The 53959-nt window shown below is 72.6% G+C and carries 56 protein-coding genes and 1 tRNA gene (1 of these 57 cut by a window edge); 26 read left to right on the top strand and 31 right to left on the bottom strand.

Annotated elements, in window-relative coordinates; translation table 11 throughout:
- Both AC1DUE_RS02560 and AC1DUE_RS02565 read left to right on the top strand, forming a co-directional pair.
- A protein-coding gene (locus AC1DUE_RS02560) for an MFS transporter (RefSeq protein ID WP_477037802.1) crosses the window boundary here: on the top strand, positions 1-603 show its final stretch. 873 nt of this gene lie to the left of the window's left edge; the window shows 603 of its 1476 coding nt (coding positions 874-1476); its start codon lies off the left edge, out of view; the stop codon is at positions 601-603.
- A 35-nt stretch (positions 604-638) separates the two neighbouring features.
- Positions 639-1016 (top strand): nuclear transport factor 2 family protein, encoded by a 378-nt coding sequence (locus tag AC1DUE_RS02565; RefSeq protein WP_477037803.1) that lies wholly within the window; start codon positions 639-641, stop codon positions 1014-1016.
- A gap of 4 nt (positions 1017-1020) precedes the next feature.
- On the opposite strand, the gene AC1DUE_RS02570 is transcribed toward AC1DUE_RS02565, so the two are convergent.
- Positions 1021-1959: a helix-turn-helix transcriptional regulator gene (locus tag AC1DUE_RS02570; protein ID WP_477037804.1), complete on the bottom strand. Its 939-nt coding sequence runs from the start codon at positions 1957-1959 to the stop codon at positions 1021-1023.
- A gap of 62 nt (positions 1960-2021) precedes the next feature.
- Here AC1DUE_RS02570 and AC1DUE_RS02575 point away from each other — a divergent pair, with 62 nt between their 5' ends.
- A complete protein-coding gene (locus AC1DUE_RS02575; protein WP_477037805.1) occupies positions 2022-2432 on the top strand; it encodes a VOC family protein in 411 nt (136 codons plus the stop codon).
- A 4-nt stretch (positions 2433-2436) separates the two neighbouring features.
- Here AC1DUE_RS02575 and AC1DUE_RS02580 read toward each other — a convergent pair whose 3' ends face one another.
- The gene (locus AC1DUE_RS02580) at positions 2437-3135 is read right to left on the bottom strand and encodes a hypothetical protein (protein WP_477037806.1); all 699 of its coding nucleotides are present in this window, start codon (positions 3133-3135) and stop codon (positions 2437-2439) included.
- Positions 3136-3523: 388 nt separating this feature from the next.
- Between AC1DUE_RS02580 and AC1DUE_RS02585 the strand changes: the two genes are divergently transcribed.
- Positions 3524-4474: a hypothetical protein gene (locus AC1DUE_RS02585; protein ID WP_477037807.1), complete on the top strand. Its 951-nt coding sequence runs from the start codon at positions 3524-3526 to the stop codon at positions 4472-4474.
- Here the strand turns inward: AC1DUE_RS02585 and AC1DUE_RS02590 are convergent.
- Positions 4471-5388 (bottom strand): NAD-dependent epimerase/dehydratase family protein, encoded by a 918-nt coding sequence (locus AC1DUE_RS02590; RefSeq protein ID WP_477037808.1) that lies wholly within the window; start codon positions 5386-5388, stop codon positions 4471-4473. The two genes, AC1DUE_RS02585 and AC1DUE_RS02590, sit on opposite strands and share 4 nt — an antisense overlap.
- 142 nt (positions 5389-5530) lie before the next feature.
- Between AC1DUE_RS02590 and AC1DUE_RS02595 the strand changes: the two genes are divergently transcribed.
- From AC1DUE_RS02595 to AC1DUE_RS02615, 5 genes are all read left to right on the top strand, one after another.
- Entirely contained in the window at positions 5531-6256 is a 726-nt protein-coding gene (locus AC1DUE_RS02595; protein WP_477037809.1) for a TetR/AcrR family transcriptional regulator, read from the top strand.
- 298 nt (positions 6257-6554) lie between these two features.
- A tRNA-Arg gene (locus AC1DUE_RS02600) sits at positions 6555-6631 on the top strand.
- 17 nt (positions 6632-6648) lie between these two features.
- Positions 6649-7098, top strand: coding sequence for an HNH endonuclease (locus AC1DUE_RS02605; RefSeq protein ID WP_477037810.1), 450 nt, complete (start codon positions 6649-6651; stop codon positions 7096-7098).
- A gap of 93 nt (positions 7099-7191) precedes the next feature.
- On the top strand, positions 7192-8277 hold the full coding sequence (locus tag AC1DUE_RS02610; protein ID WP_477037811.1) for a DUF2510 domain-containing protein: 1086 nt from the start codon (positions 7192-7194) through the stop codon (positions 8275-8277).
- Positions 8278-8281: 4 nt separating this feature from the next.
- Complete coding sequence (locus AC1DUE_RS02615) at positions 8282-8761, top strand: DUF2510 domain-containing protein (protein WP_477037812.1); 480 nt, start codon at positions 8282-8284, stop codon at positions 8759-8761.
- Here AC1DUE_RS02615 and AC1DUE_RS02620 read toward each other — a convergent pair.
- The 11 genes from AC1DUE_RS02620 to AC1DUE_RS02670 form a co-directional block, all read right to left on the bottom strand.
- Entirely contained in the window at positions 8748-9179 is a 432-nt protein-coding gene (locus AC1DUE_RS02620) for a VOC family protein (RefSeq protein ID WP_477037813.1), read from the bottom strand. The genes AC1DUE_RS02615 and AC1DUE_RS02620 overlap by 14 nt on opposite strands.
- Before the next feature lie 11 nt (positions 9180-9190).
- Positions 9191-9946 carry a uracil-DNA glycosylase gene (locus AC1DUE_RS02625; protein WP_477037814.1) on the bottom strand — a complete coding sequence of 252 codons (756 nt, stop codon included), beginning with the start codon at positions 9944-9946 and terminating at the stop codon, positions 9191-9193.
- A complete protein-coding gene (locus tag AC1DUE_RS02630; protein ID WP_477037815.1) occupies positions 9940-10419 on the bottom strand; it encodes a TIGR00725 family protein in 480 nt (159 codons plus the stop codon). Before AC1DUE_RS02630 ends, AC1DUE_RS02625 begins: the two co-directional genes overlap by 7 nt.
- Positions 10420-10425: 6 nt before the next feature.
- Positions 10426-11046: an L-threonylcarbamoyladenylate synthase gene (locus tag AC1DUE_RS02635; protein WP_477037816.1), complete on the bottom strand. Its 621-nt coding sequence runs from the start codon at positions 11044-11046 to the stop codon at positions 10426-10428.
- Positions 11047-11074: 28 nt separating this feature from the next.
- The gene (locus AC1DUE_RS02640; RefSeq protein WP_477037817.1) at positions 11075-11431 is read right to left on the bottom strand and encodes a nucleotide pyrophosphohydrolase; all 357 of its coding nucleotides are present in this window, start codon (positions 11429-11431) and stop codon (positions 11075-11077) included.
- Between the two features lie 73 nt (positions 11432-11504).
- Positions 11505-12458, bottom strand: coding sequence for an FKBP-type peptidyl-prolyl cis-trans isomerase (locus AC1DUE_RS02645; RefSeq protein ID WP_477037818.1), 954 nt, complete (start codon positions 12456-12458; stop codon positions 11505-11507).
- A gap of 128 nt (positions 12459-12586) precedes the next feature.
- A complete protein-coding gene (locus AC1DUE_RS02650; RefSeq protein ID WP_477037819.1) occupies positions 12587-14623 on the bottom strand; it encodes an elongation factor G in 2037 nt (678 codons plus the stop codon).
- Between the two features lie 106 nt (positions 14624-14729).
- Positions 14730-15683, bottom strand: a complete 954-nt coding sequence (locus AC1DUE_RS02655; protein ID WP_477037820.1) for an FKBP-type peptidyl-prolyl cis-trans isomerase — start codon at positions 15681-15683, stop codon at positions 14730-14732.
- A gap of 116 nt (positions 15684-15799) precedes the next feature.
- Positions 15800-17482, bottom strand: coding sequence for an alpha-amylase family protein (locus AC1DUE_RS02660; RefSeq protein WP_477037821.1), 1683 nt, complete (start codon positions 17480-17482; stop codon positions 15800-15802).
- 39 nt (positions 17483-17521) lie between these two features.
- Positions 17522-19246: a DEAD/DEAH box helicase gene (locus AC1DUE_RS02665; protein WP_477037822.1), complete on the bottom strand. Its 1725-nt coding sequence runs from the start codon at positions 19244-19246 to the stop codon at positions 17522-17524.
- Positions 19247-19380: 134 nt separating this feature from the next.
- Positions 19381-19752, bottom strand: a complete 372-nt coding sequence (locus AC1DUE_RS02670; protein WP_477037823.1) for a winged helix-turn-helix transcriptional regulator — start codon at positions 19750-19752, stop codon at positions 19381-19383.
- 98 nt (positions 19753-19850) lie between these two features.
- Here AC1DUE_RS02670 and AC1DUE_RS02675 point away from each other — a divergent pair, with 98 nt between their 5' ends.
- From AC1DUE_RS02675 to AC1DUE_RS02690, 4 genes are all read left to right on the top strand, one after another.
- Positions 19851-20708 carry an SDR family oxidoreductase gene (locus AC1DUE_RS02675; protein WP_477037824.1) on the top strand — a complete coding sequence of 286 codons (858 nt, stop codon included), beginning with the start codon at positions 19851-19853 and terminating at the stop codon, positions 20706-20708.
- 46 nt (positions 20709-20754) lie between these two features.
- Positions 20755-22401 (top strand): ABC-F family ATP-binding cassette domain-containing protein, encoded by a 1647-nt coding sequence (locus AC1DUE_RS02680; protein WP_477037825.1) that lies wholly within the window; start codon positions 20755-20757, stop codon positions 22399-22401.
- An 82-nt stretch (positions 22402-22483) separates the two neighbouring features.
- Positions 22484-22951 carry a hypothetical protein gene (locus tag AC1DUE_RS02685; RefSeq protein ID WP_477037826.1) on the top strand — a complete coding sequence of 156 codons (468 nt, stop codon included), beginning with the start codon at positions 22484-22486 and terminating at the stop codon, positions 22949-22951.
- A 39-nt stretch (positions 22952-22990) separates the two neighbouring features.
- On the top strand, positions 22991-24097 hold the full coding sequence (locus AC1DUE_RS02690; RefSeq protein WP_477037827.1) for a Gfo/Idh/MocA family protein: 1107 nt from the start codon (positions 22991-22993) through the stop codon (positions 24095-24097).
- Between the two features lie 23 nt (positions 24098-24120).
- Here the strand turns inward: AC1DUE_RS02690 and AC1DUE_RS02695 are convergent, their stop codons facing one another.
- A complete protein-coding gene (locus AC1DUE_RS02695) occupies positions 24121-24507 on the bottom strand; it encodes an ATP-binding protein (protein ID WP_477037828.1) in 387 nt (128 codons plus the stop codon).
- 123 nt (positions 24508-24630) lie between these two features.
- Between AC1DUE_RS02695 and AC1DUE_RS02700 the strand changes: the two genes are divergently transcribed.
- The 4 genes from AC1DUE_RS02700 to AC1DUE_RS02715 all read left to right on the top strand — a co-directional run bounded on the left by AC1DUE_RS02700 (position 24631) and on the right by AC1DUE_RS02715 (position 28131).
- On the top strand, positions 24631-25692 hold the full coding sequence (locus AC1DUE_RS02700; RefSeq protein WP_477037829.1) for a VIT1/CCC1 transporter family protein: 1062 nt from the start codon (positions 24631-24633) through the stop codon (positions 25690-25692).
- 68 nt (positions 25693-25760) lie between these two features.
- Positions 25761-26240, top strand: a complete 480-nt coding sequence (locus tag AC1DUE_RS02705; RefSeq protein WP_477037830.1) for a hypothetical protein — start codon at positions 25761-25763, stop codon at positions 26238-26240.
- Positions 26241-26265: 25 nt separating this feature from the next.
- On the top strand, positions 26266-27162 hold the full coding sequence (locus tag AC1DUE_RS02710) for a pseudouridine synthase (RefSeq protein WP_477037831.1): 897 nt from the start codon (positions 26266-26268) through the stop codon (positions 27160-27162).
- A 72-nt stretch (positions 27163-27234) separates the two neighbouring features.
- Positions 27235-28131 (top strand): siderophore-interacting protein, encoded by an 897-nt coding sequence (locus AC1DUE_RS02715; protein WP_477037874.1) that lies wholly within the window; start codon positions 27235-27237, stop codon positions 28129-28131.
- A gap of 134 nt (positions 28132-28265) precedes the next feature.
- Here the strand turns inward: AC1DUE_RS02715 and AC1DUE_RS02720 are convergent, their stop codons facing one another.
- Positions 28266-28667, bottom strand: coding sequence for a (R)-mandelonitrile lyase (locus AC1DUE_RS02720; protein ID WP_477037832.1), 402 nt, complete (start codon positions 28665-28667; stop codon positions 28266-28268).
- Positions 28667-29551, bottom strand: coding sequence for a helix-turn-helix transcriptional regulator (locus tag AC1DUE_RS02725; RefSeq protein ID WP_477037833.1), 885 nt, complete (start codon positions 29549-29551; stop codon positions 28667-28669). Before AC1DUE_RS02725 ends, AC1DUE_RS02720 begins: the two co-directional genes overlap by 1 nt.
- A 101-nt stretch (positions 29552-29652) precedes the next feature.
- On the opposite strand from AC1DUE_RS02725, the gene AC1DUE_RS02730 reads away from it, so the two are divergent.
- On the top strand, positions 29653-30414 hold the full coding sequence (locus AC1DUE_RS02730) for a carboxymuconolactone decarboxylase family protein (protein WP_477037834.1): 762 nt from the start codon (positions 29653-29655) through the stop codon (positions 30412-30414).
- A gap of 160 nt (positions 30415-30574) precedes the next feature.
- On the opposite strand, the gene AC1DUE_RS02735 is transcribed toward AC1DUE_RS02730, so the two are convergent.
- From AC1DUE_RS02735 to AC1DUE_RS02775, 9 genes are all read right to left on the bottom strand, one after another.
- Positions 30575-31408 carry an alpha/beta hydrolase gene (locus tag AC1DUE_RS02735; RefSeq protein ID WP_477037835.1) on the bottom strand — a complete coding sequence of 278 codons (834 nt, stop codon included), beginning with the start codon at positions 31406-31408 and terminating at the stop codon, positions 30575-30577.
- A gap of 56 nt (positions 31409-31464) precedes the next feature.
- On the bottom strand, positions 31465-32277 hold the full coding sequence (locus AC1DUE_RS02740; RefSeq protein WP_477037836.1) for an alpha/beta fold hydrolase: 813 nt from the start codon (positions 32275-32277) through the stop codon (positions 31465-31467).
- A gap of 24 nt (positions 32278-32301) precedes the next feature.
- Positions 32302-33078, bottom strand: a complete 777-nt coding sequence (locus AC1DUE_RS02745) for an SDR family NAD(P)-dependent oxidoreductase (RefSeq protein WP_477037837.1) — start codon at positions 33076-33078, stop codon at positions 32302-32304.
- A 52-nt stretch (positions 33079-33130) separates the two neighbouring features.
- Positions 33131-35875, bottom strand: a complete 2745-nt coding sequence (locus tag AC1DUE_RS02750) for an ATP-binding protein (protein WP_477037838.1) — start codon at positions 35873-35875, stop codon at positions 33131-33133.
- 210 nt (positions 35876-36085) lie between these two features.
- Positions 36086-36679 carry a M15 family metallopeptidase gene (locus tag AC1DUE_RS02755; protein WP_477037839.1) on the bottom strand — a complete coding sequence of 198 codons (594 nt, stop codon included), beginning with the start codon at positions 36677-36679 and terminating at the stop codon, positions 36086-36088.
- Between the two features lie 80 nt (positions 36680-36759).
- The gene (locus tag AC1DUE_RS02760; RefSeq protein WP_477037840.1) at positions 36760-37587 is read right to left on the bottom strand and encodes an SDR family NAD(P)-dependent oxidoreductase; all 828 of its coding nucleotides are present in this window, start codon (positions 37585-37587) and stop codon (positions 36760-36762) included.
- Between the two features lie 22 nt (positions 37588-37609).
- Positions 37610-38218, bottom strand: a complete 609-nt coding sequence (locus AC1DUE_RS02765) for a hypothetical protein (RefSeq protein WP_477037841.1) — start codon at positions 38216-38218, stop codon at positions 37610-37612.
- Positions 38219-38331: 113 nt separating this feature from the next.
- Entirely contained in the window at positions 38332-39261 is a 930-nt protein-coding gene (locus AC1DUE_RS02770) for an RNA polymerase sigma-70 factor (RefSeq protein ID WP_477037842.1), read from the bottom strand.
- Positions 39261-40172, bottom strand: coding sequence for an NAD-dependent epimerase/dehydratase family protein (locus AC1DUE_RS02775; RefSeq protein ID WP_477037843.1), 912 nt, complete (start codon positions 40170-40172; stop codon positions 39261-39263). The genes AC1DUE_RS02770 and AC1DUE_RS02775 overlap by 1 nt, the downstream gene beginning before the upstream one ends.
- A 145-nt stretch (positions 40173-40317) precedes the next feature.
- Here AC1DUE_RS02775 and AC1DUE_RS02780 point away from each other — a divergent pair, with 145 nt between their 5' ends.
- Genes AC1DUE_RS02780 through AC1DUE_RS02790 form a run of 3 tightly spaced genes read left to right on the top strand, consistent with a single transcriptional unit; the run spans position 40318 to position 41958 of the window.
- Positions 40318-40635: a YtxH domain-containing protein gene (locus tag AC1DUE_RS02780; RefSeq protein ID WP_477037844.1), complete on the top strand. Its 318-nt coding sequence runs from the start codon at positions 40318-40320 to the stop codon at positions 40633-40635.
- Positions 40595-41089, top strand: coding sequence for a DUF427 domain-containing protein (locus AC1DUE_RS02785; RefSeq protein WP_477037845.1), 495 nt, complete (start codon positions 40595-40597; stop codon positions 41087-41089). The genes AC1DUE_RS02780 and AC1DUE_RS02785 overlap by 41 nt, the downstream gene beginning before the upstream one ends.
- A gap of 41 nt (positions 41090-41130) precedes the next feature.
- Positions 41131-41958 carry an ArsR/SmtB family transcription factor gene (locus AC1DUE_RS02790; protein ID WP_477037846.1) on the top strand — a complete coding sequence of 276 codons (828 nt, stop codon included), beginning with the start codon at positions 41131-41133 and terminating at the stop codon, positions 41956-41958.
- Here the strand turns inward: AC1DUE_RS02790 and AC1DUE_RS02795 are convergent.
- Positions 41918-42451, bottom strand: coding sequence for a gluconokinase (locus AC1DUE_RS02795; RefSeq protein WP_477037875.1), 534 nt, complete (start codon positions 42449-42451; stop codon positions 41918-41920). The genes AC1DUE_RS02790 and AC1DUE_RS02795 overlap by 41 nt on opposite strands.
- 109 nt (positions 42452-42560) lie before the next feature.
- On the opposite strand from AC1DUE_RS02795, the gene AC1DUE_RS02800 reads away from it, so the two are divergent.
- Entirely contained in the window at positions 42561-43838 is a 1278-nt protein-coding gene (locus AC1DUE_RS02800) for an MFS transporter (protein WP_477037847.1), read from the top strand.
- A 111-nt stretch (positions 43839-43949) separates the two neighbouring features.
- On the opposite strand, the gene AC1DUE_RS02805 is transcribed toward AC1DUE_RS02800, so the two are convergent.
- The 4 genes from AC1DUE_RS02805 to AC1DUE_RS02820 form a co-directional block, all read right to left on the bottom strand.
- Entirely contained in the window at positions 43950-44666 is a 717-nt protein-coding gene (locus AC1DUE_RS02805; protein WP_477037848.1) for an SRPBCC family protein, read from the bottom strand.
- Position 44667: 1 nt separating this feature from the next.
- On the bottom strand, positions 44668-45279 hold the full coding sequence (locus AC1DUE_RS02810) for an ArsR/SmtB family transcription factor (protein WP_477037849.1): 612 nt from the start codon (positions 45277-45279) through the stop codon (positions 44668-44670).
- 59 nt (positions 45280-45338) lie between these two features.
- Entirely contained in the window at positions 45339-47096 is a 1758-nt protein-coding gene (locus AC1DUE_RS02815) for a pyruvate dehydrogenase (RefSeq protein WP_477037850.1), read from the bottom strand.
- A 100-nt stretch (positions 47097-47196) separates the two neighbouring features.
- Positions 47197-48516, bottom strand: a complete 1320-nt coding sequence (locus tag AC1DUE_RS02820; RefSeq protein ID WP_477037851.1) for an MFS transporter — start codon at positions 48514-48516, stop codon at positions 47197-47199.
- Positions 48517-48575: 59 nt separating this feature from the next.
- On the opposite strand from AC1DUE_RS02820, the gene AC1DUE_RS02825 reads away from it, so the two are divergent.
- The 4 genes from AC1DUE_RS02825 to AC1DUE_RS02840 all read left to right on the top strand — a co-directional run bounded on the left by AC1DUE_RS02825 (position 48576) and on the right by AC1DUE_RS02840 (position 53922).
- Positions 48576-48872 carry a GNAT family N-acetyltransferase gene (locus AC1DUE_RS02825; protein ID WP_477037852.1) on the top strand — a complete coding sequence of 99 codons (297 nt, stop codon included), beginning with the start codon at positions 48576-48578 and terminating at the stop codon, positions 48870-48872.
- Positions 48873-49131: 259 nt separating this feature from the next.
- Positions 49132-50655 carry a glycosyltransferase family 2 protein gene (locus AC1DUE_RS02830; protein ID WP_477037853.1) on the top strand — a complete coding sequence of 508 codons (1524 nt, stop codon included), beginning with the start codon at positions 49132-49134 and terminating at the stop codon, positions 50653-50655.
- Entirely contained in the window at positions 50648-52375 is a 1728-nt protein-coding gene (locus tag AC1DUE_RS02835; RefSeq protein WP_477037854.1) for a glycoside hydrolase family 26 protein, read from the top strand. The genes AC1DUE_RS02830 and AC1DUE_RS02835 overlap by 8 nt, the downstream gene beginning before the upstream one ends.
- Before the next feature lie 212 nt (positions 52376-52587).
- Positions 52588-53922, top strand: a complete 1335-nt coding sequence (locus AC1DUE_RS02840; protein WP_477037876.1) for a UDP-glucose dehydrogenase family protein — start codon at positions 52588-52590, stop codon at positions 53920-53922.
- The last annotated feature ends 37 nt before the right edge of the window (positions 53923-53959 follow it).

The raw sequence follows: 53959 nt of genomic DNA on the forward strand, positions 1-53959 counted from the left end.
TTCGCGGCGTTCACCAGCATCTTCTTCACCATCTCGCTGCTGTGGCAGGCCGGGCTCGGGCACACCGCGCTGCAGTCCGGCGTGGTCGGGGTGCCGTTCGCGATCGGGTCGATCATCGGGGCGTCGCAGAGCAACCGGCTGTCCCAACGGCTGGGGCGCACGGTGCTGGTCATCGGCACCTTCTTCGTCGCGGTCGGCCTGGCGTGGGTGTGGCTGGTGCTGCGCAACGTCGAGGCGACGGACCTCACCAACTGGGACCTGCTCGTCCCGCTGCTCCTGGCCGGTATCGGCAGCGGCATGTTCATCGCACCGAACGTGCAGTTCATCGTCGCGACGGTGGACCGGTCCGAGGCGGGCGCGGCGAGCGGCGTGATCAGCGTGATGCAGCGGGTCGGCAGCGCGATCGGCATCGCGGTGATCGGCAGCGTCCTGTTCGGGCAGCTGCACATCACCAGCCCGGCGAGCGTCCCGCAGGCGTTCACCGACGCGGCCGCGGCGGCGATGTTCGTCAGCACCGCGCTGGCGGTCGTCGCGTTCGTGCTCGTGTTCGTCCTGCCGAAGCAGGTGGCCTCGGGTCACGGGGCTCCGCCTCCGACGGAGTGAGCGCGGGTGTCGGTGGTCGGGTGGATCGTCGACGCATGACGAGACCAGCCGCCATCGACCTGGCGAAGAAGTGGACCGCGATGTGGAACGGGGACCTCGCGCTCGTCGACGAGATCCTCGCCCCCGACTTCCGGATCGAGTTCGGCGCGGTCGTCGCCGATCCCGACCCGACGCTCATCACGACACCCGCCGGCATGGCGGAGTTCGTCGGCACGTGGCGTGCGCGCCGCGGCGACCTCGTGTTCGCGCTCCAGGGAACGCCGGTCGTCGACGAGGACGACGGCATGGCGTTCACCTGGACCGTGGACCTGCCCGGCCTGAACCGGCGTAGTGGGATCGACCTGTGCCGGCTGGTCGACGGGAGGATCGCGCGGGTCTGGTCGGTGACCGGCGAGCGCGCGTTCGTCGTGTGAGGCGTCAGGCCGGCCCGGCGGCCCGCCCGTACCGGGCTGCCAGCGTGCGCACCTCCACCGCCAGCTCGGGGGAGTCCAGCACCTCGAAGTCCACGCCCCACATCGCGAGGTACCGGGCGAGGGAGGCGGCGTCGTCGGACCCGACGTCGACGAGGCACGTGCGGTCCGTCTCGGCGGTCACGGTCACCGCCGCGGGGGCGCGAGGGACGACGTCCGCGAGCGGCGCGTGCAGCCGCACCCGCGCACGGAAGGCCCAGGTCGCGGCACCGATGGCGGCGTCGACGAACGCCGCGATGTCCGACGGGGCCGGCCGGGGCCGGAAGCGCGCGCCGTGGGGGACGCGCAGCGTCAGACGGTCGACGCGGAACGTGCGCCAGTCCTGACGGGACGTGTCCCAGCCGACCAGGTACCAGCGGCCTGCGCGGTGGACCAGTCGGTGGGGCTCGACCTCGCGCCGCGACGAGCGGTAGTCGAAGCGGAGCCGGACCGACGAGCGGCAGGCCTCGGCGATCTCCTGCAGGGTCGCGCCGTCCACGGGGGCCGACGAGCGGTGCGCGAACGCGGTCGACGAGGCGAGCACGTCGACCCGGTACCGCAGTCGCGACGGCAGCACCTGCTCGAGCTTGACCAGCGCGGTGACCGAGGCCTCCTCGATGCCCTCCACCGCGCCGGTCGTCGCGAGCCCGAGGCCCACCGCGACGGCGACCGCCTCGTCGTCGTCGAGAAGCAAGGGAGGCAGGGCACTGCCTGCGCCGAGCGTGTAGCCGCCCGACGACCCCGGCGCGGCGAGGACCGGGTAGCCCAGCTCGCGCAGCGCGGCGACGTCGTTGCGCACCGAGCGCGTGGAGATCCCGAGGCGCGCGGCGATCGCCGGCCCCGTGTGCGGACCGGGCGCCTGCAGGATCGACAGCAGCCGCAGGAGCCGCGCGGACGTGGTGAGCACGAGAGCCAGGATCTCAGACGTTGCGGAAGCAAGCCTGCCGCAACGGCATGCAGGATCGAGGCATGGACATCAACGGAATCGCCACGATCGTGTACCCCGCTCGCGACCTCGCCGCGGCCATCACCGCCTGGTCGGCGGTCACCGGCACCGAGCCGCTGTTCGCCACCCCCGACTACGCAGCGTTCCGGTTCGCCGGCACCGAGATCGGCCTGACGCGCCTGCCGTGGGTGGACTTCCCGCTCGTCATGCTCGACGTCGACGACATCGAAGAGGCTCGCGCGGGCTTCCTGGCGGCCGGGGCGACCCCGATGGCCGAGGTCGAGGGCGGGGGGCTGGCTGAGCTCGGCACCGCACCGGTCACCAACGGGAACCCGGAGAACGGGATCATCGACATGAATGGCGCCCGGCTCGGGGTGATCAGGGTCGCCGACGGCCACCTGCTCGGTCTGCGGCAGGCGGTCGCGTGGGGCTGAGGAGCTAGATCAGCTCCAGCTCGCGGCTCTTGGTCTCCCCGAAGAACTGCGACACCTGCTGCAGCGTGGAGAAGCCGTCACCGGCCAGGTCCACCAGCAGGTCGTTGCTCCACATCATCAGGCGCCCGATGGTCCACTGGACGCGGGCGGCCTCCGGCAGCTCGAGCCCGTAGACGAGCTGCGCGATCTCGCGCTTGCCGCCGGCCGGGGTGCTGTAGGTGAGGATCGGCAGGTAGCGCTCGGGCTCGACCACGCAGAGCACGCGCGTCAGCAGCGCCTCCTTGAACCCGGTCATCCCGAGCCCACCCTGCTCGTGCACGAGCCGCGTGAAGCGGTCCGCCATCGGCACGCTCGGGGGCCCGTAGAGCAGGTAGCGGATGGTGTTGCGCGTGCGCGCCGTGGCCTCGTAGTCGCCCATCGTCTTCCACGCGCGGTTGAACACCGACATGTTGCCGGGGGCGGCGCCGATGGTGCTGTTGGCGAACTCGCGCAGGTCGTCGGGCTCGGCGTCCACGATGTTGTCGGCGCTGAAGACCTCCTGGTACTTGGCCCAGTAGGCCAGCACCTCGGGGTCGGGCGTCTGGTGGTCGAGGAGGAAGTCGGCCTTGAGGGCGTCGATGCGCGCCATGCGGTCGGGCTCGACGCTGGACCGGTCGGGGAACCGGTCCCGAAGCCCCGAGTAGGACGCGGGGGTGTCCGTCACGCGCTTGGCCTCGCCGCGCGTCCAGGTGTGGTGGCACGACGAACAACGAATGGTTCGGCGATCGTCCGGCAGTCGCTCGACGAGCTCGAGCTCGTCCGACTTGCAGACCGGGCATTCCAGCATGAGTGCTCCTTCGCCTCTGTGCACTCAGTGTGCACGTCCTGGCGCGACGGCGTGCCGGGTCCTCGGTAGGTGGTCGTCCCATTCTCCGCCCGTCGTCACCAAACCGATACGGACGAAGGTCCTGATCCGGGACCTAGGTCCGGAGTTGGCACGAAATGCCCCACCTAGCGTCGGATCACGGACTGCGCCCACCATCCCGGGCGCCGTCCTCGACCGGCTCCCGGGCACACCCGAGGGCCTGACCCGCACCTTCGAGGACGAGCCCATGACCGAGCACCTGCCGCACCAGCGCGGTTCTGAGCGACGTCGCGTCGTGATCGGCCTGGACATCGGTGCCGTGACCGCGCAGGTCCGGGTCGTCGAGCAGGAGTCCGGAGCGATCGTCCTCGACCACGTCTCGGCCTCCGCCAGCTGGTCCGCGACGCCCCTGCGCTACGCGACGGGCTGGATCGTCGACGCGGTGCGCGGCGCGCTCGACGACTGCGGCGACGTGGAGCTGGCCGCGGTCGCCGTCGGGGCCACCGGGTGCGAGGTCCGTGCGTTGTGCGACGCCCTCGGCACCACCGTCTGCGCCGCGCTGCGGGTGCCGACGATCGTCGTCAACGACGCCGAGCTCCTGGTCCCGGCGGCCGGTCTGGACCGTGGGGTCGGGGTGCTCGTCGGGAGCTCCGCCATCGCGGTCGCCACCGGGCCGGGCCAGCTCACCGGTGCGTCGAGCTGGGCGTTCTCGGACGTCGGCAGCGCGTCCTCCCTGGTCCGTGAGGCCGCCCTGACCGTGCTCGCCCGTGCCGCGCGTGGCGACGAGCCCGACACCCTGCGCGTCCTGCTCATGGAGTCGATGCAGCTGCGCACCGTCGACGAGCTCGCGCAGGTGCTGCGGTGGAACTCACGCTCGCTGCCCTGGGGCATCCACGCGCCGGCCGTGTTCCAGGCCGCCGACGAGGGATCGACGGAAGCGAGCGCGCTCGTGACCGCGAACGCGCAGGCCGTCGCGACCCTCGTCGTCCAGCTGTCCCAGCGCGGGGTGGACGTCCTGCACGCCGTCGTCGGCGGCGACGTCGCGCCCGAGGTGCCGCGCCTGTTCGCCGGGATCCGTCGCTCGATCCTCGACGAGCTGCCCGACGCCGACGTGCGGATGCTCGAGGTCCCCGCGGTCGAGGGTGCCGTCCGACTCGCACAGCGCTCGGCGGTCGACGGTCCGGCCTGCGACCCCTAGACGCGAGCAGGGATGGCCAGGGTCTCGGCGATCGCCTGGTCCCACGGGGTCGCGGTGGTCCCGAGCATCCGCTCCGAGGCCGTGGTGTCCATGACGAACGGCTCGGAGAAGTGGTCGGCGACCGCGGCGATCTCGCGCATCAGCGGTGACACGAGGCCGAGCGCGCGGACCATCGCGGCGGGCGTCGGCCTGATCCGGGGCTCGCGCGCACCGGCCGCCGACGCGAACCGCGCACCGAGCTCGAGGAACGTGAGCGGTTGCGCCGTCGGCACGTGCCACGCGCGTCCCCACGCGCCCGGGGTCGCACCGGCGGCGACGAGCGCCCGGGCGAAGTCGGGCAGGTAGGTCCAGCTGTGGGGCTGGTCCACCGCGACGACCGGGCGGACCACCTTGCCGGCGAGGAGGGGGCCGACGAAGCGCGGGCCGGCATGGGCCTGTGAGTCGGCCAGCGGACCCAGGTAGTCGGCCGCACGGACCTCGGTGGTGCGCAGGTCGGTGCGAGCGGCGGCGTCGCGCCACATCTGCGCGCGGACCGCACCCTTGGCCTCGGTCGCCCGCAGCGGCGTGTCCTCGAACATCACGGTGCCGTGGGTGCCGTAGCCGTAGAGGTTGCCCGCCGTGACCAGGACCGCACCCGTGCGGGCGGCCGTGTCCAGCAGCGACGACGCGAGCGGCGGCCAGTCGGTCACCCAGCGCCAGTACGTCGGGTTGGCGCAGTTGTAGAGCACGTCGGCGCCCTGCACGGCCGCGGTCAGGGCGTCGGGGTCCGTCGCGTCGAGCGCGACGTGCCGGACTCCCGCCGTCGCGGTGCCGCCCGACCGGCTGACGACGAGCACGTCGTGGCCCTGGGCGACGAGCTCCTGGGCGAGCGTGGAGCCGACGGCTCCCTTTCCGACGATCACGTGCTGGGACATGGTGCGCTCCTCGGTCCTGGTTGCGAGAGCAGTGCTCTCGTCTGTGAGCAATGCTCGCATGCAACCGACACGAAAACAAGAGCAGTGCTCTTTGAAGTGATCAGTGCTCTCGTTCTCGTCGGAAAGCAGGCATGATGGCGACATGGCAGCGAGCACATCCCACGGCACAGCCCGCGAGCGCGCCCGCGCCGAGGTCATGGCGGAGCTGCTCGCTGCGGCCCGCGCCCGACTCGTCACCGAAGGAGCCGCGGACCTGTCGCTGCGCGCAGTGGCGCGCGACCTGGGCATGGCCTCGTCGGCGGTGTACCGGTACGTGGAGTCGCGCGACGCGCTGCTGACGCTGCTGATCATCGAGGCGTACGACGCCGTCGGACAGGTGGCCGAGGAGGCGATGCGGAGCGCGCCGGACCCCGCGGCGGCGTGGCTCCAGGTGGCCCGGGCCGTGCGCGGCTGGGCGCTCGAGCAGCGGCACTCGTTCGAGCTCATCTACGGGACGCCCGTGCGCGGCTACCGGGCGCCCGAGGACACGGTCGTGCCGGCGGTGCGGATCTGGGGCGTGATCGTCGGGCTCCTGATGCGCGCACAGGCGGAGGGCACCCTGCGGCCCGCCGGGCCTGACTTCGACCCGCGCGGGCGCGTCACCCCCGAGGTGTTCGCCTTCGTCGGCTTCGACGACCCCGCCGACGTGCCGGACGACGTCGCGCGCATCGCCGCACGCTCGGCCACCCTGTTCACGTCGCTCATCGGCGCGATCTCCGTCGAGCTGTTCGGGCACCTGCACCGCGTCGCCGGCGACTTCCCGCGCCTGTTCGACGTCACGATCGCGACGGCCGCCGCGGGCGTCGGGCTGCACGTCGACCTCGACTGAACAGGGGACGTCGGCGGACATTCGCCCGCTGTTCGCCCGCGACATTCGCGAAAACGCTGGTGAATTGGGCAAACGTCCGTCAACCTGATGACGACCGCGACGAGTGCGCGGCCCACATCGACCTGAGCACCGAGAGGGGACACCCGCCATGACGCACGACCTGCGGATGTCGCGACCTCGACCTCGGAAGCTACCCGAGCATGCCTGAGCACCAGCTCAGCGCAGCCATGGGCCGTCTCCGACATTCGGGGGCGGCCCATTGCCGTCTCACGACCACGACCCGACCGACACACGGCACGCCTCGCTAGCTCAACGGGACAGAGCACCGGCTGACGAAGCCGGAGGTCGCTGGTTCAAATCCAGCGCGGGGCACCACACAGAAGGGAACGGCCATGACGGGAGTCCTGGTCCTGAACGCGGGGTACGAGCCCCTCCAACGCGTGAGCCTCGCGCACGCCGTCCGCATGCTGCACCGGCAGGTCGCCGTCGTCGAGGAGGCCGTCGACGGGCGCACCTTCGGGCCCTACCCGCTGCCGCGCGTGCTGCGCCTGGTCCGCTACGTGCAGATGCGCTGGCGCAACCGGCGCGGGATCCCCGTCTGGTCCCGCAGCGGCATGCTCGAGCGCGACGGGCACCTGTGCGCGTACTGCGGCACCGCCGGCGCGAGCACCGTCGACCACGTCCTGCCCCGCAGCCGAGGCGGCGGGAGCTCGTGGCTCAACACCGTCGCGGCCTGCCTCGAGTGCAACCACTCGAAGCGTGATCGGACCCCGCAGGAGGCGGGCATGCGGCTGCGGTACGAGCCGCACGTCCCGACCCACCGCGAGCTGCTCGCACGCTGAGCTGGGGACGGCGGCACGTGCACACGCGCCGCCGTCCCTTGTGCGCGCGCTCTTCGGCCTCAAGAATGACGCGTCACGTGCCGACTCAGAGGCGTGACAGGGGGACAGGGCGTCGCTGCGGGGTGGTACGACGACCGCGCGACCGCGGGCGTCGTGCGCTGGTTCGACGGCACGGCGTGGACCGAGCACACGCGACCGGCTGAGCACACGCGACCGACTGAGCCGGCGGCGTTCGTCGTGCCCGGGGGTGGTGCGGTCTCGCCCCCGATGACTGCGGCCCCGGCGACCATGGCATCCGTCGGTTCGGCCGCCTACAGCCCGGTGCCCACGCACGCCCCCGGGCAGGCCGCGCCGTTCGGCGGGCAGGCCGCGCCGTTCGGCGGGCAGGTCGCGACGAGCGGGCACCCGGCGTTCGGCGGGGTGGCAGCCACCAGCGCGTTCGGGGGCCCGGCAGCCACCAGCGCGTTCGGGGGCCCGGCAGCCACCGGCGCGTTCGGCGGACAGGCGGCGCCGACGTCGCGGTTCGACAGCTACGGCCAGCAGCCGGCGTTCGGGCAGCCCCAGCCGGCGTTCGGACCGACCGGCATGGGCGGCATGGGCGGGGCGCCGTCCTACGCGGGCTCGATGGTCGACCACGCCGGCATCGCTTCGGCCCGCCGACGGGTCCACCGCGACCTCTGGCTCGGCATCGGCCTCCTGCTCCTCGGCGCGATCATCGCCACCTGGGTCGCGGCGTCGATCAGCGCGGCGGGCGGGTACGGCGGCGGCCGCCACTACGTCTCGACCGCGGGCGTGATCGGCGGTCTGGCCTCGTTCTACCGGGCGCGCAAGAGCTATAAGACGATGGTCGAGCTGGGCGGCACTCCGTGGAGCTCGTCGGCCATGACGATGGCCATGGTCGGCGCCGGCGTGGCCGTGCTCCTGTCGTTCATCGCGATCGTGCACGCGTACACGGCGACCGGGTCGACGGGTCTCGAGCCGGTGGGCGCGGGCTCCTGCTGGGCGGGCGGCGGCGGGACGGTCTGGCAGGTGTCCTGCGATCTCCCGCACTCCTACATCGGGACCGCGCTGATCTCGGACGGCGGGATGTGCCCCAGCGGAAGCGAGACGACCCTCGCGCTCGACGACGGGACCGGGCAGGCCCTGTGCCTCGCGGCCGACAGCGTGACGACGGGATGACCGGATGAACACCGCACCTGGGTGGTACGACGACAACACCAACCCCGGCGGGCTGCGGTGGTTCGACGGTCGGGACTGGACCGCCTACACGGCACCCGCACCGTCCTTCGCGCCGCCCGGCCAGGTGGGCGCTCCGCCCTCGTACGCGGGACAGCCGATGACGCCCTACGGCCACCCGGGGCAGCAGATGCCCTACGGCTACGGGTACCCGCCGCACCCGCGGTCGCAGGAGGAGGGGGACGGCCCGGGCGAGGTGCTGCACTGGATCGTCCCGGTCGGTCGCTCCTGGCAGTCGATCGTCGCGGGCTACGTCGGCCTCGCGGCCATCTTCTTCTGGATCCTCGGTCCGGTCGCGATCGCGCTGGGCATCCTCGGCCTGCGTCAGGCGCGCGCCGGCGGCCACGGGTCGGGGCGATCGATCTTCGCCATCGTCGTGGGCGCTCTCGCCTCCCTGGCCGGGCTCGTCGTCCTCACGGTGACGTGACCGGCTTCCCGTGCAGCCACGGCGTGTAGGTCACACCGACCAGCAGGCCCTCCGGGCTCAGCAGCCGCGACGTCGTCTGCCCCCACGGCTCCTCGGTGGTGTCGCGCAGCAGCCGGTGGCCCTTCGCGACGAGCTCCGCGACCCCCGCCACCACCGCGTCGGCCGAGGCGACGTCGAGCTCGAGCCACGCCTGCGGGACGGGCAGGTCGGCCGGCCAGTCGGGACTGCCGAAGGTGGACTGCGCCGCCTGGGTCAGCGGCCACAGCGCGAACGCCTTGACGCCCTCGAGGGAGTCGTTGGTCAGGTAGCCGGGTGCCGGCTCCTCGAGCGTGATGCCCAGCCCGTCCTCCCAGAACGCGCGGGCCGCACCCGCGTCACGCGTGATCGGACCGAACCCGGCGACGAACGAGATCTCCATGGGCGACGACGCTAGCCAGAGGGTCCGACAAGCGCCCGCGCACGCAGGAGGACCGCGTCGAGCATCTGCGGCGTGAGGCGTCCGGTGAAGGTGTTCTGCTGGCTCACGTGGAAGCAGCCGAGCACGGTGAGCGACCCGATCACGGGATGGCCGAGGACCACCTCGGCGCCGTGCCCGAAGCGGGGTCGGGGTGTCGGGACGGTCCAGCCCTGCTCGGCGAGCGTGCTGAGCAGGGCCTGCCAGCCGAACGCGCCGAGCACGACGACCACCGCCGGACGCAGCAGGTCCAGCTCACGCGCCAGGAACGGGCCGCACGTCCGGCGCTCGTCGGGGGTCGGGTCGTTGGCGGGCGGCGCGCAGCGGACCGGCGCGGTCACCCGGACGTCGGTGAGCGTCAGGCCGTCGTCGCGGGACGTGGAGGTGGCCTGTGACGCGAACCCCGTGCGGTGCATCGCCGCGAACAGGAAGTCGCCCGAGCGGTCGCCGGTGAACATCCGGCCCGTGCGGTTGGCGCCGTGCGCGGCGGGCGCGAGGCCGACGACGAGGACGCGCGCCCGTGCGTCGCCGAAGCCCGGCACCGGGCGCGCCCAGTAGGTCTCGTCGCGGAACGCGGCCCGCTTCTCGACGCCGACGAGCTCGCGCCACGCGACCAGCCGCGGGCACGCCCGGCACTGCGGAACGACGGCATCGAGCGCGGCGATGTCGGCCGCAGCCGCCGCGGCACGCACCACGTCCGCCGGACCGTCGAGGGTCACCCTGCTCACCATGCACCCTCGTCGCGAAGCCGCGGCGCGTCCGGCAGCGCGTCCAGGGCGGACAGGACCTCGGCCACGGAGGACACCGGGCGCGGTCCGGGCGGCAGGTCCCACCCGTTCAGCGCGATCACGGGGACGCCGGTCCGCACGGCGAGCGCGACCTCGCTGAGCGTCCCCCACGAGCCCCCCACGCTCACCACCACGTCCGACGAGCGCACCAGCAACCCGTTGCGCAGCTCGCCCAGCCCGGTCGGTATCGCGACCGTGACGTGCGGGTTCGCGTCGCCCCTGGAGGAGCCCGGGAGCAGTCCGACGACGACGCCGCCGCCCTCGGACGCGCCGCGCGACACCGCCGCCATGACACCGCCCAGCCCGCCGCAGACCACAACGTGCCCGCGCTCGGCGAGCCCGCGCCCCAGCACCAGCGCCTCCGCAAGCTCGTCGGCACCCGCGTCCGACGGCCCGACCACCCCCACGTACGCCACGGCGTGCTACTCGAACCTCGACGGATCACCCGCGCCCACGCGGACCACCTCGGGCGCGCCTTCGGTGAAGTCGACGACCGTCGTCGGCTCCATGCCGCAGTCCCCGGCGTCGACCACCGCGTCGAGCACGAGGTCGAGCTCCTCCTTGATCTGCCAGCCCTCGACCATCGGCCACTCGGCGCCGGGCATCAGCAGGGTGCTGGACAGCAGCGGCTCGCCGAGCTCGCGCACGATCGCCATCGCCACGGGGTGGTTCGGGATGCGCACGCCGATCGACCGCTTCTTCGCGTGCGCCAGCCGCTTGGGCACCTCGGGCGTGGCCGGGAGGATGAACGTGTACGGCCCGGGGGTGGCGGCCTTGATCGCCCGGAACGCGCTGTTGTCCAGCTGTACCAGCTGACCCAGCTGCGCGAAGTCGGCGCAGACGAGCGTGAAGTGGTGCTTGTCGTCGAGACGCCGGATCTGCCGGATGCGGTCGGCCCCGTCGTGGTTGTCCATCCGCGAGCCGAGCGCATAGCAGGAGTCGGTCGGGTAGGCGATGAGCGCGTCGTTGCGCAGCAGCTCCACCACCTGCGCGATCAGCCGCGGCTGGGGGTTCTCGGGGTGGACGTCGAAGTAGCGCGCCATGGGATCGACAGTAGTAGCGCGAGCGAGGTCAAGCTTTGTCGGGCGCGACCCCGCGGACCTCGTCGGCAGCGAACCGGCGGTGGGAGTCGGCCAGCTTGGCGCGGGCCGCCGACCCCAGGTCCACGCCGAGCACGTCCGCCAGGCAGACGAGGTAGACGAGGATGTCGGCCATCTCCTCGGCGGCGCGCGCGTGCCGGTCCGGTGCGGCGAACCGCGCGACGGCCTCGTCGGCGGGCACCCACTGGAACAGCTCCGCGAGCTCACCGACCTCGCCGACGAGCGCCAGGATCACCGACTTCGGGTCGTGGAACTGCTGCCAGTCGCGTTCGGTGCTGAACTCCCGGACCAGCCGGGTCAGCTGGGCGATCTCTCGTTCCTCGGTCACGACCCCAGCCTCTCAGAACGCGCCGAACCCCCCGGGCAGGAGCCCGAGGGGTTCGTCGGCGATCAGCGGCCGATCAGGAGGCTTCGAGGATGTCCACCACGAAGACCAGCGTCGAGCCGGCGGGGATCTCGCCCTGCGCCTGGTCGCCATAGCCCTTGTCCGGCGGGATCACCATGAGGACCTGGCTGCCGACGGTCTGGCCGACGAGGCCCTCGTTCCAGCCGGCGATGACGGCGGCCTGGCCGACGTTCTCGACAGGGAAGGTGGCGCCGCGGTCCCACGAGGAGTCGAACTGCGTGCCGTCCCAGAGCCAGCCGGTGTACTTGACGGTCACCGTCTGACCGGCGACGACCGCCGGGCCCGTGCCCTTGATCAGGGGCTGCACGACGAGCGTGGTGGGCGGCGTCCCGGTGGCCGGGGTCAGAGACGGCTTGCCGGTGTCGTCCAGCGTGACGGTCGGCAGGCCGGGCACCGGGGCGACGGCCTCGCCCGACGCGCGGGTCGGGACGTCGTGCACGCCGACGACCTCACCGGCGATGACGGCGGAACCGGCACCCGCGGACTGCTCGGGCACGGCGAACACGAAGCGCGTGCCCACCTTCTGGCCGGCGAAGTCGTCATGGAAGATGAAGTCGGCGTCGAGCCCGACGTTCTCGGGCTTGGCGGAGTACGTCTCCTGCAGCTCCGAGCCGTCCTTGCCGGAGACGGCCACGAGTTGGATCTCCATCGCCTGGCCCTCCTTGATCTCCTCGCCGGTGCCGGGCTCCCGGACGTCGATCACGGGAGTGGTCACCGTGAAGGGGGTGCCGGGCAGGGTGATGGTGGGCTTGGTCGTCGCGTCGGTGAACTCGACCTCGACGTCCGCGAGGGCGGCCTGGTCGGCGGCGGCGTCGGCACCCGTCGAGGCGCTCGGGGACGACGACGGGTCGTCGCCCGAGTCGCCGGAGCAGGCGGCCAGCGAGAGGCCCAGGGTCAGGGCGAGGGCCGCGGCGGCCATGCCGCGACGTGCGGTGCGGTGTCGGCGCACGGGAAGTCCTCCGTCGTTTCGGGTCCACGCCCGGGACGGCGGAACGCAGGAACGGTACGCGAGTTGTCTGGGAGCGCGCTGAGTCCGACCGGTCGGTGGACCGGATCTGCGCGGGAACTTCGCGGGATCTACGCGGGAACGAGGTGGTCCGGGCACACCTCGAAGCGGTCCGGCTCCATCGACAGCTCGCCGCGTCCGCCGGTCAGCGAGCGCAGGTCGAGGACATAGCGCGCCAGCTCGGCCTCGGGCACCGACGCCTCGATGAGCACCGTGCCGTCGTCGAGCGACGTGGTCGCGCTGATGTGACCGCGGCGGGCGGACAGGTCGCTCATCACGTCGCCCTGGGCCGTCGTCGGGACGGTGACGGCGACCCGGCTGATGGGTTCGAGGACCGTCGTGCCCGCGCTCTGCAGTGCCTCGCGCACGCCCAGCCCGGCGGCGGTCCGGAACGCCATCTCGGAGGAGTCCACCGAGTGCGACCTGCCGTCGTAGACCTCGACGCGCAGGTCGACCACGGGGTAGCCGTGCGGCCCGCCCGCCGCCATCGCCTCGGCCACGCCCTTGTGCACGGCCTGGACGTAGGTGCGCGGGATCGCTCCGCCGACGATCGCGTCGACGAACTCGAACCCCGACCCGTGCGGCAGCGGCGAGACCCGCAGCTGCACCACCGCGTACTGCCCGTGCCCGCCCGACTGCTTCTTGACCTTGCCCTCCGCCTCGACGGGCCTGCGGATGGTCTCGCGGTAGCCGACGGGCACCGGCGACGTGCTGACGTGCACGCCGAACACGCGCGCGAGCCGCTCGAGCGCCACGGCGAGGTGGGTGTCGCCGAGCCCGCGCAGGACGGTGTGGTCGCCCTCCCGCGAGACGGACAGCGTCGGGTCCTCGGCGGTCAGGCGGCCCAGCGCGGCGGAGAGGCGGTCGTCGTCGGACTGGCTCACCGGCTCCAGCGACAACCCGAACACCGGCTCGCGCTGGCGCTGCGGGATCGTCGCGGACGCGCCCGGGCCTGTGCGGTCGGCGAGCAGAGAGCCGGACGGCGTGCCGGTGAGCTTGGCCACCGCACCGATCCGCCCGGCCGGAACCGAGTCGAGCGGCAGGTGCTCCTTGCCGCGCAGCCGGAACAGCCCCGGCACGCGCTCCTCGGTGTGGGTGGTCGTGTTGACCAGCCTGTCGCCCGGGCGGACCGTGCCGCTGAGCACGCGGAACAGGGTCACCTGGCCGACGAACGGGTCGGCGAGCGTGCGGAAGCAGTGCACGAGCGCGGGACCGGTGGGGTCGGGCTTGACCGGCAGCTCGCGCGTCCCGATGACGACGGACCGGTCGCTGGGATCCGGTCCGAGGTCGCACAGCAGGTCGGCGAGCCGGTCGACGCCGACCCCGGTGACGCCCGAGACGACGAGCACCGGGAACGCCTCCCGTGCGAGGACCTCGTGCGCGAGCGTCGTGAGCTGCTCGTCTACGGACGGCACGTCGCCCGACAGGTACCGCTCGAGCTGCTCGTCGTCGTGGGTGACGATCTCCTCGGTGACCTCGTCGTGCAGGCGGTGCTCCTCGTCGGCGATGGCCCCGAGCGGCTCGACGTGGTGCCGGCCGTCGGCGTCGTAGGCCAGGCCCTCCTCGGTGAGCACGTCGGCGACGCCCGTGAACGCGGTCTCCTCGCCGAGCGGGAGCTCCAGCGGGACGAGCCCGTCGCCGAAGGCTGCGCGCAGGTCGGTCAGCACGTGCCGGAAGTCGGCGCGCGCCTTGTCCTCCTTGGTCACGACGACGATCCGGGGCAGCCCCGCCTCGTCCGCCGCCCGCCAGGCGGCGTGCGTCCCGGCCTGGACCCCGTCGACCGCGCTGACCACGACCAGTGCCAGGTCCGCGGCGGAGACGGCCGCGTCGAGGGCGCCGGCGAAGTCCGCCGAGCCGGGTGCGTCCAGGAGAGTGACGTCGTACGTGCCGTGCGCGGTGGTCCACTCGAACGGGGCGACGCCCAGCGCGAGCGACTGCCCGCGCGCGATCTCCTCGGGCTCGTGGTCGGTCACCGTCGAGCCGTCCTCGACCCGACCGACGCGCGTCAGGACGCCCGCTCGGTGCAGGAGGGCCTCGGTGAGGGTGGTCTTCCCTGATCCCGCGGCGCCCAGCAGCGCCACCGTGCGGATCCTCGGCGTCGTTGCCATCGGCGTCTCCCGGTCGGGCCTGTGGAAGCCACCCTAGCCACGGTCGACGAAAGCCACGAGCCCGGGGCGGCCAGAGGCGCCCCGGGCTCGTCGGAGGAGACGTGCGTCAGTAGGCGGCGAGGATGTCGACCACGTAGACGAGGGTCGAGTTGGCCGGGATGGTGTCCGACTCCTTGGCGCCGTAGCCCTTGTCCGGCGGCACCACGAGCAGCACCTGGCTGCCGACGGGCTGGCCGACGAGGCCCTCCTGCCAGCCCGGGATGACGCTGCTCAGCGGGAACTGGGCGGTCTTCCCGTCCTCCCACGTGGACTGGACCTCGGTGCCGTCCCAGAGCGCGAGCGAGTAGTTGACGATGAGCGTCTGGTCCGCGGTGACGGGTGCGCCCGTGCCGGCGATCAGCGGCTGCGCGACCAGGGTGGTCGGCGCGGCACCGGTCGCGGGGGTGATGGTCGGCTTGCCGTCGGCGTCGAGCGTCACGGTCGGCAGGCCGGGGGCCGGCGTGACCGGGGTGCCGGACGCGCGGGTCGGGATCGTCTTGGCGTCCACGATCTCGGCGGCGGTCACCTGGGTCGTCGGGTCGTCAGCCGACTGCGGCGGGACGGCGATGACGAAGCGGACGCCGACCTTCTCGCCGACGAGCAGGTCCTGCAGCTCGCCGAGGTCGGAGTTGAGGATCAGCTCGTCCGGGGCGGTCGTGTAGGTCGACTGCGTGGCCGTGCCGTCGGCGCCCGAGATGATGACGGACCGGATCGTGAGCAGCTGGCCGTCCTCGATCGTCGCGCCGGTGCCGGGCTCGACCACCTTGACCACGCGCGTCGTCACGTTGAACGGCGTGCTCGGCAGCGTCACGACGGGCTCGACACCCGGGTCTCCGGTCACCGTGATCTTCGCGACCGCGGCGGCGTCGGCGKCCGCCGCCGGGTCGGACGACGCGGTCGGGGACGCCGTGGGGCTGTCGCCGTCGGTGGAGTCGCCGGAGCAGGCGGACAGGGTGAGGCCGAGGGCCAGGGCGAGCGCTGCGGCTGCGAGGCCGCGGCGGGCGATGGTCGGTCGTCGCACGGGTGTCTCCGTCTGGGTCGGTGCCCGCCCGAGGCGGCGGTGGCCGTCGGAACGCTAGCCGAGGTTGCTGGGAGCCCGCTGAGCGGACTGCCCCTTGATACCGGTGCGTCCGCGCGTCAGAGCAGGCGTCGGTCGTCCACCCGCACCACGCGCAGCCAGCGGTAGCCGTATGCGCCGAGCTCCACCTCGGTCCGCCCGCGGGCGTCGATCGTGCAGTCGCCGTCCTGCAGGAGGTCGACCAGCCGGACGGTGTCGTCGCAGTCCGCGAAGCGCAGCGGCACCACGACGGCCTCGTCGCCGAGGTTGTGCAGCGTGATCGTCGACCCGTCGCCCCACGTGCTGCGGTGCGCCAGGACCGCCGCGTGGGGCTGCTCCAGGATTTCCGGCGACGACGCCCAGCCGAGCTCCGGGCTCTCGCGGTAGCGCCGGATCAGCAGCTGCACGAAGTTGAGCAGCGACTCGGGGTCCCGACGCTGGTCGGCGACGTTGACGTGCTCGGGCGCGAACCCGCCGGTGGTCACCGGCCCGGGCAGCCTGCCGGGGGTGGCGCGCGAGAAGCCACCGTTGCGGCCCGCGGTCCACTGCATGGGCGTCCGGACGGCCATCCGCCCCTCGGCGGCCAGGTTCTCGCCCATCCCGATCTCCTCGCCGTAGAACAGGACAGGCGTCCCCGGCAGCGAGAACAGCAGCGAGTAGGCCATCCGGATCCGGCGCGGGTCGCCACCGAGCATCGTCGGCAGACGGCGTCGCAGGCCACGCCCGTAGAGCTGCATGCCGGGGTCGGGGCCGAACGCGTCGAACACCTCCTGACGCTCGTCGTCGGAGAGCTTGTCCAGCGTCAGCTCGTCGTGGTTGCGGACGAAGGTGGCCCACTGGGCGTCGTGCGGGATCTCGGGCCGCTGGGTGAGGGCCTCGGCGATCGGCGACGCGTCCTGCCGGGCCAGCGCGAGGTAGAGGTTCTGCATGCCGATGAAGTCGAACTGCAGGGTCAGCTCGTCGCTGTCGGCGGTCTCACCGCCGAAGTACTCGCGCTGCTCCGCGTACGGGAGGTTCACCTCGCCCATGAGGATCGCGTCGCCGACGCGCCGGGTGAGGAACGAGCGCAGCTCCTTGAGGAAGTCGTGCTTGTGCACCACGTCGTCGCCCGGTGTGTTGGCGGCGTCCGCCAGCATGAACGGCACCGCGTCCACCCGGAACCCGCTCAGCCCGAGCTCCGCCCAGTAGCCGATCACCTTGGCGATTGCGTCCCTGACCTGCGGGTTCGCCGAGTTGAGGTCGGGCTGCTGGTGGTAGAACGTGTGCCGGTACCACTCGCCCGTCGCGTCGTCCTTGGTCCAGATGCCCGTCTCCTTGTCGGGGAAGACGACCTTGTCCTTGGTGGACGGGGGCTTGTCGGAGCGCCACACGTAGAAGGCGCGGTAGGGGTTGTCGGTGCTCTTGCGCGCCTCCTGGAACCACGGGTGCTTCCACGAGGTGTGGTTCACGACGAGGTCCGCGATCACGCGGATGCCGCGGTCGCGCGCCGTCCGGATCACCTCGACGAGGTCGCTGACGTCGCCCAGACGCGGGTCGACGCCGAGGAAGTCGGAGATGTCGTAGCCGTCGTCGTAGTCCTGCGTCGGGTAGAACGGCATGAGCCACAGGCACGTCACACCGAGGTCCGCGAGGTGGTCGATCCGCTGCGCGAGTCCGGGCAGGTCGCCGACGCCGTCGTCGTTCCAGTCCATGAACGTCTCGACGTCCAGGCAGTAGATGACGGCGTTCTTCCACCACAGGTCGCCGGTGTCGTGGATCCTCACGCGCTCGGTTCTACAGGAGGTCTCGACGGACCGCGCGGGCTAGAGGCCGACGGACCAGGCGGCGATCGTCGCGCTCGCGGTGTCGATCCCGAACGTGCGGACCTCGGTCGCCGAGTCCACCAGGTCGTTCAGGTGGCCCTGGCCCGGGTCCTCGACGGTGTCGCGGGCGTACACGACGAGCAGCGTGACGACGGTGTCGGAGCGGTTGGGGTGCAGCGCGGGGTCGGCGCGCTCGACCAGCTGGCGGCCCGTGCGCGTGCCCGCCAGGAGCACGACGGTGGTGACCGCCGGCACCTCGGCGCCCGTCGCCAGCGGCCGGTGCGCGGTCAGTGCGCGCAGCTCGCCCACGCGCAGGTCGCGGATCGTCGCGAGCCGGGCGTCCAGCGGGCGGCCGTGCGGGAACCGCTCGGCGTCGACGCCGTTGTCCTGCAGCACCGTCGCGGCCAGCTCGGCGTCCGTCGCGGAGTGCGTGAAGACCAGGCTGCGTGCGTGCCGCCCGAGCGTCGGCGCGAGCCGGGGGAGGGCCTCGAGCTTCGCGACGGACCCTGCGGCCACCAGCCGGCGCGCGCTCACGGCACGCAGGTACGCGCTCGCGTCCGTCGCCGCGTCGGGGCGCTCGGACCAGCCCGCCTGCAGCCGGGCGATGTCGTCGAGGAACGTCTCGGGCTGGCAGCCGTGCGTCGCGACGAGGCGCGCGGCGAGCTGCTCGATCCGCAGGCTCAGCTCGCGGTACTCGTCGCGCTCGTCGGGCAGCAGCTCGACCGGCACCAGGCCGACGCGGAACCGGGCGATCTCGGAGTCGTCCCGGCCGCGGCGCAGGTCGCAGCCGTCGAGCACCGCGTCGAAGTAGGGCAGCAGGTCCTCGTCGGCACCCTCGAGCGACACCGAGAGCCCGAGGCGGGCGCGGTACTTGTCGGCGAGCGTCGGGGCGAGGGCGCTCGAGCCGAACCGATGGACCTCGTCGGCGATGAGCAGGCCGTGCGTGCCCTCGGGCAGGAGGTCGTCGGTCGCGGCGGACGCGAGCGAGACGAGCACGTCGCAGTCGTCGAACGTGTGGTGGGTGCCGTCGCCGCGACGTCCGAGCGACAGCCCGGGCAGCTGGAGCTCCAGCGTGTGCAGCCACTGCTCCTGGAGGTCCGTGGTGCGGACCAGCACGAGGACCTTCTCGCCGCGCGTGACGCCGTCCCAGGCCGCCAGCACGCCGACGCCGGAGCGCCCGGTGGCCGCGACGGACTGCACGATGCCGCGGCGCTTGTGCGCGAGCCACCCGTCGAGGGCGTCACCCTGCCACGGCCGCAGGCGCGGGCCGACGTACCGCGGCGTGCTGCCGGGGGGGAGCGGGGGCCGACGAACGGCCGGCACCTCCGCGGCCAGGACGGGCTCGGGGGTGACGGCCTCGGCCGTGATCGACACGGGCTGCCCCCAGAACGCGGCGACCGGGGAGACGCGGGCGACGACCGTGCCCTCGTCGAGGAGCTGCAGCGAGCGCGCCCTCTCCGTGCGCCGGGGCAGGACGGCGGGCGGCGACTTCTTGGGCGTGGGTGGGCCGGCCAGGGGCTTCGACTGCCCGATCGGCAGCGCACGCCAGCGCACGGGCCGGCTGCCGTCCTTGCGGATCCGGGGGTCGGCAGCGAGCAGCCGTTCGACGTCCGACGAGAGCAGCAGCCGCTGGCCGAGGCGCGCCAGGCCGCGCGTCAGCTCCCTCGTGGTCTGTGGCGCCCGCGCACAGAGCGCGGCGTACAGCGCGTCACTCGGTGTCGTCACGGTGCCTTCGTCCGTCGGCTCGGGGACGCCGCTTGTGAGGCGTCTACCTCATCTGTCGGCACGTCAGAGGCCCGAGTTCAGTCCGTTCGGTGTCTGCTCTGTCACGAACCGGGTGTCAGAGCACCGCGGAAACATCACGATCCGACGATGTCGTCCGCGTTGTCCACGATCCACTCCATCAGCGGGAGGAGCCGGTCGACGAGGTCGCGGCCGAGCGGCGTGAGCGAGTAGTCCACCCGCGGCGGCACGCTCGCGGTGACCTCGCGGTGCACCAGCCCGTCGGCCTCCAGGGTGCGCAGGTTCTGCGCCAGCATCTTCTCGCTGATGCCCTCGACGGCCGTGCGCAGCTCGCCCCAGCGCATGCTCTTGTCGGACAGGAAGACCAGCAGCAGGACGCCCCACTTGCTGGTCACGTGGTCCAGCACCGTGCGGCTGGGGCACGCGATGGTGAGCGCACCCTCGGCCTGGATGCGCTGCAGGACGCTGACCTCGCTACTAACCGTCACGTGCGTACCCTACTCGAAGGTGGGTACCCACCACAGGGAACGTACGGGACGAGCTCCCGGTTGTGACGAGCGATCGCACTCTCCCTGGAGGAACCACCATGTCCGTCGTCATCACCGGAGCCACCGGTCAGTTCGGCCGTCTCGTCGTCGAGGGCCTGCTCGCGTCGGGCGTCCCCGCCGCCGACATCGTCGCGACCGGCCGCCGTACCGAGCGGCTCGCCGACCTCGGGGTGCCGTACGCGGTCGCCGACTTCGACGCCCCCGAGACGCTGCTCGCCGCGTTCGCCGGTGCCGACACCGTGCTCCTGGTCTCCGGGAGCGAGCCGGGCAACCGCGTCGCGCAGCACACGAACGCGATCGAGGCCGCCCGCAAGGCCGGCGTCCGCCGGGTCGTCTACACCAGCGCGCCCAAGGTGTCCGACGTGGAGTGGACCCTCTCGCCCGAGCACAAGGCCACCGAGGAGGCCCTGCAGGCGTCCGGCCTGGCGTGGACCATCCTGCGCAACAACTGGTACCACGAGAACTACGCCCCGACGCTGGCGCAGCTGGCCTCGACCGGTGTCCTGCTGACGTCGTCGGGCGACGGCCGCGTCGCCTCCGCGGCGCGCGCGGACCTGGCCGCGGCCGCCGCGGTCGTCCTGACCACCGACGGGCACGACGGCCGCGTCTACGAGCTCTCGGGCGACGTCGCCTGGACCGCCGACGAGTTCGCCGCGGCCGCCGCCGAGGTGCTCGGCCGCCCGGTCGAGGTGTCGAACGTGAGCACCGACGAGCACCGCGCGATCCTCGCGTCCGCGGGGGTCGACGAGGGCACGGTCTGGTTCCTCACCAGCCTCGATGCCGACATCCGCGCCGGCGTGCTCGGTGACGCGACGTCCGACCTGCGTGCGCTGATCGGCCGCCCGACCACGCCGCTCGTCGACGGGCTGCGCCCGCTGGTCCCCGCGAACGTCTGAGAAAACGCGGTGGGCGCCGTCCCTCCTTCGGGAGAGGATGGCGCCCATGAGTGCGACGGTGCAGGCGAAGGGCGTAGGCGCCGGGTTCGGGGATCGGGAGCTGTTCCACGGGGTCGATCTCGTCGTCGCACCCGGTGACGTGATCGGGCTCGTCGGGCCCAACGGCGCGGGCAAGTCGACGCTGCTGCAGATCCTCGGCGGCCGCCGCGCCCCCGACCAGGGCGCCGTGTCGGTGTCCCCGCAGCACGCCCAGCTCGGCTACCTGGCGCAGGAGATCGAGCGGCTGCCGGGCGAGTCGGTGCGCGAGCACCTCGAGCGGCGCACCGGCGTCGGGCCCGCGTCCGAGGCGATGGACGCGGCCGCGGACGCCCTGGGCGCCGGCGTCGAGGGCGCGGACGTCGTCTACTCCGACGCCCTGGAGGCCTGGCTCGCGCTCGGCGGCGCCGACCTCGACGCACGCCTGGGCACGGTGGCCGACGACCTCGGCCTGACGGTCGACCTCGACCAGACGATGGCGTCGCTGTCGGGCGGGCAGGCGGCCCGGGTGGGTCTCGCCGCGCTGCTGCTGTCCCGGTACGACCTGTACCTCCTCGACGAGCCCACCAACGACCTCGACGCCGAGGGGCTGGACCTGCTGGAGGAGTTCGTCGACCGGTCGGACGCACCGATCGTCGTCGTGAGCCACGACCGCGAGTTCCTCAGCCGCACGGTCACGGCCGTCGTCGAGATCGACCGCAGCCTGCAGAAGGTCAGCATGTACGGGGGGTCCTACGACTCCTACCTGGAGGAGCGCTCGATCGCCCGACGGCAGGCGCGCGAGGCGTACGAGGGCTACGCGGCCCGGCGGGACGCGCTCGACCAGCGGGCGCGTATGCAGCGCGCGTGGATGGAGAAGGGCGTGCGCAACGCCCGGCGCAAGGCCACGGACAACGACAAGCACGTCAAGCACTTCCGCGGCGAGACGTCGGAGAAGCAGGCCGCCAAGGCGCGCCAGACCGACAAGATGATCGCGCGCCTGGAGGTCGTCGAGGAGCCGCGCAAGGAGTGGCAGCTGCAGATGACGATCGCGTCGGCGGGCCGGTCGGGTTCCGTCGTCGCCGTCGCCCGCGCCGCGACCGTCACCCGCGGCGACTTCACGCTCGGACCCGTGACGCTGCAGCTCGACTGGCTGGACCGCGTCGCCGTCACCGGGCCGAACGGGTCGGGGAAGTCGACGCTCCTCGCAATGCTGCTCGGACGCCTGCGTCCCGACGAGGGTGCCGTCGACCTCGGCTCCGGCGTGCTCGTCGGCGAGATCGACCAGGCGCGGGCGGCGTTCGAGGGGCAGGAGTCGCTGGTGACGGCGTTCGCGCGCGAGGTCCCGTCGTGGAGCACCGCCGACGTCCGCACCCTGCTGGCCAAGTTCGGGCTCGGCACGCACCACGTGGACCGCCCTGCGGCCTCGCAGTCGCCGGGCGAGCGGACCCGCGCCGCCCTCGCCCTCCTGCAGGCCCGCGGCGTGAACCTGCTGGTCCTGGACGAGCCGACGAACCACCTGGACCTGCCCGCGATCGAGCAGCTGGAGCAGGCGCTCGACTCGTTCGAGGGCACGATCCTGCTGGTCACCCACGACAGGCGGATGCTGGAGACGGTCCGCCTCACGCGCCGCTGGCACGTGGAGGACGGTCGGGTCACCGAGGTCACCGCCGACTGAGAAGGGCGCGACGCTCCGTGGTCGGGGCAGCTGCGGTACGCGGTCGTCCGCCCTGTCGGCGGTCGGCCGTAGCGTCGGCCGCATGATCACCGACTTCGACTTCCTGCACGGCGAGTGGGACGTGCACAACCGGCGGCTGCGCGACGTCTCCGACCCCGACGGGACGGAGTGGATCGAGTTCGACGGACGCGGCACGTGCGAGCCGGTGCTGGTGGGCGGCAACGTCGACCGGCTGTTCGTCACCGACTCGCCCCTCGGCGCGTTCGAGGGCCTCACGCTGCGCCTCTTCGAGCCCGACGAGGCCGTGTGGCGGATCTGGTGGAGCTCCGACCGGGTGCCCGGGGTGCTCGACGAGCCCGTGGTCGGCAGGTTCGTCGACGGGCACGGCGTGTTCGACGCGGTCCAGCGGATCCGGGACGCCGACGTGCACGTGCGGTTCGAGTGGTTCACGACCGAGCCGTCGCCCCGCTGGCAGCAGTCGTTCTCCTGGGACGGCGGGGCCACGTGGCTCCTCAACTGGGAGATGAGGTTCGTCCGGACGCAGGGTTAGGCTCGCGGCGTCTCTGCTGCTCGACGACGAGGACGGTCCATGAACCAGCCAGCACCCACCCGCTTCGGGGTCGTCGGCAGCGGGTGGCGGGCCGAGTTCTTCGTGCGCATGGCCCGGCTCCTGCCCGAGCGGTTCGAGTGCGTGGGCGTGGTGACGCGGTCCGCCGCACGAGGGGCCGAGGTCGAGGCCGCGTGGGGTGTGCCGACCGTGCGGACGGTCGAGGAGCTGGTCACGGGAGCGGTGGCCGGTGCGGGCGTCTCGCCCGACCGCCCCGAGTTCGTCGTCGTGTCGGTGCCCTGGCCGGCGACGCCCGAGGTGATCCGCGAGGTGGTCGCACTCGGTGTGCCCGTGCTCGCCGAGACGCCGCCGGCGCCCGACGCGGACGGCCTGCACGAGCTGTGGGCCGACGTCGGCTCGACGGGGCTGGTCCAGGTGGCCGAGCACAGCCCGTTCCTCCCGGTGCACGCGGCGCGGCTCGCCTCGATCGAGATCCTGGGCCGGACGACGAACGTCCAGATCTCGTCGACGCACCTCTACCACGCGGTCGCCCTCATCCGGCGGTTCCTGGGCACGGGCCGGGGGCCGGTCACCGTGAAGGCCTCGTCGTTCGTCGCGCCCCTGCTCGACCCGCTGAGCCGCGACGGCTGGACCGGTGCGACGGACCCCACGCCGGCCGCGACCACGCTGGCCACCCTCGACTTCGGGGACGGCCGCAGCGCGCTGTACGACTTCACCGACAACCAGTGGCACAACCCGCTGCGCACCAACCGGCTGCTGATCCGCGGCACGCTGGGTGAGCTGGTCGACCAGACGTTCACGCGCTGGGCCGCCGACCGGACGGTGCTCACGTCGACCATCGAGCGCCGCGTCGCCGGCATCGAGCAGAACCTCGACGGCTTCGACCTCGAGCACCTGAGCCTGGACGGCCGGGTCCTCTTCCGGAACGTGTACAACGGTGCCCGCCTGTCCGACGAGGACATCGCGGTCGCCGGCCTGCTCGACGCCACGGGCGCATGGCTGCGCGGCGAGGCCGAGCCGCCCTACCCGCTCGCGGAGGGCTGCCACGACCACCTGCTCGGCCTGGCCATCGAGGAGGCCGCGCGCACCGGCGAGACCGTGCTGGTGGACGCCCAGCCCTGGACCTGAGGGCTAAACGAACAAGTACGAACTCAGCCGGTGACGGATTCGTCGTGGCGCAGCTCGAACCACACAGCTTTGGACCCGGCGTTGCGGATCGTGCCCCACCGGGTGGCGAGTCGGTCGACGAACATCACACCGCGGCCGCCGACCGCGGTGGGCGGTGGGTCGAGGGCTACCGGCAGCTGCTGGGCGCCGTCCGTGACCTCGACACGCGTGCGTTCCTCGTCGACGTGCACGCGCAGGATCACCGGCGGGCGGGCGTGGGCGACCGCGTTGGTCACCAGCTCGCTGACCAGCAGGATCGCCGTGTCGAGAGAGCCGTCGGTGACGCCGGCCTCGGTCAGCCGGTCGCGGGCCCAGTGCCGTGCGGGCGCAATCGCGGAGAACGCGGGGGCGACGGCCGTCTCGGCGTACATCGGCAGTCTCCTCTCCGCGGTTTCCCGTTGACCCGGACCACGGTTGTTCACATCTGTTGATTCGGCAACTCGAACTCGGCTCTCGAGCCCGTTCCGGGTGATCGGGACTGCGAGGATTGCCCGGTGACAGAGCCTTCTCGCAGCCAGATCCGCCGTTGGCGGCAGTACCTCGCCGACGAACGCGCGGAGGCCGCCGTCTACCGCGACATCGCCTCGCGCCGCACCGGCGAGGAGCGCGAGATCCTGCTGGCACTCGCGGACGCGGAGGGTCGCCACGAGCAGCACTGGCTCGACCTGCTCGGCGACCAGGTCGGCCACCCCCGCCGCGGCGACGTCCGCACGCGCGTGCTCGGCTTCCTGGCGCGCCGGTTCGGGTCGGTGTTCGTGCTGGCCCTCGCGCAGCGCGCCGAGGCCCGGTCGGCCTACAACGCCGACGACGACGCGACCCCGGCGATGGCCGCCGACGAGGCCATCCACGAGGAGGTCGTCCGCGGCCTGGCCACGCGCGGCCGCAACAAGATGTCCGGCACGTTCCGCGCCGCGGTGTTCGGCGCGAACGACGGCCTGGTCAGCAACCTCGCCCTGATCCTCGGCATCGGCGCGTCCGGGGCGTCGCAGCAGGCCGTCCTGCTCGCGGGGCTCGCGGGGCTGCTCGCCGGCGCGCTGTCGATGGGCGCGGGGGAGTATGTGTCGGTGCGCTCGCAGCGCGAGCTGCTCGAGGCGTCCCGGCCCGGGGTCGCGGCGGGGGAGGCGCTGCCGTTCCTCGACGTCGACGCCAACGAGCTCGCGCTGGTCTACCGGGCGCGCGGCCTGTCGGTCGAGGATGCCGAGGCCCGAGCCGTCCAGGTGCTCACCTCGTCGCGACCGTCCCTGGTGGTGCCCGGCGAGGTGGTCGACGACCACGAGTCCGTCGGGTCGGCGATGGGTGCCGCGCTGGCGAGCTTCTGCTTCTTCGCGTCCGGCGCGGCGATCCCGGTGCTGCCGTACCTGCTCGGGCTCGACGGCTGGGACGCGGTCGCCTGGGCCGCTGGGCTCGTCGGCCTTGCGCTGCTGGGCACGGGTGCCGCGGTCGGTGTGCTCTCGGGCGCATCGCCCGGCAAGCGCGCGCTGCGCCAGCTCGGCATCGGCTTCGGAGCCGCGGCCGCGACGTACCTGCTGGGCCTCGCCTTCGGAGCGACGGTGTAGACCCACCCGCGCGCGCTCAACTCGGGCGGCGGCGGCGCCGATGCTTCGGCATGGGGGCGAGGAAAGCTGTGCTGACTGCGGTTCTGCTGGTCGGTCTGGTGGGGTGCGCGCCGGTACCCGACCCGGTGGCCGGGCCGCCGATGCCGCACATGACGCCGGTCGCGGTGACCGGTCCGGCGAGAGGCGTCGCGGGCGAGGACTGCGGGTGCGGCGACGACCCCACGGCTGCGCTCGAGGCCGCGGTGAAGGAGGCCCAGCCGGCCACCGCAGCCGCGATGCGCGCGTCGCCGGGCGTGTACTCCGACGTGCAGATCCGCGCGGTCCCTCCGGACACGCTCGAGTACGTCTACGTGTTCGCTCACCAGCTCTCCGCGGCGGAGGCCACCCCGTACTTCGACTCGCAGATGAGCCAGCTCCAGGACCTGTGCGACACGCAGGCGTTCCCGGCGATGGTCCGCATGGGGATCGAGTCCCCGAAGGCCCGGTTCACGTTCTTCAACGCGGACGGTTCCACGCTCTGGTCGCACACGTTCGAGCCGTCGGCGTAGGTCTGCAGCCCCGTAGCATCGGCGGGTGCCCCCCAGATCGCCGTTGCCGGCACGGAACGGCCTGAGCGCCGCGTGGCTGCGCACCCCCGCCGGCGGGTGGCTCACGATGGGCGACTGGCTCCGGGAGCGGCTGCCCGACCACGTCGACGTCGCCGACATGCTGGCTCGGGAGTGCTTCGTCGACGAGGCCGGCGCCGTGGTGCACGCCCAGGACCCGTTCGTCCCGCACCGGTTCGTGTGGTTCCATCGCGACCTGCGCGACGAGCCGGAGGTCACGGCCGCGATCCACGTGGTGCACCGCGACGAGCGCCTGGTGGTCGTCGACAAGCCCGCCTTCCTGTCGTCGATCCCGCGCGGCCGGCACGTGATGCAGAGCGTCGTCGTCCGGCTGCGCGCCGAGCTGGACCTGCCCGAGCTGTCCCCGCTGCACCGGCTGGACCGGGTCACGTCCGGCCTGCTGATGCTCGCGACGGAGGCGCGGTGGCGTGGGCCGTACCAGACCCTGTTCGAGCACCGCGCGGTGCACAAGACCTACTGGGCGCTGGCGCCGCTGCGCGACGACCTGACGTTCCCGGTCGTCGTCCGCAACCACATCCGCAAGGACCGCGGATCGTGGCAGGCGGTCGTGGTGCCCGACGCCCCGGTCAACGCCGAGACGCGGATCGAGCTCGCGTCCACGGTCGACGGCTTCGGGGTCTACCGCCTGACGCCCAGCACGGGCCGCACCCACCAGCTGCGCGTGCACATGCTCGGCCTGGGCATCCCGATCGTCGACGACCCGCTGTATCCCGAGGTGCTGGAGGTCGACGTCGACGACTTCAGCCGACCGCTGCAGCTGCTCGCCGGGGAGCTCGCGTTCACCGATCCCGTCGACGGGTCCGCCCGGACGTTCCGCAGCGTCCGTCACATCCCGCTCGCCTAGGCGGTTCGGGTTAGTGCAGGCTAACCTCACCTGGTGACGATCGACGCACCCGCCCTCACGCTTCCGTGGCGCATGTTCGTCGTCCAGGTCTCCGCCGTCGCCGAGCTGTCCCCGAGCCTGCGCCGCATCACGTTCACCGGCCCGGACCTCGACCTGTTCGCCGACAACGGCCTGGACCAGCGGATCAAGTTCTTCCTCCCGCTGCCCGGCGTCCCCTACGACGAGCTCCTGACGATCGGCGATCGCGAGGACTGGTGGGAGGCCCACCGGGCGCTCCCGGAGGAGCGTCGCCACCCGATGCGCACCTACACGGCCCGCGGCGTGCGCCCCTGGCTGCGCGAGCTCGACGTGGACGTGGTGCTGCACGGCCACATCGGCCCCGCGACCCGATGGGCCTCGCAGGCGTCGATCGGCGACGAGATCGTCGTCTACGGCCCGAACGCGCTCGTGCCCGCCCCGCACGGCGGCGTCGACTTCGTCCCGCCCGCCCACCTGGACCGCCTGCTCCTGGCCGGCGACGAGACCGCGCTCCCCGCGATCACCGGCATCCTCGAGCACCTGCCCTCCGACGCCCGCGGCGAGGTGCTGCTGGAGGTCCCGCTGTCCGTGGACGAGCGCCGTCTGGACGCGCCCGCCGGGATGTCGATCCGCTGGTTCGGCCGCGACGGCGCCCCGACCGGAACGCACCTGGTCCCCGCCGTCCAGGCCGCCTGCGCCCGCCTCCTGCCCGGCCAGGCGCCCGCCCCCGACGCCGAGCTGGAGGACGTCCCGGACCACCTGCTCTGGGAGGTCCCCGTCGACGACGCCGGCGTCGCCCTGTCGTCGACCGTCGGCCTGTACGCCTGGCTCGCGGGCGAGTCCGGCGTCATCAAGACCCTCCGCCGTCACCTGGTCCGCGAGTGCGGCGTCGACCGCAAGGCCGTCGCGTTCATGGGCTACTGGAAGGCCGGTCGCCAGGAGGACGCGTGAGCTGGCCCCGGGTACCCGGTCCCCGCGAAGTAGTGAGTTGTCGACGAGGTCGTGAGCAGCAGGTCACTACCTCGTCGTCAACTCACTACTTCGACGCGCGAGGCGGCACGTCGGGCCGGTAGGCGGTGTGCCGGTCAGCGCGCGGAGTACTCCTGGTCGGTGACGTGCGACAGCCAGACCGTGCTCTGCGACGGGTCGTCGGCACCCTCGGACATGGCGAGGTGCTCCATGAAGTCGTCGGGCGTCGCGCCGTGCCAGTGCTCCACGCCGGGCGCGCAGTAGACGGTCTCGCCGGGACGGACGACGAGGACCTCCCCGCCTCGCGACTGGGTGAGCGCGACGCCGGACAGCACGTGCAGGGTCTGACCGCGGGCGTGCCGGTGCCAGGCCGTCCGGGCGCCGGGCGCGAACCGGACCAGCCCGACGACCATCCGCTGGTCGCCCTCCTGCGGGGTCGCGATGAGGTCGACCCACACGTCGCCGGTGAAGCGATCGGGCGGGTTCTTGGCCGTCGGCGGCTTCGGGATCCTGCGCATCAGGAACGCACGCTCTCGTCGGAGAAGGTGGCCGCCCAGGACTCGAGCAGCTTGAGCCCGTCGTCGGACGGTGACCCGGGCTGGGCCGTGTAGACGTTGAGCTGCAGGCCGGGGTCGGCGGGCAGCAGGAGCGCCTCGTAGTCCAGCTCGAGCATGCCGACGGCGGGGTGGTGGAACACCTTGGTGCCGCTGCGGTGGTAGCGGACGTCGTGCGACGCCCAGAGCCGCCGGAATTCCTCGCTCCGCGTGGAGAGCTCGCCGACGAGCGCGGTCAGCTGGGTGTCGTAGGGGTTGCGGCCGGCCTCAGCACGCAGGATCGCGACGGCATCGTGGGCCATCCGGTCGGCCTTCTCCCCCCAGAACGCGCGGGCGCCCGCCGGGTCGAGGAACTGGAACCGAGCGGTGTTGACCTGCCCAGGTCCCAGGGAGTCGTAGAGCGGCGAGTAGAGCGCGCGGCCGAGCCGGTTGGCGCCCAGGACGTCGAGCCGCCCGTTCCGCACGAACGCCGGGGCGTGCTCGAGCGCGTCGACGATGCGCTGCACCGCGGGACGCAGCACGCCGGGCTTGGCGCGGCGCGCGCGTGTGCGGGCGACCCCCGACGCGTTGGCCGCGCGGGCGAGGTCGAACAGGTGGCCGCGCTCGGCCTCGTCGAGCTGCAGGGCCTCGGCGAGGGTCTCAAGAACCTCCTCGGACACCCCGCCCAGGTTCCCGCGCTCGAGCCGGATGTAGTAGTCGACGCTCACGCCGGCGAGCATCGCCACCTCCTCGCGGCGCAGCCCCGGCACGCGCCGGTTCCCGCCGTACGCGGGCAGGCCGGCCCGCTCGGGGGTGATCCGACCTCGACGCGTGGTGAGGAACTCACTCGTCTCGGTTCTCAGGTCCATGCCTCGACGGTAGGTCCCCCGGCGGGCCGGTGGGAGGTACTGGCACTACCGGGAAGGGCGGTGACTCCCGCGGGTGCGCGGCCGGCGGTTGAGTGGGACGCATGACACCCAACCCGCGGGCGCAGGCGAACCACGACGCCCTGTTCCCGGACCACGAGTCCACGCTGGCCCGCACGGACCCCGAGCTGATCGAGTACTTCGACAGCTTCGCGTTCGACGAGGTCCTCGCGCACGGCAACCTCGACCCGCGCACGCGCCTCATGACCCAGGTCGCGGCGCTGATCGCGGTCGGCGCCGTCACCGAGTTCCGCGTGATGGCCGGCGCGGCGCTGACCGTCGGCGTGACACCGGTCGAGCTCAAGGAGGTCGTCTACCAGGCGGTCCCGTACGTCGGGATCGGGCGCGCGCTCGACTTCCTGCACGCGACGAACGACCTGCTCACCGACCGGGGCGTCGAGCTGCCGCTGCCCGGGCAGTCCACGACGACACCGCAGACGCGCGCGGCGGACGGTCGCGCGGTGCAGGAGCGGATCGTCGGCGCGGAGAACGTCGCCGCGATGTACGCGAACGCTCCCGACGACGAGCGGCACCTGCAGCGGTGGCTGTCCGCGAACTGCTTCGGCGACCACTACACCCGCACGGGCATCGACGTGCCGACGCGCGAGCTGCTGACCCTGGCGATGCTCGTCGGCCTCGGCGGCGCCGACCCGCAGGTGCGCGGGCACGTCGCGGCGAACGTGCGGGTCGGGAACGGTCGGCAGATGCTGATCGACGTGGTCACGCAGCTCCTGCCGTTCGTCGGCTACCCGCGCACCCTCAACGCCCTCGCCGCGATCGACGCGGTCGCGCCCCACCACGACTGAAGGAGCAGCACCGACCGGTCGGCCGCACAGGCGTCGACGTGAGCCCGCTGTGCCTCGGCGCCATGACGTTCGGGCCGTACCGCGCGTGGACAGGACGAGCGACGACTGGCCCGCACGGCCGGCCTCGGTCCCCTCAGGCCGAGGCCGGCCGCCGACCGGGTCAGCTCGCGGAGGCCGCCGCCGGTGCCGGGACGCCGAAGCCCTTCGCGGCCAGCCAGTCGAGGACGACCTCGGCGACGTCGGACCAGCCGGCGTCGATGGTCAGCGAGTGACCCTTGCCCTCGAACTCGTGGTACTCGGTCGACGAGGCGGTGTTGTCGGAGTAGAGGCTGAACACCTCGCGCGTGACCTTGGCGGGGACGGTGTGGTCGACCGAGCCGGAGGTGAGCAGGAGCGGCCCGCGGACGGCGGTGTGCGTGTCCACCTGCGCGGGAGAGTGCTTCGAGAAGTTGGCGGCGGCGTCCTCGAAGAGCGGGCGGCCCGGCCCAGGGATCGTGAACGCCTCCCAGAGCGCGTCGGACTCCTCCTGGCTCAGCGCGTTGCCGAAGCTGTACCTGAACTCCTTGGCGGTCAGGGCGACCGTGCGCTTCTTGTTCGCGGGGTTGCCGAGCACGGGCAGACCGGACTTGAGCTGGGAGAACGGCAGGGCCTTGACGCCCTTGATCGGTGCCGGGTCGATGGCGACGGCCGCGACGGCGAGGTCGTGGGCGAGCAGCTCCTGGGCGATGAGGCCGCCGAAGGAGTGCCCGATGACGATGGGCTTGATCCCCGACGCCTCGAAGATGCCGGCGTAGTGCTCGCAGATCGCCGTGATGCCGACGTCGTTCTGGGCCTCGGGGTGGGCGCGGGTGTCGGCGACCGTGGACGCCTCGCCCGGCCAGCCCGGGGCCGTCGCCGAGAAGCCGCGGGTGGCGAGCAGGTCGATCCAGGGTGCCCAGGCGGACGCGTGGATCCAGAGGCCGTGGATGAGGACGACGGGCGGGGTCTCGCTCATGGAACTGCTCCTTCGATGGGGTGGGCGACGTGCGAGGGGCGACGAGACGAGCGGCCCTATCGGCCGGCGGCGGCGAGGATCACCTGGACGACCGCGTCGGGACGGCTGAGCATCGGGACGTGCGAGGTGTTCAGCTCGACGGTGCGTGAGCCGGCGCGGGCGGCCATGGCGCGCTCGGCCTCCGGCGGGATGGCGTGGTCCTTCGTCGCGACGACGTACCAGGACGGGATGGTGCGCCAGGCGGGCACGCCGGACGGGGTGCCGAGCGCGGAGGCCAGCAGCGGGCGCTGCCCGGCCGCGAGCACGGCGGCGTCGGCGGCCGACAGGTCCGCCGCGAAGACGTCGCGGAAGTACGCCGGATCGACGTAGGCGTCGACGTCGCCCGGCGAGGCACCCGCCGTCGGACGGACCACGATGTGCTGGCCGAGCAGGGCCGTGCCACCGCCGAGTGCGTTGGCCGCGCCGATGCTCTCGCCCTCGTCGAGCGCATAGGCCGCGACGTAGACGAGGGCCTGGACGCTGGCGTTGCCCGTCGCGGCGTTGGTGATCACGGCACCGCCGTAGGAGTGGCCGACGAGCACGATCGGGCCCGGGATCGTCGCCAGGAACGAGCGCAGGTAGTCGGCGTCGGGAGCGATGCCGCGCAGCGGGTTGGCCGGGGCGTAGACGGTGTAGCCCTTGCGCTGCAGCCGCTCGGTCACCTTCGCCCAGCTCGACGCGTCCGCGAACGCGCCGTGCACCAGCACGATCGTGGGCTTGGGGGTGTCCGGGCGGTGCGCGCTGGCGCTCCCCATGGTGAACGCCGCCGCCAGGCAGAGCAGGAGGGCGGTGGCGAGCGAGCGGACGAGGACGCGGGTGCGTGCGGGCATGTCGGGCTCCTTGGTGGGTGGAGGTCAGAGGGTGGTGACGAGCCCGCCGTCGATGCGGATGTCGATGCCGGTCGCGTTCCAGGCGCGGGACCCGGCGAGCATGACGACGAGGTCGGCGACCTCGTCGGGACGCGTGAACCGGCCGGTCGCGGAGTCGGCGGCCGCACCCGCGGCGACCTCCGCGGCGCTGTGCCCGGTGCGGGCCGCGATGGTCTCGGCGACGCCGCCCCCGCCGAGCCACAGGTCGGTGGCGACCGGGCCGGGGCTGATCGTGTTGACGCGGACCCCCTGAGGACCGACCTCGCGCGACAGGGACTTGCTGAAGTTCGACAGCGCGGCCTTGGCGGAGCTGTAGTCGATGACGGCAGGGTCGGCGAGGACCGCGTTGACCGAGCTGATCGTCACGATCGACGACGGAGCACTGGTCAGCAGGTGCGGCAGGGCGGCCCGCGTCGCCCGGACGGCCGGCATGACGTTCGTCGCGAAGGCCCACAGCCAGTCCTCGTCGGTGACCGCGGCGAAGCCGTCCAGACGAGGGCGGACGCCGCCGATGTTGTTGACCAGCACGTCGACGCGGCCGTGAGCCGCGACGGCGGCGTCGATCAGCGCCACCGGACCCTCGGCGGTGGACAGGTCGCCGGTGACGACGAGCACGGGCAGCGCCTCCAGCGCGGCGTTCGACGACCGCACCCCGGCGACCACCAGGGCGCCCTCCGCGACGCACGCCTGGACGATCGCGAGACCGATCCCGCGGCTCGCACCGGTGACGACGACGACCTTGCCGGTCAGCTCCTGGTCCATGCCTCCACCGGACCACCCCGCCCGATTCGTCCGCACCCGGGAAAGACCCCAGTCAGCTCCCCAGGAGGCCCCGGAGCTCGCGGCGTGAGGTCGCGCCCGTCTTGCGCAGGATCTTCGTCATGTGGAACTCGACCGTCGACGCCGTGACGAACAGGCTCGACGCGATCTCGGAGTTGGTCAGACCCCTCGCCGCGAGGGCGGCGATGCGTGCCTCCTGCGGCGTGAGCGTCGCGTCGCCCCGCGACCGGACCGACGCGGAGGCGCGCTCGCCCGTAGCCAGCAAGGCCGAGCGGGCGCGCTCGGCGAACGCGTCGGCGCCCATCGTCGAGAAGAGGTCGTGGGCCCGACGCAGCTGCACCCGGGCGTCGACGCGGCGACCCGACCGGCGAAGCCACTCCCCGTACAGGAGGTGCGCGCGCGCGACGTCGGTCGCGACGTTCGTCGACAGCAGCAGCTCAAGGGCCTCCTTGAACTGAGGCTCGGCGTCCTCGGCGAGCAGCGCGCGCGACCGGGCGAGCAGGCCGAGGGCCCACGGCGTCGACGCCGCGAGCGCACGTTCGGTCAGCCGGTCGAGGGCACGGTGCGCAGCCGTGTCGTCGCCCGAGCGCACCGCCGCCTCGACGAGGTCCGGCAGCGACGTGGTCGAGATGCCCGGGGTGTCGTCGTCGTAGATCTCCAGGAGCAGGTCGCGGGCGGCGGCGTACTCCTGCCGGCCCAGCGCGAGGATGCCCAGGCAGTGGGCGGCGAAGGACGTCCACAGGCCGAGGACCTGCTGGCCGCGCATCTGGTCGGCCAGCTCCCGCGCCTCGTCCGTGCGGCCCTGCCAGGCATAGAGCAGGATCCACGGGACCTCGCTGCGCACGCCGTACGCGGCGGTGACGTCCTGGCTCTCGGCGTACAGGACGGTCGCGTCGGCGAACCGGCCCTCGCGGACCAGGCCGGCGCCGCGCGCGGAGAGCGTGACCGACAGGGCGATGAGCGCGCCCTCCTGGCGAAGCGGCAGCTCCAGGCGTCCGAACAGCTCGCTGCGGGCCTCCTCGTCCCAGAGGTCGTCGCACGCCATCATCGCCAGCAGGACCGCGCTGACCGTGTTGCGCCCGAGGTTGCCGGCGTCCGCGGTCAGGGCGTCGAGGGCCTCGCGCATCGGGCGGACCGCGGCGCCGTACCCGGAGCCGATCCGCGTCGCGAACGCGTCGAGAAGGTGGTCGAGCGCCTCGGCCTGCGGCCGGCGTGCCGCGGTGGACAACGTCGACGCCGCCACCCCGCGCAGCGTTGTGCCGCTGAGGTAGCGCCCGGCCATGATCGCGGACAGGAGCGCGTCGAAGAGGCACTCGCGGACGAAGTCGGTGTCGCCCGGGGCGGCCTCGGCGACGGCGCGCATGAGGGCCACGGTGGCGTTGGCCGGCTGCGCCCGAGCGACGTCGATGACCGCGGAGATCTGCAGCGCCCGGGCCCGCTGCGGGCCGGTCGACGACGGCGAGATCCGCTGCACGAGCACGCTCGCGGTCTCCAGCTCGCCGGACTGGACGTAGGCGTCGGCGGCCTCCAGGGTGCGCTGGAGCGCTCTCACGGGATCGGTGGTCAGCTCGGCGGCACGACGCAGGAACGAGGCCTGGGCCGCGTACCCGCCGCGGGCCCGGGCACGCTCGGCCGAGAGCTCCAGCTCGGCGGCGACGGCGTCGTCGGGGGCGCCCGCCGCCTGCGCCAGGTGCCACGCGCGGCGGTCGGGCTCCGCCACCGACGTCGCCTCGGCGAGGGCGGCGTGCGCCGCCCGCCGGTCGGCGGGCTCCGCCGAACCGTAGATCGCGGAGCGCACCAGGGGGTGGCTGAACCGCACCTCGTCGCGGACCGCGCAGATGTCCGCGACGGCCGCGGGATCCGCGTCCTTCGTCGTCAGACCGAGCGCGCGTGCGGCCCGCCAGACCGTCTGGGGGTCGTCCGCCGAGGCGCAGGCGGCGACGAGCACGAACTCCTGCGTCCTGGGGGGCAGCGCGGCGACGGCGCGCAGGAAGTACTCCTGGATCCCGCTGGCGAGCGGGAGCGGGTCGGGCAGCTCGGCCGTGCCGGCCCGTTGCTGCGGGCTCAGCGACCGCGCCAGGGCCAGGACCGCCAGCGGGTTGCCGTTGCTGTGCTCGACGATGCTCTCGACGACCGCCGCCTGCATCCGGCCGGGCACGCGCGCGGCGAGCATCGTCGTGGCGGCGCTCGTCGACAGCCCGATGAGCTCGATGCGGTCCAGCCCGTCGAGCGCGGCCAGGGTCGCGGCGTCGTCGCGCGACGCCAGGACCAGGGCGACGTGCTCGCGCTCCAGGCGCCGCGCCACGAACGCCAGCGCGTCGATCGACTCACGGTCGAGCCAGTGCGCATCGTCGACGACGCACAGCACCGGCTGTGCCTGAGCCGCGGCGCCGAGGACCGTCAGCGTCGCGAGCCCGACGAGGAACTTGCTCGGCGCCGGACCGGCAGCCTCGCCGAACGTGACCTCCAGCGCCGACCGCTGCGGCAGTGGCAGGCTCGCGACCTCCTCGGCGAGCGGCCGGAGGATCCGGTGCAGCCCGGCGTAGCTCATCTTCCGCTCCGGCTCGGACCCGGACACACGGATCGTCCGCGTCCCTGGCGCCGCGTCGACCACGTCCTGGAGCAGCCGGCTCTTGCCGATCCCGGCTTCGCCGACGACGACGACCGACCGGCCGACCCCGTCCGAGGCCTCGGCGACGAGCGACCGGAGGGTGGCGGTCTCGACCTCGCGGCCGACCATCAGGCCGGCGTCCGGCCTGGTCACTCGCCCTACGGCCATGGGTCGGCCCTCGCTCGCTCTCTGCATCGCGCGCATGCGGCACCCGACCCGGGCGGGTGTCCCGACACAGCGGTGAACGTACCGCGCCGAGGGGCACCGGAACAGCCCCTGACGTGCGGAGATGGCTCGGTCGGAGCTGATCGCGGACCCAGCTCGACGCGCACCTCGGGCCGGGGCGATCCGGTCGTCGAGCCGGGCCGCCGGCGCTCGTCACCAGCCCGACGACGAGTCCGGGTGCATCGCAGGGCACTCGGTGAGCCCGTCGGGGAGCTTCTCGAAGTGCCAGACCTCGTTGGCGTACACGCGGCACAGGCCGAACTCGAGCCCGTGCTGCCCGAGCCAGAGCGCTCCGTCGGTCGGGCCCACGTCGAGCGCAAGTCCCTGCACATGGGCCGACGACTCCGGCGGCAGCACCCACCGGTGCGCCTCCTGCACCGAGCCGTACTTCTCGATCGCCTCGTCGACGAGCTCGCGCTGCTCCTGCGCCGACCGCTTGCCGGACGTGATCGTCAGCGTGACGCCTTCCGCCGCTGCGGCCTCCTGGGCGGCGGCGAACCGCGCGGCGAGCTCGGCGTCGATCCCGTCGGCGGTCGGCGCAGCGGCCGCGGGGGCGTCTTCTCCCGCCGCCAGCGCGTCTTCTCCCGCCGCCAGCGGCGGCGGTCCGGGCGGTCCGGCAGCCGCGTCGAGGGGGCGCGGCACGAGCGTCGCGACGAAGACCGCACCGGCCGCGAGCGCGACGGCCAGCACGACCGCGAGGTAGCGCCCCCGGTGCGTCAGTCGGTGGGGGACGGCGTAGAGCGTCATGCCCATCAGGCTGCGCGACGCGCACTGCGTCGCACATCAGCCCGGGGACCCGTCGGGCGTCCGACCGTGGGGGTACGCGGTCAGACGACGGGCAGTCCCACGAGGTCGGTGCTGCGCTCCCACAGCGCGTCCACCAGCTCGTCGTCGAAGATCCGCGGATTGGTCTGGCCCGGGGTCGCGGGCGTCGTCTGCGTGTAGAAGCCGCCGGGCTCCCAGGTGGTGCCGGGCGTGCCGTCGACGAAGAACGCGAGGTTGGCGCCGCCCTGCTCGGGCGAGATGAGCATCAGGTGCTTCAACGGCGTGCGGTACACGAACCGGACGATGCTGCGGGAGCCGGCCGCGAAGTTGGTGCGGACGTTGCCCGGGTCGAACGCGACCGAGGTGGTGCCCCGGGCCTGCAGGCCCCGCGTGAACAGGATGTTCGCCAGCTTGGCATCGCCGTAGGCGCGACTCGGGCTGTAGGACCGCTCGTTCTGCAGGTCGTCGACGTCGAGCGAGCCGAAGCGGCGCGCGGCCGAGCTCGACGTGTTGACGACCGTGCCCCCGGAGAGCCGGTCGAGCAGCAGGTGCGTCAGCAGGAACGGCGCGAGGTGGTTGACCTGGAGCGTCTTCTCCAGACCGTCGACGGTGAGCTCGCGGCGCCCGAAGATGCCGCCGGCGTTGTTGGCCAGCACGTCGACGTGGTCGGTGGTCGCGCGGATCTCGTCGGCGAGCCGGCGCACGTCGTCGAGCCGGGCGAAGTCCGCGACGAAGGTCTGCGCCCCCACCTCTGCGGCCACCGCAGCGGTCTTCTCCGGCGAGCGTCCGACGAGCAGAAGGCGGTGTCCCTCGGTGGCCAGCAGGCGGGCGGCTGCCGCACCGATGCCGTCGGAGGCACCGGTGAGCACGACGGTTCGGGAGGCTGTCACCGGGACACCGTAGGCGAGTCGGCTATGGCTGGTCCCAGGCGACCGAAGCGATCATCGCCTCGGCCGTGGGGTAGAACGACGCGTCGGCCGTCGGGTGCAGATACCCGAAGCCATATGTGTAGCCGTCGTGGTCGATGATCCAGTCGGTCAGCGCGAGCCCGGAGACCGACTCGAGCCTGCGGTCGACGCGGACGAGCTCGCCGAGCGGGCTGTGGACGAGCGTTGCATCGGCGCTCGTCACGTCGTCGCGCCGGCCGATCGAGTTCGCGACGAACGCCCGAGCGCCGCCGGTCTCCTCCATGGTGCCGAGGCACACCCCGAGCACGTGCTGCTCCTCGCCGAGCGTCACGGTGCCGGTCGTGGGCATCCGGGCGTTGTCGCTCACGGGAGACCTCATGGAGAACCCGGGGCACTCATGCATCTGGTAGGCGTCCTCGCCGGGCCGCAAGTACTTCGGCGCCACCGGGACCACTTGAGGCAGCGCGACCGTGGCGTCGACGGCCAGCGTGTCGATCGGCCAGTGCGAGGGGTCCGCTCCGGGCGGAGTGCGCTGCCAGAGCACGAGCATCGCGGTCGCCGCGCCCGCGACGAGCGCGGCCGTGAACGTGACGGCTACGGTCCTGTGGCGCATGACGACCTCCCCTGCACGTCGCGAGGAGCGTACGACCGCACGGAGCGCCGTTGCCCGGGCGTCGCCCGTTCGGCTCAGCCGTCGTCGTCACCTGTGCGTCACCGCGACGCGCGTCACGGTCGCGCGGGCGGGCGGCGGAACTCGTTGGCCTCCCGCAGGAGCGCGTACGCGTCCGCGACCGGTCCCACGTGGCCGAGCTTGTCGGGGTTGATGACCGATCGGACCTGCTGGACGCGGCCGTCGAGCACGTCGAGCGCGACGATGTTGAACACCCGCCCGTCGCGGTCGCGCAGGATCGCGCCGGGCTGGCCGTTCACCTCGTGCCGCTCCATCGTGACGCCGATGCTGCCCAGGAGCGTCAGGGTCGAGACGAGCAGGCGCGCCACGTTGTCCGGTCCGTAGATGCGGTTGGGCCACGCCGGAGCCTTGCCGCCCGCGTCGCCGACCATCTGGACGTCGGCGGCCAGCAGCTCGCGCAGGCCGTCCATGTCGCCCTCGAGGAGCGCGTCGAAGAACCGCCCGGCCAGCTCGTCCTGCGCGCGCCGGTCGGCCTCGAACCGCGGTCGGCCCTCCTCCATGTGCGTCCGCGCCCGGCCGGCGAGCTGCCGGCAGGCCGCCTCGGAGCGGCCGACCACGTTCGCGATCGACGGGTAGTCGAACCCGAACACCTCCCGCAGCACGAACACGGCTCGCTCCAGCGGGCTCAGGCGCTCGAGCAGCAGGAGGGCGGCGGTCGAGACGGAGTCCGAGAGCTCGGCGGCCCGCGCGGGGTCCTCGTAGGGGTCGACGAGCAGCGGCTCGGGCAGCCAGTCGCCCACGTACTGCTCTCGTCGGACCCGGGCCGAGCGCAGCACGTCGATCGAGATGCGCGTGACGACGGCCGAGAGGAACGCCTTCGTCGACGCCGGCTCGGTCGGGTACTCCTGGAACCGCAGCCACGTGTCCTGGACCGCGTCCTCCGCCTCGCTGACGCTGCCGAGGATGCGGTAGGCGATCGCGAACAGCAGCGGCCGCAGCTCCTCGAAATCGTCGGCCCGACCCATCAGATGCCCTCCTTGAAGCCCTGCCGCCACGACGGGTACCGCGGCTCCCAGCCCAGCTCGCGGCGTGCCTTCGCGTTCGAGAAGGCCCGGCCCTCGGTCATCATCGTCACCGCCACGTCGCCGGCCAGCATCCGCGCGAGCCAGACCGGCACGCGCACCGGTGGCTTCGCCCCGGCGCACGCCGCGAGGTACGGCAGCCACACGTTCGCCTGGACGGGTTCGTCGTCGACGATGTTGAACGTCCCGCTCACCCCCTGCTCGATGGCGAGCACCGTCGCGCTCGCGGCGTCGTCCGTGTGCAGGAAGGACGTGTACCCCTGAGCCTTCCCGACGAGGGGGAACTGGCGCTTCCTGAGCATCTCGACCTGGTCGTCGGTGCTGCCCGGACCGTAGAGCGAGCCGTAGCGCAGGACCGCACCGCCCGCGGCCGTGACGGCCTTCTCGAGGTACAGGATCGCGTCGAAGTTCGGCTGCGCGCTGGCGACCCCCGGGTCCAGCGGGTCCTCCTCGGTCTTGACCCAGCCACCCTCGCGGATCCCGTTCCAGGACCCGTAGCTCTGGGCCACCACGCGGGCGTCCGCCGCCTGTGCCGCCGCGATCAGGTGGTCCGTGCCCTCGGTACGCAGCCGGTTGGTCACCGCGAACCACCGGTCCATGTGCTTCATGTCCGGCTTGCCGCTGATCGCGGTCATCTGGTGGACGACGACGTCGGGCGCCGCGGCCGCGACCGCCTGGCCCACCGACGCGGCGTCCAGGCCGTCCATGACGACCGCCTCGGCGCCGAGCTCCTTCAGGTCGGCCAGCCGTCCGGCGTCGGTGGTCGTCGCCACCACCTCGTGCCCTCGTGCCACCAGCTGCGGCACCAGCCGCCGCCCGACGACCCCTGTACCGCCTGCCACGAACACCCGCATGGTCGTTCCTTCCGTCGTCCTGCTCGTCGTCACGCTCGTGTCCCCGAGACGAGACAGGCCGCCCGTCTGTGACACGCCCGTCGCGCGGCGTGCACGTTCGGTGCCTACGCTCGGACCCTTGGACCGATGAGCTGGAGGACCGCCCATGAAGAGGATCGTGTTCGTGATCGGCGTCGCCGTCGGGTACCTCGTCGGCACCCCGTCGGGACGTCGGCAGCTGGACAAGGCACGGGTGTGGGCGCAGGACGTCTGGGCCGACCCGCGCGTGCAGGGCTACGTGCAGGAGTACGAGGCGCAGGCCGCCGCGTTCGCCAAGCAGCAGGGCACGGCCCTGTGGGAGAAGGCCGTCGACACCGCGAAGGGTGCGGTGTCGGGATCGACGACGAAGTACGACTCGGACACCATCGTCGAGCCCTTGATGGATGCCGACGACGCGAACCCCGGTACCGCCAACGCCCGCTGAGTCGGTCTGGGACTACCCCAGGCCTCCGCGCGTCGAGCCGTCCGACGAGCACGTCGTCGTGCGGCTCGGCGGCGTGCTCGTCGCGTCGACCCGCCAGAGCGTCCGGGTCCTCGAGACCAGCCACCCTCCCGCGTACTACCTCCCGCGGTCGTCCTTCGAGCCCGGGGTCCTCGAACCCTCGGCGGGCTCGTCGGTGTGCGAGTTCAAAGGCGTCGCGTCCTATGTCTCGGTGCGGGTCGGCGACCGACTGCTCGCGCGGGTCGGGTGGACCTACCCCGAGCCGCTGCCCGGGTACGAGGTGCTCGTCGACCGCATCGCGCTGTACGCCACCGAGCTGACCTGCACCGTCGACGGCGAGCTCGTGGAGCCGCAGCCGGGCGGGTTCTACGGCGGCTGGATCACGTCCCGGGTCGTCGGACCGTTCAAGGGAGCGCCGGGCACCCGCGGCTGGTGATCCCTTGACATGTGACTAAAAGGTCACCTATGGTCGTCGGTATGGACGAGGACCGCGACGACCAGGTGTTCAAGGCACTGGCCGACGCCACCCGCCGCCACCTCCTGGACCAGCTCTTCACGCGTGACGGCCGCACGCTGACGGAGCTCCTGGAGGGCCTCGACATGACCCGGTTCGGGGTCATGAAGCACCTGTCGGTGCTGGAGGAGGCGGGCCTCGTCGTCACCCGAAAGTCGGGGCGGGAGAAGCTGCACTTCCTCAACGCCGTCCCGATCCAGCTGATCCACGAGCGGTGGATCGACAAGTACGACCTCCTGGGGAGCGAGCGCCTGCACGCCCTCACCGACCTCAAGCACGCACTGGAGTCCACCATGAGCACGCCCGCTGACACGGCCCTCTCGACCGTTCTCGTCCACCGCATCTGGATCAAGGCCGACGCCGCCACCGTCTGGACGGCGATCACCTCGCCGGAGTGGAACGCCCGCTACGGCTACGGGTCGCCGTCGCACTACGACCTCGTGCCCGGCGGATCGTTCCAGACGTTCCCGTCCGAGGTCATGGGCCTGCCGCTCGACCAGCCGATCATCGACGGCGAGGTGATCGAGGTCGTCGAGAACGAGCGTCTGGTGCAGACCTGGCGCACGCTCTGGGACGAGGAGGCGCGCGCCGAGGGCTTCCAGCGCCTCACCTACGAGCTCGAGCCGCGCGGCGACAACCTCACGCAGCTGACCCTGACGCACGACGTCACGGGCGCCCCGCGCAGCGCTGCCCTGCTCTCCGGCGACATGCCGCAGTTCGGGGGCGGCTGGCCGCAGATCCTCTCCGACCTCAAGACCCTCCTGGAGACGGGCTCGACCCTCGAGGCCTGACCCCCTCCGCAACGTCCGCACTCGTGGTGCCCAGAGCGCCCACGAGTGCGGACGTCGTCGCTTCCGGGGTCGGGCCGAGCTCGAGGGTCATGCCGTCCTCGTCCGGCTGGAGGGGTTCGAGGGTGGCGAGCTGGCTGGCCAGGAGGCTCGGCGGCATGAAGTGGTGCGTCCGCGCGGCCATCCGGTCGGCCAGGTCCTCGGGCTTCGCGACGAGGTGCAGGAAGCGGACGCGACCGTCGGCGGTCCGCAGGATGTCGCGGTAGGAGCGGCGTAGCGCCGAGCACGCGACGACCGTCGGCCGCCCCGCGGCGTCCATCGCATCCCGGACCGCGCGCAGCCAGGGGCCACGGTCCTCGTCGGTCAGCGGGATACCCGCGTGCATCTTGGCCTTGTTCTCGGGCGGGTGCAGGTCGTCGCCCTCGATGAGCGGACGACCGAGCCGGGCGGCGAGCAGCGCGCCGACCGTCGACTTCCCGGTCCCGGACACGCCCATGACGACGAGATGCTCCACGCCGCCACCCTTCCACGCCGAGCGCTCGCGGGCTGAGACGACGCCCGGCCCCGACCCGAGGGATGCAGCCCAGGGCAACTACACTCCCGCGGTGCCCTCCCTCGCCATGGACCTGACGCCGCTGCGCGTCAGCCCCGCCTTCCGGCGGCTGTGGCTCGGGCTCACCATCTCGAACCTCGGGGCCCAGCTGACCGTCGTGGCGGTCGGGCTCGAGGTGTACCACCTGACCGGATCGACGGGGTCGGTCGGCCTGCTCGGCCTCTGCGCACTTGTACCTCTGGTGATCTTCGGGTTGTACGGAGGCGCGATCGTCGACCACTACGACCGGCGTCGGGTCGCGCTGGTCTCGGCATTCGTCACCTGGTCGGTCACGCTCCTGCTCGCCGTGCAGGCGTGGGCGGGGGTGCAGCAGGTCTGGGTGCTGTTCGTGCTCGTGGCGATCCAGTCCGGGGCGTTCGCGGTCAACGCACCCGCGCGGTCGGCGATCATCCCGCGGCTCCTCGACGCCCGGCTCATGGCCGCCGCCAACGCCCTGCAGACGCTCGGCAACAGCGTCGCGTTCACCATCGGACCGCTGCTGGGCGCCCTGCTCGTCGCCGTGTACAGCTACGCCACCGCGTACGCGGTCGACGCCGTCCTGTTCACCGCGGCGCTCGTCGCGATGTTCCGGTTGCCCGCCCAGCCGCCGCTCGGCGAGCGCAAGGGCCGCGCGGGCCTCAGCTCGGTGATCGACGGTTTCCGCTACCTGGGCACCCAGAAGAACGTGCGCATGACGTTCGCCGTGGACCTCGTCGCGATGCTCACCTCGTCGCCACGCGTCCTGTTCCCCGCGGTCGGGCTGGTGTACCTGGGTGGGGGCGCGACGACTACCGGCGTGATGACCGCGGCGGCGGCGGTCGGCGTGATGCTGGCCGCGCTGCTGTCCGGTCGCCTGACCAGGATCCGCTGGCAGGGCCGGATCATCAGCGTCGCGATCGTCGTGTGGGGACTCGCGGTCGCGGGGTTCGGGGCGGTTCTCGTGCTCAGCGGCGGGACCCACCCGACGCACGTGCTGTGGGTCGCGCTGGCCCTCGCGGTGCTCATGCTGGTGATCGCCGGCGGCAGCGACGCGGTCAGCGCGGTGTTCCGGCAGACGATCCTGCAGACCGCCACCCCGGACGACATGCGCGGTCGGCTGCAGGGCGTGTTCATCGTCGTCGTCGCGGGTGGCCCGCGACTGGGCGACGCGATGCTCGGCGGTGCCGCGACCCACATCGGCGAGGGCTGGGCCGCGGTGATCGGCGGGTGCCTCTGCGTGGTCCTGCTGACGCTGCTGGTCCGCTCGCAGCGCTCCTTCTGGGACTACGACGCCCGGCACCCGGTGCCGTAGCGGGCTGCCGCCACCCGTTTCCACGGCCGACCGACGGCTCCCGTTGCCGGCGMCGGCGCCCGCTGCTGGGGGCGCCGTCGCGAGCGCGGGGTGCCGTCGACCGGGGGTGCGTCAGGCGTAGACCTTCTCCAGCCACTCCGACCAGTCGGCCGTCGTCGTCTCGCTCGGCGCGGCGTCGGGCGCGAAGTCGTGGACCGCGATGCCGACGGGTGCGCCATAGGCGTTGCGGCCGAACAGCCGGACCAGCGCGGTGTCGGTGCGCAGGCCGAGGAAGTTCGGTGCGGCGTAGTCGACGACGACCGCGGTGTCGCCGCCCGGCAGGCTGACGGTCGCGGCCGTGCCCTCCGTGACGTCGTCGGAGAGCCCGAGCGCGGCGCGCAGGACGGAGAACCCGCCGACGGTGTTGGAGGCGGCCGGCGCGTCCGTCGAGGAGTACGTCACCGGGCGGCGCGAGAAGTGCGCGATGTACGAGCGCATCGTCGCCAGGTAGAAGTCCGTGTGCGCGCCGGCGCCGTCGTACTGGTTGTCCCAGTCGTCGACGAAGACGCCGGAGTGCACGTACCGCAGGTGGGTGCGGCCGTCGGACAGCCGGGTCAGCACCTCCTCGACCTGGTTGAACCAGCCGTCGGGTCCGTCGTTGCGGCCGACGAGGTGGTGCGGCGGCTCCCAGGCGGCGACGACGCCGTCGAAGGGCGCCCTGCCGCCGGTCCGCGGCTCGTACTCCATGGGCCAGAGCCAGCCGCCGATGCCGGTGGTGAGGGCGTCCCAGACCTCCTCCGGGGACGCGTCGACGTCGTGCTCGCGGACGATCTCGAACTCGCGGGACATGTCAGTTCTCCTTGGTCTCGATGGTGTTCACGGCGGGCTTGAGGGCGGGGTGCAGGGCGACGACGAGCCGGTGCTCGCGGCCGCCGGGGGCGGTGACGTCGTCGTACTTCTCGACGAGGTCACCGAGCGCGACGGAGAGCTCGTCGGCGAACGAGGCGCGTGATGCGGCCGACGAGAACCGGACCGTGCCGTCCACCGCGTAGGTGGCCAGTCGCTGCCCGGCCTGCTGGGCGCCGGCGAGAAGCGTGCCCACCTCGTGCACCATGCGGGCGCCCAGCGCGAGCATCCACTGCGCCGAGAGCTGGTCGCGCAGGCGGTCGGGGTCCGGTGCGACGGCGGGCAGCGCCACCGGGGAGATGACGTACGACGCGGCGGTGGCCTGGAGCACCCGCTCGGTCATGTTGCCCTTGCGCCGCTCCTCGACGAGCACGAGCAGCCCGTGGTTCTCGAGCGTGCGCAGGTGGTAGTTGATCTGCTGCCGGGACAGCCCGAGCGGCCCGGACAGCGAGGTCGCGGACCCCGGGGTGGCCAGGGCGCCGAGGATGCGTGCGCGGGTCGGGTCCAGCGCCGCCTCGGCGACGGCGGGATCCTCGATGACGGTGACGTCTAACATGGAGAAACCGTCTCACCGAAAACAAACCATGTCAAGAAATGAGTCGTTGTCGGTGCCCCTTACGGGCGCGGGACGTTGCGGAGGTTCGAGCGGGCCATCGCCATCACCTCGCCGAGGCCGCCGCCCAGCACCTCCTTGCTCATCGCGGCCGTGAACCCGGAGACCTGGGCGCGCGTGATCTTGGGCGGCAGCGACAAGGCCCGCGGGTCGGTGACGAGGTCGACGAGCGCGGGACCGTCGTGCGAGAACGCCGTGCGCAGGGCGGCCCGGATCTGCGACGGGTCCTCGACCCGGACCGACGGGATGCCGATCGCGGAGGCGATCGCGGCGTAGTCGACCGGCGGGGTGTCGGTGGCGTAGGAGGGCAGGCCGTCGACGAGCATCTCGAGCCGGACCATGCCGAGCGTCGCGTTGTCGAACACGACGACCTTCACCGGCAGATCCAGCACCTTGAGCGTGATGAGCTCGCCCAGCAGCATCGACAGGCCACCGTCGCCGGCCATGGCGACGACGTGCCGGCCGGGGGAGGCCAGGGCGGCACCGAGGGCGTGCGGCAGGGCGTTGGCCATCGACCCGTGCAGGAACGACCCGATCACCCGTCGACGGCCGTTCGGCGTGATGTACCGGGCCGCCCAGACGTTGCACATGCCCGTGTCGACGGTGAAGACGGCGTCGTCGGGCGCCTCCTCGTCGAGCAGGACCGCGGCGTACTCGGGGTGGATCGGCTCGGTGTGCTCGACGTCCCTGGTGTACGCGCCGACCACGCCGCCCATGGCGCGCTCGTGCTTCTTGAGCATCTGGTCGAGGAACCGGTGGTTCTTCTTGGGCGTCACCGTCCCCAGCAGCGCCCGGACGGTCTCGCCGACGTCGCCGAGCACCACGAGGTCGTTGCGCGTGCGCCGCCCGAGGCGCGTGGGCTCGACGTCGACCTGCGCGGTGCGGACCTTGGAGGGCAGGAACTGGTCGTAGGGGAAGTCGGTGCCCAGCAGGAGGAGGAGGTCGGCGCCCTCCATCGCGGCCTGGCACGCGCCGTACCCCAGCAGCCCCGACATCCCGACGTCGAACGGGTTGTCGACCTGGACGTGCTCCTTGCCCCGCAACGAGTGGCCGACGGGCGCGTTCAGCACCCGCGCCAGCTCGACGACCTCGTCGCGGTACCCGGCGGTGCCCGCCCCGGCGAAGATCGTGACCTTGCCCGCGGCGTCGATCGCGTCGGCCAGCGCCCGCACCGACGACTCGTCCGGGACCACCCGGGGTGCGGGCGGCGGCAGCAGGGTGTCGACGCCGTCGTCGGCGGCCTCGAGGTCCGCGACGTCCCCGGGCAGGGTCAGGACGGCGACACCGGGCGCACCGTACGCGTGGTGGATCGCGGACCGGATCACGCGGGGGGCCTGTGCTGCCGACGAGATCATCTCCGAGAACACCGAGCACTCGAGGAACAGCCGGTCGGGGTGCGTCTCCTGGAAGTACTGCGTCCCGATCTGCGCGCTCGGGATGTGCGACGCGATCGCCAGCACGGGGACGCGCGAGCGGTTGGCGTCGTAGAGCCCGTTGATCAGGTGCAGGTTGCCTGGCCCGCAGGAGCCGGCGCAGACCGCCAGCCTCCCGGTGATCGCGGCCTCGGCCGCCGCCGCGAAGGCGCCCGCCTCCTCGTGCCGCACGTGGATCCAGGCGATGTCCACGCCCTCGTCGCGCGCTCGTCGGACTGCGTCGACGACCGGGTTCAGGCTGTCGCCGACGATCCCGTAGACGTGACGCGCGCCGGCGGCGACGATCTGGGCGACGAGCTGGTCGGCGAGCGTGCGACGTCGAGCCACGGGGACCTCCGAGGTGCGGGAAGCCCCATCGTCATCCGACACCCCCGCGCCCGCACCCGGACCGCTGTCGACGCGCTCGACCGCGCGCCGGTGCCGTCGATCAGGACGCGCGCGGGTCCGGCGTGCGCGGCTTCGACGGGTCGACCGACTCGGCGATCTCGCAGGCGGCGACGGCGGCACCGCCCGTCGACGACGGCGAGCCCGGCTCGACCGAGTCGTGCACGTGCTCGGAGACGTCCCCGCGCAGGGTGCGCAGCGCGGCGAGGGTCGCGATGACGGCCGCCGCCGCCGCGACGACCACGACGAGGAACCCGGCGTGCGACCCGGCGGCGTCGATGCGGGCGCCGGCGACGGAGGACCCGACAGAGACGCCGACGCCGAGGGACGTCCCCACCCAGGTGAGCCCCTCGGTGAGGCGCTCGCGGGGCACCAGCTCCTGCACCAGGCCGTTGCCGTTGATCAGGGTCGGCGCGATGGCGAACCCGACGACGAACATGACGGCCGCGAGCGCGACGAGCGACTGCACGAAGAAGAACGCGCAGACGCCGACGGCCAGCAGGACCATCCCGTTCGCGAACCGCAGGTACAGGGGCCGCTTCCACTGGCGCGTGCCGTAGAGCAGCCCGGAGATCAGCGAGCCGAGCGCGAAGACCGCGAGGATGACGCCCGCCAGACCCTTCGACCCGGACTCGTCGGCGAAGGCGACCGTGGAGACGTCGGTGGCGCCGAAGATCGCGCCCATCGCGACGAAGACGATCGACAGCACCGCCATGCCGGGCCGGGCCAGCACGGAGCCGCGCGGACGCGGGGAGCCGACGGGCGCCGACGCGGGCTCGGTGGACCGCAGCGAGAGGAACCAGTAGCCGCCGGCCATCATCGCGACGAGCGGGACGATCAGCCCCGCGGTCGGGGCGACGCCGGTGGCCAGCACGGTCGCGAGGACGGGGCCGACGACGAACACGAGCTCGTCGAGCGCGGACTCCAGCGAGTACGCGGTGTGGGTGCGGTGGGGGTCGTCGCCGAGCAGGGCGGTCCAGCGCGCCCGGACCAGCGCGCCGAACGACCCGATCGCGGCGCCGGTGATCACGGCGCCGACGAACAGGAACCCGGCGGGCGCCTCGAGCAGTGCCGCCGTGATCAGCCAGACCAGGCCGAAGGCGGCGATCGCGACGGCCGGGCTCATGACCCGGGCCTGACCGTGCCGGTCGACGAGCCGGGACAGCTGCGGCGAGCACAGGGCCTGAGCGACGACGTACACCGCGGAGACCGCACCGGCCAGGCCGTAGGAGCCGTACAGGGACGAGACCATCAGCACGATCCCGATGCCGACCATCGACATGGGCAGGCGTGCGAGGACGCCGGATGCGGAGAAGGCGAGTGCCCCGGGACGCGTCAGTACGTCACGGTAGGGCGAGAGCATGGGGTCAGTGTCGCATCACCCCTATCGCGCGGCCTCCTCGATGCCGCACCATCGAGGGCATGATGGATGTGCAGGTCAGGGACGCGCCGGACGAGCACCGGTTCGAGGCGCTGTCGCCCGAGGGTGTCGTCGTCGGGTTCGCGATGTACGACACGATCGGCCGGACGGTCGTCTTCACGCACACCGAGGTGGATCCGCGGTTCGAGGGGCACGGCATCGCGAGCACCCTGGTCAAGGCGGCCCTCGACATGGTGCGGGAGAGCGGCCGCGACGTCGTCGCGTTCTGCCCGTACGTGAAGGCGTGGCTCGCGCGTCACGCGGATTATCAAGATCTGGTGCGACGCGTCCAGAGCTGACGGCTCGAGTTTCGAAACCCGTTACATCCGTTACATCCGTTTACACAGAGTTTTCCTGCACCGCTTGGCCAGACGGCCGACGGCACGCACAGTGGTGACATCTCGCAGCCGTCGTCGCCGGTTGAACCACTAGCCGCGACGACCATCCGACGGACAGGTAGACCCGGCCGCACCCGCGGACGACGCCCCTGACGTCCTCGCTGCATCGTCGATGAGGTCGGTCAGTCGTCCTGTGCCCGAACGGCCTTTGGGGTGCCCTGTGTTCGTCTTCGTCCTTCAGCTACGCCACATGTTCGCCGGTCAGTCCGAGATCTACCTGTTCGCCGTCTTCTCCACGCTCGTCTGGGCGTTGTGGCTGCTCAAGGTCGTGCTGAGCCGCCGCTACCGCCCCGTCACCGCGCCGTACGACGTCACCACGAGCGTCGTGATCCCAGTGGTCGACGAGCCGCTCGACCTCTTCCGGGAGGTGCTGCAACGGATCGTCGCGCAGCGTCCCGACGAGGTGATCGTCGTCATCAACGGCGCCGTGAACCCGGACCTCGAGCAGGTCTGCGACGAGTTCGCGCCGCTGGTCCGCTGGGTGCACACGCCGATCCCGGGCAAGCGCAACGCGGTGATGATCGGCACCCGGATGTCGGTCGGCGAGATCACCGTGCTCGTCGACTCGGACACGATCTGGACCGACGGGACGCTGCCCGAGCTGGTCAAGCCGTTCGCCGACGCCTCCGTCGGCGGCGTCACCACCCGGCAGCGGATCCTCGAGCCGGAGCGGTCCTGGATCACGCGCTGGGCCGACTGGCTGGAGAACACCCGGGCCCTCTACTCGATGCCCGCGCAGTCGGCGCTGGGCCAGGTCGGATGCCTGCCGGGACGGACCATCGCGTTCCGACGACGCATCCTGATGCAGGTCATGGACGCGTTCATGTCCGAGAAGTTCCTGGGGGTGTTCCTCGAGGTCTCCGACGACCGGACGCTGACCAACCTGACGCTGAAAGCCGGCTACCGCACCGTCTACCAGTACTCGAGCCTCGTCTACACGGACGCCCCGCTGAAGGTGAAGAAGCTGGCCAAGCAGCAGCTGCGCTGGGCGCGCGGCAGCCAGTACAACACCCTGCGCATGCTGCCCTGGATGGCCGGTCACGCCCCCGTGCTGGCGATCTTCTTCGTCACCGACATCTTCCTGCCGTTCCTGCTGCTCGGCACGATCCTCGGCTGGATCTACCGGTCCGCGACGAACACGGGCGCCAACCTCTACGAGGCCGTGCTGACCACGTACACCGGCCTGAGCGGCTGGTTCTGGGTGGTCACGCTGATGATCGTCTCGTCGGTGCTCTCGATGTCCATCCGGCAGATCCGGCACCTGCAGGAGAAGCCCTCGGACTTCCTGCGGCTGCCCGTGTTCATCATCGTCTCGACGTTCTTCCTCATGCCGATCCGCATCCTCGGGTTCCTGCGGATGGCCCACGCCAGCGGCTGGGGCACCCGCTCCGGCGCCTACGAGGGCGGGGCCGAGAACGACGACCTCATGGCCGAGCTCGAGTCCGTCGGCGACGGAGCGCCCGTCGACCTCGTCGACCGGGGAGCCCCCATGACGCCGCCGAGCGGCACCCCGTCCGTCGACGGGACCGCCGGCACCGCCGTCGCGCGTCGCCGCCGTACCGCCACCGCCACCACCGCCACCGTCCCCCCACCGACCCCACGTCGTCGGCTGAACCCGCTCGCGGCCGTCCCCTACGGGATCGCGTTCGCCCTGCTCGCTCTGGAGGCACTGGCCTATGTCTGACGCCCACCGGATCCTTCACCCGTCCCGTCGCGCCCGGCTCGCGGCCTTCGCGGTCGCCCTCGCGCTGCTCGCGGTCTCGGCCGTCGTCTGGCTCTCTCCGTCCACCGCCGAGCCGTCCGCGGCTCCCGCCAAGAGCGCGCAGCAGATCGCGCTCGAGCAGGAGAACGCCGAGCTCAAGGCCGCCCTGGCCGCCCGCACCGACGAGGTCGACAACCTGACGAGCTCGCAGGAGAAGGCTGCCGCCGAACGCGCAGCGGGTGCGGCGGCAGGCAAGCAGAAGGCGCAGATCGAGCGCGAGGAAGCCGTCGCTCGCGGGCAGGCGAAGGCCGCCGCCGAACGCGCCAAGGCCGCCTCCGGCGGTCAGGCCAAAGCGAAGGCCGAGCGGACCGCGGCGGCGGCGATCGGGAAGGCCAAGGCCGCCGAGGCGCGGGCCGCCGCAGCGAAGGCCGCGGCCGCGGCGTCCGCCGCCAGGGCCGCCGCAGCGTCCAGCTCCACGGCGTCGTCGGCACCCCCGCCCGCGCCGTCGACCATCACCGCACCCTCGCTGGCCTCGTTGCTCGCGCCGACCAAGCGCCAGTTCGGGCTCTACACCACGCAGTCGCCGTTCAACTGGGCGGAGTTCGACAACGTCGCCTCGACGGTCGGGGTCAAGCCCACGATCAGCGGCTACTTCCAGGGCTGGGACGGACCGTTCCGCGCGGACGCCGTCGAACGGTCGTGGACCAAGGGCATGATGCCGCTGCTCACCTGGGAGTCCCGCCCCCTCAAGGCAGGCAACGACCAGGCCGTCGACCCGGACTACTCGCTGCCGAAGATCATCAACGGCACCTACGACGACTACCTGCACCAGTACGCGCGGGACGTCGCCGCCCTCGGGCTCCCGCTCGCCATCCGCCTCGACCACGAGATGAACGGCAGCTGGTACCCGTGGGGCGAGCGTCAGTGGGGCGGCAACTCGCTCAACGGCAACGGCAAGGGCGACTACGCGAAGATGTGGCGCCACGTGCACGACATCTTCGAGGCCGAGGGCGCCAACGCCTACGTCATCTGGGTGTGGGCGCCGAACATCGTGAACGCCCTGCCCGACTGGGCCAAGAACTCGTCCTGGTACATGCGCTCGCTGTACCCCGGCGACGACTACGTCGACTGGGTCGGTCTGTCCGGCTACTACCGGCCGCCCTACAGGGCCGACCAGACGCCGACCTTCGACTACACCTACGGCCCGTCGCTCAAGCAGCTGCGCTCGATCACGCACAAACCGATCCTGCTGGCCGAGATCGGCGCGTCCGAGGTGGGTGGTCAGAAGCCCGCCTGGGTGCGTGACCTCTTCGCGGGCCTGGCGCGGCCGGAGAACGCGGACGTCATCGGGTTCGCGTGGTTCAACCAGACCGTCACGACGATCTCCGGCGGCCAACGCGTCACGAACGACTGGCGGATCAACTCCCGACGGGACTCGACGCAGGCGTTCATCGACGGCATCACCAACCCGGCCGCGGGGTTCGTCGACGGACCACCGGTCGCAGCCCTGGCCGCGCCGGCGCCCGAACCGACACCGACCCCCACCCCGACGCCAACCCCCACCCCGGAGCCGACGCCCACACCGTCCCCGACCCCGTCGCAGACCGCGGAGGCCACCCGCGAGACGGCACCGACGGCGACCCCGGAGCCCACTGCGACCGAGACCGCGGCCCCCGAACCGACCCCGAGCCCGACGCCGTGACCGGCCACACGCCGCGTCCCGTCGCCGGCCCGACCCTCAGCCCGTCGTCCAGCCCGGCCACGCGCCCGACCACGCGTCCGACCACCCGACCGACCACCCGACCGACCCACCCAGGAGACACCGCCATGACGCCAGCCACCGGCACGCGTGCCGCCAAGGTCCCCGCCCCCGACTCCGAGCCCGCCCGCCACCCGTTCGACCCGGACGCCCCCATGCCCCGGATCGCGGTCCTCGGCACCGGCTACCTCGGCGCGACCCACGCGGTCGCCATGGCCCAGCTCGGCATGGAGGTGGTCGGCGTCGACACCGACCCCCACAAGGTCGAGATGCTCACGGCCGGCAAGGTCCCGTTCTACGAGCCCGGGCTGCCCGAGCTGCTCACCGAGACCCTCGCCACGGGCCGCCTGCGGTTCACCACCGACGTGGCCGAGGCGGTCGGCTGGGCCGACGTGCACTTCGTCTGCGTCGGCACCCCGCAGTCCAAGACCAGCCACGCCGCCGACCTGCGCTACGTCGAGGCGGCGACCGCGGCGATCGCCAAGCACCTCACGCACGACGGCCTGATCGTCGGCAAGTCGACCGTCCCGGTCGGGACCGGCGCCCGGCTGCGGTCGCTCGTCGCGGCCGAAGCCCCGTCCGGCGTCCGCGCCGAGCTCGTCTGGAACCCCGAGTTCCTCCGCGAGGGCAAGGCGGTCCAGGACACGCTGCACCCGGACCGGATCGTCATGGGCGGAACGTCCGAGCCGGCCGAGGCCCTGCTCCGGCGCGTCTACGCGGGCCCGATCGCGGAGGGCTCGCCCGTGGTCGTCTGCGACCTGCCGACCGCCGAGCTGGTGAAGGTCAGTGCCAACGCCTTCCTCGCCACGAAGATCTCGTTCATCAACGCGATCGCGTCGGTGTGCGAGGCGGCGGGCGCGGACGTCACGGTGCTGGCCGACGCCCTCGGGCACGACACCCGCATCGGCCGGCAGTTCCTCGACGCGGGGCTCGGGTTCGGCGGAGGCTGCCTGCCCAAGGACATCCGTGCGCTGATGTTCCGCGCCAACGAGCTCGGCGCCGGCCGGGCGTCCGCGCTCCTCCAGCAGGTCGACGAGATCAACATGGGCCAGCGTGAGCGCGTCGTCGACCTGGCCGTCCAGGCGTGCGGCGGGTCGGTGCTCAACCACCGCATCGGCGTCCTCGGTGCCGCGTTCAAGCCGCACACCGACGACGTCCGCGACTCGCCGGCCCTGAACGTCGCCGCCGCTCTGCACCTGCGCGGAGCCCAGGTCACCGTCTACGACCCGCAGGCCGGCGACACCGCCCGCTCGTCGTTCCCGACCCTGGCCTATGCGACGAGCGTGGAGGAGGCCGTCGAGGGCACGGACGTCGTCCTCGTCCTGACCGAGTGGGACGAGTTCCTCCGGGCCGACCCGGCCCACCTGGCCGCTCTGACGGCGGTGCCGCGCATGATCGACGCCCGCGGCCGGCTCTCGGCATCGGCCTGGCGCGCGGCCGGCTGGTCGTTCACGGGCCTCGGCCGCGCGGCGGTGCCCGCGGCGGCCTGAGCGCGCCAACGCGGCAGCTCGTCACCCACGCGGCAGC

This window comes from Cellulomonas sp. P4_A2 (assembly GCF_056402515.1).

Coding starts and splice junctions, on each gene's coding strand:
- AC1DUE_RS02565 (WP_477037803.1), top strand. CDS start 639: ATGACGAGACCAGCCGCCATCGACCTGGCGAAGAAGTGGACCGCGATG.
- AC1DUE_RS02575 (WP_477037805.1), top strand. CDS start 2,022: ATGGACATCAACGGAATCGCCACGATCGTGTACCCCGCTCGCGACCTC.
- AC1DUE_RS02585 (WP_477037807.1), top strand. CDS start 3,524: ATGACCGAGCACCTGCCGCACCAGCGCGGTTCTGAGCGACGTCGCGTC.
- AC1DUE_RS02590 (WP_477037808.1), bottom strand. CDS start 5,388: ATGTCCCAGCACGTGATCGTCGGAAAGGGAGCCGTCGGCTCCACGCTC.
- AC1DUE_RS02595 (WP_477037809.1), top strand. CDS start 5,531: ATGGCAGCGAGCACATCCCACGGCACAGCCCGCGAGCGCGCCCGCGCC.
- AC1DUE_RS02605 (WP_477037810.1), top strand. CDS start 6,649: ATGACGGGAGTCCTGGTCCTGAACGCGGGGTACGAGCCCCTCCAACGC.
- AC1DUE_RS02615 (WP_477037812.1), top strand. CDS start 8,282: ATGAACACCGCACCTGGGTGGTACGACGACAACACCAACCCCGGCGGG.
- AC1DUE_RS02620 (WP_477037813.1), bottom strand. CDS start 9,179: ATGGAGATCTCGTTCGTCGCCGGGTTCGGTCCGATCACGCGTGACGCG.
- AC1DUE_RS02625 (WP_477037814.1), bottom strand. CDS start 9,946: ATGGTGAGCAGGGTGACCCTCGACGGTCCGGCGGACGTGGTGCGTGCC.
- AC1DUE_RS02635 (WP_477037816.1), bottom strand. CDS start 11,046: ATGGCGCGCTACTTCGACGTCCACCCCGAGAACCCCCAGCCGCGGCTG.
- AC1DUE_RS02650 (WP_477037819.1), bottom strand. CDS start 14,623: ATGGCAACGACGCCGAGGATCCGCACGGTGGCGCTGCTGGGCGCCGCG.
- AC1DUE_RS02675 (WP_477037824.1), top strand. CDS start 19,851: ATGTCCGTCGTCATCACCGGAGCCACCGGTCAGTTCGGCCGTCTCGTC.
- AC1DUE_RS02680 (WP_477037825.1), top strand. CDS start 20,755: ATGAGTGCGACGGTGCAGGCGAAGGGCGTAGGCGCCGGGTTCGGGGAT.
- AC1DUE_RS02685 (WP_477037826.1), top strand. CDS start 22,484: ATGATCACCGACTTCGACTTCCTGCACGGCGAGTGGGACGTGCACAAC.
- AC1DUE_RS02690 (WP_477037827.1), top strand. CDS start 22,991: ATGAACCAGCCAGCACCCACCCGCTTCGGGGTCGTCGGCAGCGGGTGG.
- AC1DUE_RS02695 (WP_477037828.1), bottom strand. CDS start 24,507: ATGTACGCCGAGACGGCCGTCGCCCCCGCGTTCTCCGCGATTGCGCCC.
- AC1DUE_RS02715 (WP_477037874.1), top strand. CDS start 27,235: ATGTTCGTCGTCCAGGTCTCCGCCGTCGCCGAGCTGTCCCCGAGCCTG.
- AC1DUE_RS02720 (WP_477037832.1), bottom strand. CDS start 28,667: ATGCGCAGGATCCCGAAGCCGCCGACGGCCAAGAACCCGCCCGATCGC.
- AC1DUE_RS02725 (WP_477037833.1), bottom strand. CDS start 29,551: ATGGACCTGAGAACCGAGACGAGTGAGTTCCTCACCACGCGTCGAGGT.
- AC1DUE_RS02730 (WP_477037834.1), top strand. CDS start 29,653: ATGACACCCAACCCGCGGGCGCAGGCGAACCACGACGCCCTGTTCCCG.
- AC1DUE_RS02735 (WP_477037835.1), bottom strand. CDS start 31,408: ATGAGCGAGACCCCGCCCGTCGTCCTCATCCACGGCCTCTGGATCCAC.
- AC1DUE_RS02740 (WP_477037836.1), bottom strand. CDS start 32,277: ATGCCCGCACGCACCCGCGTCCTCGTCCGCTCGCTCGCCACCGCCCTC.
- AC1DUE_RS02745 (WP_477037837.1), bottom strand. CDS start 33,078: ATGGACCAGGAGCTGACCGGCAAGGTCGTCGTCGTCACCGGTGCGAGC.
- AC1DUE_RS02750 (WP_477037838.1), bottom strand. CDS start 35,875: ATGGCCGTAGGGCGAGTGACCAGGCCGGACGCCGGCCTGATGGTCGGC.
- AC1DUE_RS02755 (WP_477037839.1), bottom strand. CDS start 36,679: ATGACGCTCTACGCCGTCCCCCACCGACTGACGCACCGGGGGCGCTAC.
- AC1DUE_RS02765 (WP_477037841.1), bottom strand. CDS start 38,218: ATGCGCCACAGGACCGTAGCCGTCACGTTCACGGCCGCGCTCGTCGCG.
- AC1DUE_RS02770 (WP_477037842.1), bottom strand. CDS start 39,261: ATGGGTCGGGCCGACGATTTCGAGGAGCTGCGGCCGCTGCTGTTCGCG.
- AC1DUE_RS02775 (WP_477037843.1), bottom strand. CDS start 40,172: ATGCGGGTGTTCGTGGCAGGCGGTACAGGGGTCGTCGGGCGGCGGCTG.
- AC1DUE_RS02780 (WP_477037844.1), top strand. CDS start 40,318: ATGAAGAGGATCGTGTTCGTGATCGGCGTCGCCGTCGGGTACCTCGTC.
- AC1DUE_RS02785 (WP_477037845.1), top strand. CDS start 40,595: ATGCCGACGACGCGAACCCCGGTACCGCCAACGCCCGCTGAGTCGGTC.
- AC1DUE_RS02790 (WP_477037846.1), top strand. CDS start 41,131: ATGGACGAGGACCGCGACGACCAGGTGTTCAAGGCACTGGCCGACGCC.
- AC1DUE_RS02795 (WP_477037875.1), bottom strand. CDS start 42,451: ATGGGCGTGTCCGGGACCGGGAAGTCGACGGTCGGCGCGCTGCTCGCC.
- AC1DUE_RS02805 (WP_477037848.1), bottom strand. CDS start 44,666: ATGTCCCGCGAGTTCGAGATCGTCCGCGAGCACGACGTCGACGCGTCC.
- AC1DUE_RS02810 (WP_477037849.1), bottom strand. CDS start 45,279: ATGTTAGACGTCACCGTCATCGAGGATCCCGCCGTCGCCGAGGCGGCG.
- AC1DUE_RS02820 (WP_477037851.1), bottom strand. CDS start 48,516: ATGCTCTCGCCCTACCGTGACGTACTGACGCGTCCCGGGGCACTCGCC.
- AC1DUE_RS02825 (WP_477037852.1), top strand. CDS start 48,576: ATGATGGATGTGCAGGTCAGGGACGCGCCGGACGAGCACCGGTTCGAG.
- AC1DUE_RS02835 (WP_477037854.1), top strand. CDS start 50,648: ATGTCTGACGCCCACCGGATCCTTCACCCGTCCCGTCGCGCCCGGCTC.
- AC1DUE_RS02840 (WP_477037876.1), top strand. CDS start 52,588: ATGCCCCGGATCGCGGTCCTCGGCACCGGCTACCTCGGCGCGACCCAC.